Genomic DNA, 57,671 nt, shown 5'->3' on the forward strand with positions numbered 1-57,671 from the left:
GCTCCACCAGGATGCCTACAGGCTGATCCGGCTGTACACCTTCTGCACGCAACCTCCGCGCAAGCCGGTTCGCCTTTTCGTTCAGCTCACCGTATGTCAACTGGCTTCCTTCATATACAACCGCAACTCGATCCGGCGTTCGCTCCGCTTGTTCTTCAAATAACTGATGGATCGTTTTCCCCCGTGGATAATTCGTACAAGTGTCGTTGAACACGGTTAATATCGTATGTATTTCTTCCTCGCTAATCAGCGATATCTCATATAATTTTTCAAACGGATTACGAATGATTTGTTCCGTAATTGTCATGATCTGTTGCAACATTCGCTGCACTTCATGCTCTTCAAATATCTGCGTGCGATAATGAACATCGAGCACGATATGCTGCTCATTGAGCATTTCTTTGATATGAAGGACGAAATCATTCCCTTCATCCCCGCAAAAATTCACTTTATTTTGCATACTCATGTGATGAAAATCCAGGAAATCCATGGCTTGATACTCCACTGCAATGCCAAACAGCCGTTGAAGTTCAATATTTTTATGTATATTCCTTAAATCTTGAATTAATTGATTATAAGGATATTTTTGATGACGCAAGATAGAGCTTTGTTCCTTGGCTACTCTATGCAGAAAAGAGAGCAGGTCCAGTTGTGGATCCACAGAAACCCTCGCTGCGACTGTACTGGCAAACATTCCGATCGTTTCTTTTTCTTTCCTTGTTGTCCGGTTTGCATAGATCGTTCCAATCGCAATGTCAGTCTGATTTGTTACTTTATGCATATAAAGATACATAGCAGATAAAAAAAACGTAAAAACACTGATCTTGTTATGCTGAGAAAATGCTGTCAATTTGTGATAGAGATCACCCTGGATTATGACGCTTTTTCTTTCTGCCGTTGTGCTTGTTGTCAAAGGATTATAGGTTACAAGCCCGGTTATTTCCGGTAGAGTTTGGAATTTTTTTAGCCAATACGCTCTATCTTTTTGATAGCGATCTGCCTTCTCATATTCCTGTTCCGTGTATATATAGTCAATATAAGAGTTTTTTTCATCCCTTGCGGACGAAGTTCCTTCGACTAGCTTTGCATAATTTTCTGCAATCTGGTTCGCTGCAAGATTCATCGATATACCATCCGAAACAATGTGGTGCATTTTTATATTGTACCCGTATTGCTCATTATTAAATTTTAAAATAACAAACTGATATAGTTCGGAAAGAAGCAGTTTGATTGGCTTGCTGTTATGCAGCTTCAACCATTTCTCCGCTTGTGAGTCGTCATTGCATGTAGAGAAATCCATAAACTCGATTTCTTTATGCACATAGGGTTCAATATATTGAACGGGTACGCCATTTTCCTCTGTTATTTTGATTCGAAAAGCGTCATTTTGTTGAATAAGTAACTGAATGGCCTGCTGCAACAGATCCACATCTACATTTCCTCTGATGATAACTGCGCCGGATAGCGTGCATGTTGTTGTGTTCGGATATAGCAAATCCGTATACCATATTCTGTGTTGTGCCTGGGTTAAAGGGAACAATTCCATTTTGTTTTCACACATTTTTTTGCAACCTCCTGAACATTAATAGACGATATAGATTCATTTAAAGAATTGTCACCGTAACGAAGAAGCTCAATGCTATGGACAGCACGCAAGGATAATAAGATGTTTCACCGCTGATCAACACCTCCCAATTCTATAAATTATTTCAAGAAATTACAAAAAAAGTGTATCACACGAATTGAAGATCATTCAATAGAACGATAGCCCTGTACCTTTCCAGCGTTTTTAAACCCGTATTAAATACAAAATCGAGACAATGTCTAAAGATTTATGGCGTAAGAGTACAATGTCCCTACATTTGTGCATTTTATTACGACATAATCAGGACTTAGACAGCAGCTTCGTCGAGCGCCTCTTCCACTTTTGATACCATAGTAGCTTGCATTTCAACTTTGTCGGGAATGTTTAACGTTCTTGTCATTTCATTTTTACTACTGGTCATCCAGTTAAGCGGAGTTTATCGCTCCCGGAACGCGATGCTTGTTCAGTACTGCTATGATGCCTTCTGTGTTTTTAATGCCGATTCTGTGCCCAAAATAGAGATTGTCGCTCAGTTTGATAACGTTTCACCTCGTCACTCCATTTCCTCCGTCAGAATAAAACAACACTGCACATGCCTCTACCGAGGCTGCCAACATCTCTATCGTCTGGAGAATTTCTTCTGTTGAAAATTAAATATAAATATAAAAAAGGAAATCCATGAATCTGGATTTCCTTTTTTACTTATGAGTCAATATTGATCGACCACGTGAAGGTTAACCTGCCGTCTTCGCATACCTATAGAATGTAAGCGGAGCAACGGCCTCCTCCATACGGTCGGAACCTTCGAAGTAATGCTGCAGAATTTCGGCAGCGTCCTTGCCTTGCTTGGCCAGCTCAACCGCCCCCGGACGTGATAGAATGCCCGTAGCCCAGGTCAAATCCCTCTGGTCCGAAGTCAACGGCAGGAATAAACCATGACTTAGGCCGTCCTTGAAGCCGATGCCTGCGACATCCGGTGAGAAAAAGACACTCATCATCGCCTCAGTCTTTTTCCGCTCTTCCTCATCCATGGCGGGAGGTGTTGCGACATATTTCTGGCTTGGGTCTGTATCGATCACATCGGCATTCATTTGCCCGGCGGTTGGATTTACCACGATGGAGAACCAACTGTACATCTTGACCGCCAATGCACCCGCCTTCAATGCTTCAGGAGGGGCGTCCTTCGGCCATGTATTGGCGAAGACATTCTGGATATAAGCAAGAAAGTCGATTTCTTGAACGCAGTCGGACTCGCAGGCGAAGGCCTGCTTATTTTCTGTGGTGGTCATGAGCACTTTAATGAACTGGGGCCGCTTGTAATACGGGTTGATCCGTACCGGCAGCAGGCTGCTCCACTTCTCCTCGGGCAGAGGCAGCAGCGGCTTGCCTTCAACTTCTTTTTTCAGATCCTCCTCTGTTGCGACGTTCAATCGGTCTACAATCTTTCCTTGGCGGTTCCGGAAGATGCCCTTTGCTTGATCTTTATAGATATCGGCCATCTCACGTTCAGCATTATCGCCAAAGCCAAGATTTTGTGCAACCACTTGATCCACAGGGACCAACCCCATTTCAGCCACCTTCCAATTTCCATTCTCCTTGGTGAGGACGAAGATCCGGTAGTTGATTCCGTTAATGCCATATCGATTTTCTTGAGCCATCTTAAAATCTATCGCCGCATAACGAAGAACATACCCAATTCCCTGCCGCTCAAACTTCTCTAGATTGCGGAATCCCTTCACAAAATCAATCGGCAGTTCCTTCGTATCGACTGTTTTTGCGGATTCGACCAACTTGACTCCCCGAATCTTAGCGGCATTCTCATAGAACTCCACCAAATATTTATCCATCAGCGCAATTTCCGCTTTTTTGGAAAGACCTGAATCCGGTTGGGCAGTAGGCTCTTGCGGCGCCTGACCTTGTACCGGAGAATAAGCTGCAATGGACAGGAATACCAGCAAGGTTAAAATCGTTGTCAATTTCTTAAGCATATTCATGCGACCCTCCTTTATTTAGTGTAACGGAATAACTCTACTCGAGTGCCTCGCGGCAGTGTAGGCGCTCCTTCCACATAGTAACGGAGGATTTGGATGTGCGACTTTCCTTCATTCGCCATACGAGTGGCCCCCGTCTGTGATACAATTCCGCTTGCTTTCTTTCCTTCTTTCTTGTGGCCTACATCAATCAACGTGTGCAGAACATTCTCCTTCAATCCGATACCGGCTACGCCTTGTGCGTGAAGCATAGCTGCGGTTTTTTCTGCGATATTGCTTTCCTGTTCGCTAACTCGTTCTAGCTGTTGCTGGCTGATGCCGGGATGGTTCTTTCGGATTTCCTGTTTATAATAAGCCTTAAAATCAGCGGCATATACCTGGTTTTGCGTCGTATCTACAATATCCGCATCCGTATATCGTGCCTTCGGGTCAACCGACACGGCATGCCATGCATACATTTTGACAGCCAAGGCCCCTGCCTTTAGGGATTCCGGCGGCGCCTCCTTGATCCATTCCAAAGGCAGCACATGCTTCAAATAGTCCATGAAATCGATTCGCTGGACGCAAGCTTTCGTGCAGCCGTAGTATTGCAAGTTGCTGGGATGCGTCATTAGGACACGAATCCATTTAGGACGCTTATAATACGGGTTCACCGTACCGGGTATCTCATCATCCGCCATATAAGACGCTTCTTGAGATTTTCCGGTCATTTCATAGATGAGATCCTGCTCACTAGCGACGTTATCGGTGTTGAAATCGCCAAGCTGCTGACCCGCACGGTTCTTATAGATACCTTGATAATGGAGCTTTGAGATCTCCGCCATCTGCTTCTCGTCCTCTGTGTTAAATCCTTGGTTCAGCCCGACCAGAATATGTACCGGGGCGTTCTCGTATTGAAAGAAACTCCAGGTCCCGTTCGGTTCCTTCAGCATGGTGATCAGCCGGTAATTGATTCCGTTCAATCGGTATTTGCTTTCTTCTTTCAGTTGATAATTGACCGCCACATAAAAGACAAGGGAATCCTTTCCGAGACGCGCAAAATTTTGCGAATCAATGACTTGCGCTGAGACCTCTTTGGACAGCTTTTTTACGGCCAGCACCTTGTGATTTAAGATGTTTTCTCTCTTGCGAACGGCAAGCTCACGGGGCCTAACGGTCTGTGCGATGTACTGGTTAAACAGATTAATCAGCTGCGGCTCCGTCATCTTGTCAACATTGGGAAATTGCGCGTGGGCGTTGGGGACAGCCACTAACGAGAATAACAACGCAGTGATAACCAAACATTGAAGTGCCCTCATTTTACCTAGTTGCCTCCTTCATTGGCTGTATTGATATCGGAGGTTATCCTTTCCATAATTCCGAACTTTAACCGTAAGCGTAAAATAGCTCCCACCTTCAACTCAAGTGGGAGCCATGCTATGCTTCTATTTTGTTGTAAACACCTTGCAAGTTAACGGAATTGACGATGGCCATGATCTAATTTCCATGTTCATCAGTCCCATCATGCTCGTTTCTTCCAAAATTACTCAGTAATACACGAACTTCACTTTTTGATTTGGCGTTCATCAAGCTGGTTCTGAGTTCACTTGCCCCTCGAAACCCACGGACATAGATTTTGAAGAAACGGGTAAGCGCACTAAACGAACGTGGTTCCTCTGCTGAGTATTGATCATGCAGATCCAGATGGAGCCGCAGCAAATCAAGCAATTCCGCACTGCTGTGCTCCTTCGGCTCTGTCTCAAATGCATATGGATTTTGAAAAATGCCGCGTCCAATCATAATGCCGTCGACACCGTATTGCTCAGCAAGCTGCAGGCCGGTCTGACGGTCAGGGATATCCCCGTTTATGGTCAAAAGTGTATCTGGTGCCACCTCATCACGAAGCTTCTTAATCTCCGGAATCAGTTCCCAATGAGCTTTTACTTTGCTCATTTCCTCTCTGGTCCGAAGATGAATGGACAGATTAACAATGTCTTGTTTCAAAATATGGGTTAACCAGTCACGCCATTCGTCTAGGCCACTAAAACCGAGCCTTGTTTTTACACTGACAGGCAGTCCTCCGGCTTTGGCGGCTTGGATGATATCCGCTGCGATTTCAGGACGGCAGATCAGGCCGCTGCCCTTTCCATTCTCCGCTACATTTGCCACTGGACAACCCATATTAATATCGATGCCTTTGAATCCTTCTTTCGCCATGCCAATGCTCATTTCACGGAAAAATTCCGGCTTATCTCCCCAGATATGTGCGACAATGGGCTGTTCATCTGGGGTGAAAGTCAAGCGCCCACGTACACTTTTGTTCCCCTCTGGATGACAATAACTCTCCGTATTCGCAAACTCCGTAAAATACACATCCGGTCTGCCTGCTTCACTTACCACATGGCGAAAAACAACATCTGTCACATCTTCCATGGGTGCTAGTACAAAAAAAGGTCGTGGCAAATCGCGCCAAAAATTTTCTTTCATCATAAAAACTCCTCTATACCTACCAGAACAATCGTTGTTCTTAGAATAGTAAAATACTTGCTGTCAATGGAACATTGTTCAATCACCATCACAGGTTAACAACAGACATTCCATAAAGTAAACTTCTTTATTATAAACTGAATAACGTCATGATGGGTATGTCCCCGTCAAGTTCTGTGTTCGCTTGTTTTGCGGTTGGCATACGGAAGCAAGCCGATTTTCTCGTAATAGCGGATCGTATCTTCTGACAGGCCCGTGAATTCAGCCGCTTGTTTAATTGAGTTTGCCGATTCGGAATACCGATCAATGTACAATATTATTTGCAAAATGCAAATAATAATGCTATAACTAAATCAAGGAGGTCTTAGCAATGGAAAACGTGCGCAATCTGTTTCAACTTCTTTCGCGCAACTTCGGCTTATTGAATGAGCAATGCTGCGAAAACTGCTGTGGGCAAGAAGTTTCTAATGTCCAGAGCCATATTTTGTATGAGATCAATCGCCAGCATCAACCTTCCATGCAGGAAGTAGCCGGCGCGTTAGGGATGGACATCACTACCTTTAGCAGACAAGTGAAAACGTTAGTCGACAAAGGCTTTGTGAAAAAGACTCCCCACCCTTCCGACAATAGAATAAACGTCCTATCCTTAACCTCTGAAGGGCTGAGTATGGAGAACAACATCAATCTAACCGTTAATGCTCAGTTGCATGATGTACTCTCTACGATGACCGAATTCGAACGCGATACAGTAATTCGTTCGATCAAACTATTTAACGCTGCAATGCAACACTCCGTCTCTTTTTGTACGCCTCCACAATGATGGAGGTTTCTTCTAAGCCATATACTTGCATTTTGCAAATTATTTCACTATCACTAAGGAGGAACATATAATGACAAACAAATTACCTACTGCAATCATCGGTGGAGGTCCCGTAGCGTTGGCTGCAGCAGCTCAACTAGTAAAACGCAATATGGCATTCGTTCTTTTTGAACAAGGAGATCGTATAGGCTCATCTGTTCAAAGTTGGAAGCATGTTCGCATGTTTTCGCCTTGGGAATTTAACATCGACTCGGCGGCCCGAGATTTGCTTCTGCAGGCAGGTTGGGTTGCACCGGAGCAGAGCCAACTCCCTACTGGTGAAGAGCTGTTACAGCACTATATGGAGCCTTTGGCTAATCTGGATCAAATCCATCCTCATATTCATCTGAACGCAAAAGTCAAAGCCGTCTATCGCAAAGGTTTTGACAAGATGAAAACTGTTGGCCGAGAGCTTGCTCCCTTCATCATTGAATATGAATCGAATAACCATTTTAACCGGATTGAAGCCTCAGCAGTTATTGATGCAACAGGCACTTGGTTAACGCCGAACCCCATTAGCTCAAATGGTAACGATGCAGAGGGCGAGCGTGAACATGAGAGTAAAATTTTTTATGGGATTCCCGATGTACCAGGTCCAAGTCGACTTCGTTATGCCGGCAAGAACATTGCCGTGGTCGGCAGCGGCCATTCCGCAATCCAAGTCATCTCCATGCTTCACGATTTAAAGTTACAAGTGCCCGATACGACTATCCATTGGGTGCTAAGGAAGCAGGATGTTTCAGAGGCTTTCGGCGGTGGCGAAAATGACGGTTTGCCTGCGCGAGGTGAACTTGGCAATCGAGCATTCAAATATGTCCAATTAGGGAATGTGCAGATTCATACCCCCTTTCTTATTGATCGCATCGAAGATGACGTCAATGGATCACTTTTGTTACAAGGTACGAAACGAGAGCAATCATATTCCATCGATCAAGTCGATGAGATAATTGTTGCGACCGGTTCACGGCCATCGTTTTCTTTCTTGCGGGAGCTGCGATACGAGATCGATTCCGCAATTGAGTCTGCTCCTCAATTAGCACAGTTGATCGATCCCAACATTCATAGCTGCGGTACGGTTCAGCCACATGGCGAAGCCGAGCTACGGCAACCTGAGAAAAACTTCTACATCGTTGGTTCCAAAAGCTATGGCCGTGCTCCTACATTCCTGCTTGCGACCGGTTACGAACAGGTTCGCAGTGTTGTAGCCGTATTAGCAGGCGATTATCAAGCTGCGCGAGAAGTTAAACTCCAATTACCGGAGACAGGTGTTTGTTCGACAGCTAAGCCTTCCTCAACAATTCGTGAAACCAGTTGCTGCTCTCCCCACAAGATCACGTTCAAACCACTGCCGGTTAAAACGGCGGAATGCTGCTCCCCTGTAAAGACGGAATCGCCTTGCTGTGAGACTGCATCGACCAACAAATAATAGCTAATTTTAACAAACTAAAAAAGAGGACCCTCTACTAGAGATCTACTAGAGTGCCCTCTTTCCTTACATTCCGGTGATTACAAACTGATTGATGCGATCCTTTATTGCGTCACGCACTTCCCGAAACTTTGCAGTGATCTCTTCTTCCGTACCCGTTGCCTTAGCTGGGTCTTCGAAGCCCCAGTGCCATTTCACTACGTTGTTGTTGGAGATGACGGGACAATGCTCGTCCGCGTGGCCGCATAATGTAATGACGAAATCAGCGCGGTTGAGAAGTTCTGGATCGATCACATCGGATGAATGTGATGTAATATCAATGCCTGCCTCACTCATCGTCGCAACAGCACGCGGATTTAAACCATGAGCCTCGAGTCCGGCGCTTTTCACCTCGTACTTCTCCCCACCCAATGCCTTTAAGAAGCCGTCAGCAATTTGGCTGCGACATGAGTTTCCTGTACACAGAAAGTAAACAAACGGTTTTTTTGCCATGATCAATCTCTCCCCTGATTTCAATTTAGTCGTTTTTCATGAATCGTAATCTCATTACGCTCGCTGTGATTTCTTCTGTTTGCCCGTTTGCACGGTCTTAAAGATCCAAAGTGCGAGTGTAGCAATCATGCCGATGGCAATAATAACTAGCCAAGCATTAACGCTCATTACGTTTAGAGCAGATAACCACAAGTAAAGCCCGAATAGTGTGAATAGCAAAGTAGGAATGGTCAAAATGACACCAACTTTAAAGTAATAACCCCAACTGATTCGAACGCCTTTCTTAGATAAAACATGAAGCCATAGTAAGGTAGCCAGCGAGCCGATCGGCGTGATTTTGGGTCCAAGATCCGATCCGATGACGTTCGCGTAGATCAACGATTCTCGAATGACACCTTCGGTTGCCGTTCCCTTGATTGCCAAAGCATCGATCATAACGGTCGGCATATTATTCATAACCGATGACAGGATGGCAGCAATGAACCCTGCACCAATTGTCGAAATGAACAAGCCTTGATCACTCACCCATTGAAACAGTTTCCCAAGCTCATCTGTAAGCCCAACATTCCTTAAGCCATAAACGACAACATACATGCCGATCGAGAACACAACGACAGCCCATGGGGCACCTTTTACAAGCTTCCAAGTATGAACTGCCTCGCTCTGGCGGGCAAACAACAAAAACACTACAGCAGCCGCCCCAGCAATGATGGACACCGGAATAGAGAACGATTCGCTAAACATATATGCAACAAGCAGAATACTTAACACGACCCAAGATAAACGAAACAAACGCTTGTCTTTAACAGCATCTGTAGGCCGCTTCAATTGTTTCCAATCGTATTGCACGGGCATTTCCTTACGGAAGAAGAAAAACAATACGACTAGACTAGCAACAATAGAGAACACTGTCGGGACGATCATCCGGCTTGCATATTCAACAAATGAGATGGAGAAGAAATCCGATGATACAATGTTCACGAGATTACTTACGACAAGCGGCAGTGAAGCCGTATCCGAAATGAATCCGCTGGCCATAATGAAAGGCAATATCATGCGGTCGTCAAATTTTAATGCGCGAACCATAGCAAGCACGATCGGTGTCAAAATTAGTGCAGCACCATCATTAGCGAAGAAAGCTGCTACAACTGCTCCTAATAAAATTACATACACAAACATCAGGCGGGCATTTCCACCGGCCAGTTGCGCCATATGTAAGGCTGCCCATTCGAAAAAACCGATCTCGTCGAGAATTAATGAGATGAGAATGACAGCAACGAAAGCTAACGTCGCATTCCAGACCATTTGGGTTACATCCCACACATCTGCGAATTTCACAACTCCAAATGATAACGCGATAATAGCCCCCCCTGCTGCTGGCCAACCAATATTCAGTCCCCGAGGCTGCCAAATCACAAAAACAAGGGTTATAACAAAAATGATTAAAGCAATGGCAAGCATAGTTCCTCCTGGATTAATTACATGATTGGTTCGTTCGATTCGCTAATTTTTCTTTCATAGATGGCAGCTGTTCCATGACACCTTGTAGATAAGGTTTGTCTGCTACATTCAAGGAATAATAGATCCACTGGCTTTTTCTCGTTTCATTCACGAGTCCGCCTAGTTTCAACTTTCGTAGATGCTGACTAACATTTGGTTGTGTCGTTTCAAGAATGTCGACGATATCACACACGCACATCTCCCGCTCCTTCAACAAAGCCATGATGGTGAGCCGTGTTTTGTCCGAAAGAAGCTTTAAACTCTCGGTGAGCTCTTCGATTGTATCCATGTCATGCCTCCTTCCCTGCACTTACTTCTCTCTGTAGCGCTTTACGTTGAGGCATAAAAAGCCCCTTTGCAACTTTCTATTCACACTATATTGTATAATTATATACTAATATAATCAATCGATTATATAGTCGATGCTAACCCAAGCGAAAACATCGGAATTTAGTTCTTTAGTCGCAATTGACTTCTTTTGTCAGATGATCCTATAATTAAGGCACAACTTGTTGCAGACTATCTTGGATAATAACTTGAGGGAAATGCTTTGAAACCTTCACGGTTTTGAACAACCCCGGGCTTCCGATATGGAAACCCGGGGTTGTTGGCGTTTAAAGGAGGGATAGCCGGCAAAAGAAGTGCCCTATTGGACTGTGCTGGGAGAGGATGGACTGACGCGTTTTACAGACTATAAAAATTAGGAGTGATGAGAAATGCTAGCTGTAAGAAAAATGGGAACCTTGTTTATTGCTTTTGCTCTGCTACTAAGCTTTGGATTTAGCGCTTCATTCAGTGGTGTTGCCAATGCTTATGACCCTAACGTCCAGCTGTCCTATGCACATACGAAAACCATACAAGGAACTCCAAATAATTTCTCCCGTCTATCTGGCAGTGTAGAAGTGACGAATTTGTCGCCAACCAAGCAAGTGAAGGTTGTGTATACAACAGGCAATGGTATATGGCAAGAGCAATCCGCTTCCTATACGGCCACACTTGCCAGCGGTGATGAGGCTTGGAATTTTAATATAGATGCCCCGCTCTCTACGGCCTTTGAATTTGCTATTAAATATGTAGTCAACGGCCAGACCTACTGGGACAACAATAATGGCAGCAACTACAAAGTAGGAGGAGCGTCCGAGCCTGACAGAATTTTGAGCAAAGCAGCCCTGAAGCTCTATGAATCCTCCTATTTCTCCAACCGCTCTGGTCTCTATGTTGGCGGCAAAATCTATCTGAAGAACCTTGCTCCGACAAAAACCGTTACAATCGTTTATTCCTATGACAATTGGGCTACTACGCAGACAGCGAGCGCATCTTATGACAGCTTTGTAGCCAATTCAGGCAATGCGTTTGAGACGTGGAATTTCACATTTTCCGCCACTGGACAGCCTATTAAATTCGCGATTTCCTACACGGTCAATGGCGTAACCTATTGGGATAACAACAATGGAGCTAATTACTCTTTAGTATTCTAAGCCATTGAATAGACAAGCCCCTCTTAAGCTGCGCTTAAGAGGGGCTTGTTCAATTTCAAGCAGGCTTGCCTTCCGGGCAATTGCTCTTTGCAGAAACCAGCTGAAACCTTAGAAAGTGATGAGCGCGATCTTGTCGAATGAGGCACGCACGCCAAAGTGGTCCGATATGAATCCGCCGTTCCGCTGGAATTTGAGTACCTTGTTAAACACAAAAACAGCCGGTCAGGAATTCCTGGCCGGCTGTACACAAAGCATTAAATTTTAAACATGCCCATTAATGGCATAATCGACTGCACCATATTAAGCCCAAATTGGATAGTCGGCAGCATTTGTTTAAACGATCCATTAAAACCGTTCTGCTGCTCTCCACCTGCGGGTCCTGAAGGGCCTTTCACATCTTCTTGTTTTTGAACTCCCGCTCCTAAAAAGCCTGACGGGCCAGATAACATCGGCTTAAATATGCTAGCCATTGAACCAAAGGAGTTGAATGCGCCGATTCCCCCTAACAAGGAACCCAGCAGTCCTGATACTTGGGCCTCAGGTGACTTGGAACGATTAGAAGGCTTCACTCGTCCACAACTTCTGGTTCCGGAAAGAATCAACTGATGGTTTTGAACGGCTTGAACCGTTCCGACATAACAGTTACCGTCATTTAACAACACGCAAACGAGTTGCCCGAGACAATGGTTAGCTTTTTTGGCCGCTAGAACTTTACCATCAGCTTCTCTTTTTTTAGGAGCTTTCCTTGATGCCAATCGTATACCCTCTCTTCACTATTAGAAGTCGTGTCAAGCGTAATCAGATACAGAAGAAAGGCAAAATGAATAGCGAAGCAATAAACACAAACGGAAAAAAGAAACCACCGCCACAGCCTCCGCCATACCCCCCACCATAACCGTCGTAACAACTGGACAGTCTAGCTTTATGCATGGAGCGCGTTTGTTCTTTCGATTGATTTCCATTTCGAACAGAAGAGATCGATAATGGCTTGCTGTCAAATGTACAATCCTCCAACATTAACTTACCGTCTCCTACTCCCTTTAACGTTCCAATAACATGCCTTCCGTCATGCGTAACGGCACTAACCCTCCGTCCGATGTAAGGATAGAGTGTATTATGAGAAATCGAATAAACTTCCTGCATACCTTCATTCCTCCTAACCTGCAGCTTGTTTATCTTAGACTATGAAAATATGTGCTAGAAGAACTGTGCGATTGTCTTCTATTTGGTAAAAAAATCGAGATTTCGATGAATAGGTGTAGTCATGCCGGCAGTTATGCATAGGATATCGGAAGAGGTGACAAGGCGATGGATTACCATACATTATTAGCCCGGCTTGGCGAAGGAAGCGCACATCCAGGCGGTTTCCAAGCGACGAAAGAATTAATCGGGAAAATCGGCTTTCCGCGCGGCACGAAAGTGCTAGAGGCAGGATGCGGTACTGGCCGGACTGCGTGTTATTTAGCTAGTTTAGGCTGCGACGTGACAGCAATAGACCGAAACAAAGATATGATTCAAAAAGCGGTCCAACGTGCGAAGATAAGCAGGGTTCCCGTCCGCATTGTTCAGGCGGATGCCAGTTCCTTGCCTTTTCCGGATGGGACGTTTGATGCCGTTTTTACAGAGTCGGTTACGGCTTTTACCCAAGGAAACACTGCTGTACGCGAATATTGGCGAGTACTGAAACCTAAAGGAGCCCTATACGATCGTGAGCTTGCATTTGCTACAAAATTAACCACGGTGCAGAAGAAAAAACTGCAATCGTTCTATGGGCTTCATCACATGCGAACCGTTCCAGAGTGGCTGGAGCTGATGAGCAAATCAAAGTTTTATCATTACACCGCCTCTCATTTTGTGCAGATCAAACAACCGGCTAATGATAACGACCCTTTACGGGTAATCGATCCCGAGCTATTCTCGAAGCCAGATGCAGTTGCCATGATGCTGAAAAATGAGCGCCTGATGAGTAACTTCTCTACTGTGATGGGCAGTATTGTCATTACGGCGTGGAAAGCGTGAATGAAGACGAAGATATATATAGTTTAATCTATTATTTACGTTGCATGCTTTCCGGCATATTTATTCGATAATTATCCACTTCCTCACTTTTCGTATAACGAGTCTACAATGAGCCTCTCGCGGCAATACTGGGGATACCTTATGCCAAAATAAAGGAGCGAAGAATGGGAATTCTAAGTGGGAATCCAAAGGACCAACCGTTGCATTACGGTGAAATATTTAATATTTGGTCCTATTCAGCCAAAAAAAAATCAACTATTTCTGTATACCAACTCTATTTGTCACATGCAGGCGATATTGAATTGAAGCGGTTATTAACCAATCTCATTGAGCAAGCGCGTCAAGCTGCTTTAGAATGTGACGAATTGCTCATCCATAATGGGTTTATGCCTCCGCCCTCCTTGCCGGAGCGCCCATTGGTCAGCCTGGAGGAAATTCCAACTGGCGCACGTTTCTCGGATGTAGAAATCGCGGCCGCAGTTGGCGAGAATCTAGCTGCCGCCCTCGTCGCTTGCAGCCAAATTACCGGCAGTTCGATTCGCATCGACGTCGGGTTGTTATTCTCGAAGTACTATGCGTTGCATCTTGCATCGTCTGCAGCCGCACTATCACTAAGCAAAGAAAAAGGTTGGCTCGTTCTTCCTCCGCTTCAAATACGTCGGCCCGATCACTAATCCCGGTACGGTGCAAAAAACGAAAAAGAACAGCCCGTTATTCCACGGACTGTTCCATTTTGTGCAAGTTATACGCCTGCGCCTACGGCTTCCGGTCGCTTGATTTGAAGTGGCGGCGGTATTAGCCACCCTTTATCCTTGATAAGGCGTAGAATTTGTACGCCGAGCGCGGCTTTGGTGACATGATATTTGCCGAATAAAGCACCTACATCCTCGCGAATCGACATCCCCATTGCTGTGCTGGCGGCAACGAGACCAGCTGCTAGATCTGCCGATACTTTAGATGAACATCATGTATTCGTCGTATTCGTCAGGAAGAAGTGTATAATGGAATTTATATCAAAATAAGATGACGGTTTATCCTAGGAGTTTTACTCCCAGGATGGTTGCTGCGTCTGAAGGAAGGCAGTGTCATGGATAACTTAAATCATCAACGGCTTCGCGAACTCGCCCAGTTCCTGCGCACGAGGCGGGATCGGCTCACGCCTGAACAGGTTGGCTTATCCCCACAAGGCAGGAGGCGCACACCGGGGCTTCGCCGGGAAGAAGTCGCAATTCTATCTGGCGTCAGCATTGATTGGTATACTTGGCTGGAACAAGGCCGAGACATTCAGGTCTCTTCACAAGTGCTCGAGAATATCGCCGCGGCTCTCCGGCTTGATTCAACTGAACGCAACCATTTGTTTGCACTAGCTTTGCAGAATCAGCCAACTAAGCAGCAACAAGATTCCCGCTTCATCCAGCCCACTCTGCTGGCCTTCCTCGATCAGCAAGGGAATAGCCCTGCCTACGTCTTGGACCAACGCCTCAATATCGTTGCCTGGAACAAGGCGGCAAACCTGATTTACGGAGATTATGAGCCAATGTCCTATCTAGAACGAAATACGCTCTGGCGAACCTTTGTATCTCCTTTTTCCCGGGAGCTGCTGCAGGAAAATTGGGAAATGCACGCGAGACACCGTCTAGCCCAATTCCGTGCAAACTATGGGAAGCTCGTCGGTGATCCTTCATTTGTGGAATTAATAGAGGTACTGAATCAAGAGAGCGAGGAATTCCGGGAATGGTGGCCTGAGCACGATGTGCTAAATGGCCCTGAAGGCAGGAAAGTGAACTACCATCCGATTGTAGGTGTAATGGAATTCGATCAAATCTCGTTCCTAGTCACAGATTCGCAGCATCTCACCGTAACCGTGAATCTCCCTGCGAATGAAGAAACAAGATTAAAGGTCTTTGGGCTTCTTAAGAATTTCTGAGTTCAATCCCATTCATTAGGGAATTTAACGATGTTTTCGTCAACAAATTTTGGGTCTATAGAAATTTCAACTCCATGATTTAACTCGTTGATTATCGCATCATCTGGCAAATTCGTTAAACCTATTTCTTCTTTAAAAGCTTCAATATCCAGTTTCGTTTCAGCTTGAATTTTCACCATTTCCCCTTCCAAAAAAATAACGGTTGCCTTATCATAGGCCGTTCCATTTTTATAGTGCATATAGTCAACAACCACAATGGAACCGTCCTTGAATTCGATTTTTCCGTTTCTATAAGAGTCCAAGTCCGGATCTGCAATGCCTGTTCTCTCAAACATCCCTTCAGTAATTACTGAGATAAAAGCAGGCATTCTTGATCCTTTTCCAGACCTCATCATTTCTTCCACGTCTTTTTCTTCCTGCGTTTCTTCTGGGAAATCTCCGATTTCGACCTGCCCCAACGCTTTTTCATACTCGCTTTCAGCTAGGTCCCGTTTTCTTTGAATGGTAGCCATCACATTTCGCTTCATCATCCTGCTAATGCCTCTTTCCTGATAATAATTAACTTTTATTATATAAAGCATGATGGAGCCTGACCACTGTTACTTTGCGATCGTCCCTTGTAGCTTGCGCACAATTCGATGCGTATAGGCAAGTTATTCCTCGCCTTATAAGATACATAATAGTATGCCGAAAATAATATAGCTTTGCTTTTTCACAGCCTAATCAATAAAATAGACTTAGAAAATAGAAGGAGTGGTTCAAATGCTGTTAGATGAAATGATCGTTCACAACAAAAAGTTTGTAGAAAACAAGGATTATGAGCAGTATCAAACGTCAAAGCTTCCAAACAAAAAGCTTGTCGTTGTTTCCTGTATGGACACTCGTTTAACGGAGCTATTGCCACAAGCAATGAACTTAAAAAATGGGGACGCCAAAATTCTTAAAACAGCAGGAGCAATTGTTTCGCACCCGTTCGGCAGTATTTTACGCAGCATCATTGTTGCGATCTATGAGCTTAATGCCCATGAAGTTTGCATCGTGGGTCACCATGACTGTGGCATGGCTCATGTAAACCCTGCTGCCACAACTCAGAAAATGATTGAACGGGGAATCTCCGAAGAAACGATTGAATCGTTGGATTATGTGGGAATTAAGATTGAAGACTGGCTGCGCGGATTTGATTCGGTTTCGGAGAGCGTACGCCAAAGCGTTGAGGTCATTCGGAAACATCCATTGATCCCTAAAGATATTCCTGTTCATGGCTTAGTTATTAATCCCGATACCGGCGCGCTGGATGTCATTGAGAATGGTTATTTAGAACAAGCAGCTAAATAGTTAAGATAATCAGAACAAACCCAGCAGCCCTCAGCCTGTTGGGTTTATTCTCGTTGTCATTCGCTGCCTTCATTCGGGCTATGCTCCCTAAAGGATAGTAGTCGAATAACTGCCTACAATTTGCACCTCATGTTCAAACGTTTCTAAAATTTTAATAGCTTTCTCCATTCGCGGGTCATTTTGTCCTGCCTCAGATTCAATAAGAAAACGATAAGTCCCCAACTTCTTTCCAGTCGGCCGTGATTCGATCCACGTGAGGTTAATCCCGAGTGCAGAGAATACGTTCAAAATGGAGGAAAGCACTCCAGGGTATTCATTGTTTGGGTTAATCAATATCATCGTTTTCTCTTGCTCTTTCACTTCTGCTGCATCTTTACCCACGCTTATGAAGCGAGTATGATTCATTGCATTGTCTTGTATCTCACTTTTGAGTATTTTAAGGCCATGTTCATCTGCAACGGATTTGGATGCAATCGCGGCAATGTGATTCATATTGGAAGCTTTGACGAATTGAGCTGCCTTTGCAGTGCTATCTGTATATTCACATTTATATTGATGTTTCTTAATAAAATCCCTACATTGATTTATTGCTGGGCTTATCGAATAAACTTTATTGATTGTGTGAATTTCACTATCTTGGTTTCCGATCAGGTGAAGGGATACTTTAAAAATAAGATCGGCCTCAATACGAAGGTTGTACATCAATAAACCATCAACCGTCATATGAATGTTACCGGCAATTGAATTTTCAATCGGGACAATACATTTATCGACTTCACCATTATAGACGGCTTCTAAAACATCCAATATGGATTCGTACATAAACCAAGTTGTATCACTAGAAAAATATTGATGCGCAGCTTCTTCTGAAAATGTTCCTTTTGGACCTAGATAAGCAACTCTAATCATCTTCATTTGCCCCTTTTTACTTTACTTAGTCTTTAATAAGACCGTCGCAGAAGGCTGCTACGTCACTGCCTGTCACTTCTAATACGCCTTTCCCCGATGCCGCACCTTCTTCAAACAGATCGATAATCCCGGAGAGCAAACCCGTCCCCTCGGTTAACTCAACAGGGCCAACCTTAAAGAAATATTTTTGAATCTCTTTATACACAATCTGATAATCTTGGGGGAGTGCTTTGACACGCGCCACATGCGCCCGCCACTCCTTTTTGCCGTTGATCATATCCTGAATGCTCATTTCAACCCTCCTTTTTTGCTTAATTTATTAGCGATATTATTGTTGAGTTGCTCACGCCACTTATCGCGATAATTTTTCGCTCCTTCTACGCCAGCCAGTGCTAAACAGAAGCCTTTGATATCGTTTCCCAAAACCTCATGAACGTGCTGTCCGTCCGCCGCCGTTTCTTCGAGCAGGCCAAGCACACGGTCAAGAATCGGGATGAGGTTGCGGCCGGTAAAATCGGAATGCGACCAAAGATTGGCATTAATTTCTCCCCATGCCGCTTGATATTCTGCAGGCAGCTTGTTGGCGCGCAATTCATAAGATTTCATTGCTTTCGTCAGGTCGCTGCCACTAATCTTTTCCCAAAAGTTCATGAATTTCTCTCCTTTAACTCATTAATTTTGGATGAAATGAATTCCCATTTCATCCAGAACATCCGTAGCTCTTCACGCCCAGCATCGTTGATTGCGAAAAACTTTCGAGGCGGTCCCATATCGGAGGGCTTCTTGGCAGTTTCCACTAGCTTGTTTTTTTCAAGCCGGACCAGGATCGTGTACACCGTTCCTTCCACAACATCTGTGAAGCCGAGTTCCTTCAGCTGCCGCGTAATTTCGTATCCGTAGGTTTCTTTGCGGCTTATAATTTCAAGGACACAGCCCTCAAGTGAACCTTTGAGCATTTCCGTTAAATTTTCCAGCACATTCACTCCTTGCTATTCTGTATGACTGGTATGCAGTATTACTGACTACCGCTATAAAGTATCACAGAGTAGCTGTATTGTCAATCTCGAGTTCACTAGTGCTTGGTTCTTGTGTCCCATTCGCATAAACGAAACAAAAAAGCCGCAAGTATGCGGCTTCTTCCTATTCTTTATTCTAATGCCCTGCCCTATCTAGCAAGCGGCTGCACTTTTTCCATCCAATCTGCATAGATGCTCTCCCCTTGTGCTGCATCGCTCAGGTAACGTTCGTAGTCCGCCAAATAAGCATTCTCTGCACTTTTCTCGGCGTCCTTCTCATATGAGGCTAACCATTGTTTAGCCTCGTCCTGACGGCCCAACGCCAGATAAGCCGATAACAGTGTATCCAGTTTCATTTCGTCAGGTGCGCTAAGAAAAGCTTGTTCGCTCCGCGCCAGTTCTTCTTCCCAGTAACGGCGCGTCAAATCTAGATTCGGCTCATAGTGATCCGACTCCCATGTATAAATCGTTACCAATGAAGGCCCCAGCGGCATCTGTCCGTAGAATGGAAAAACGGTCAGATTCAGATTTGCTTCGCCCTTATTCGATTCTTCGTCGGCCATAACCATTACATTATCATGTACGGTCACTTCCATATGGCCATCCATTTCTTCAATAACCAGGCATGAGGATTCCGGCCGATTGTCAGCCAGGTCGAAAAAGAATGCGGGACGGCCATGTTGCTTGATCACTTGAGCCCCCTTCAAACCCTCTTCATTAAAGTAACCGCCCTCGAATGCAATCTGCTCCTCACGGCTATCGAAAGCAACGATGCCATTCTTCAGAATGACAAATCGGGTAAAGTCAAACTCACCGTCATTCCAGTAACCAATTTCGTAGTTGTCCCCGTTCAACTCAAACGAGTCTTTATGGATCGCATTTAGTAATGGATCCGGTTGTACGTCTTTCTGTTCTTGCTTTTCCTGCTCACCAACAGCTTCCGCCGAAATTCCGGCACTAGTTGCCTTATTTTCTGGTGAGATCGATTGTTCTGCGGCAGTCGATTTATTAAGGCCGCTATTATTCTCCTTCGCGTTTTGACACCCAATAGCCATAACAATTAAGACTGCCACAGCCCCTAATTTTACTAAATGTTTCATGATCCGACAGTTCCCCTCTAGCATATGCTTCTATATAGTAGCCAACAAGGTATATTGTACCAGCTTGCAGGCCTGATAAATAGAGTTGCTATTTGCCCCTAGCTTCTTCTGCCCATAGTATCTTAGTACATCATTACTTTGGTCGCTGAGTCCCTGTCATTCCGGCAAAGAAGAGATAAAACCAATCCCGCGACGAATTCACGCATATTGCATCCGGTAGAGCTGCGCATATCTCTCGGAACGCTCTAGCAACTGCTCATGGGTTCCTTCTTCCACCGCTTGCCCGTTCTCCATGACAATAATGCGGTCAGCGTTACGAATCGTGGATAGACGATGCGCAATCACGATCGCGGTACGTCCCTCCATTAGCCGTTCTAACGCTTGTTGAACGAATTCCTCCGATTCGCCATCCAGCGCTGATGTTGCTTCATCGAGAAGCAATACCGGCGCATCCTTTACCATAGCGCGCGCAATAGCGATACGTTGGCGCTGCCCGCCAGATAACTGTGTGCCTTGCTCGCCGATTCGCGTATCCAAACCATCGGGTAACTGGTGGACCCATTTATCCAAATCTGCTTCGCGAACGGCATGCCAGATCCTTTCATCCGTTGCATGGGTATGGCCCCAGGCGATATTTTCTCGAATCGTACCGTCAAATAGATAACAGTTTTGAGGCACATACGCAATAAGCGCTCGTACCGCTTCCTGTGAGAACCGCTCACGAGGCTTCCCGAATAATAACATTTCACCTTGGCCCGCTTCCGTTAGCTCCATTAAATAGCGAATTAACGTCGTCTTTCCTCCCCCGCTCCCTCCGACAATCGCCAGCTTCTCGCCGTTTCTGACTTGCAAGGACATATTGTTAATGATGGGCAAATCGGTATCGTATGAAACTGAAACACATCGCATATCGATCGCGAGCTCCGCGAGAACGTCCGGGGCAGCCATTGCTTCTCGCATGCGCTCATCGGGTTGGTCAAGAAGTTCCTTGACACGTTCCGCTGCAATCGTTGCGTATTGCAACTGATGGTACGAGTTGGTCACTAACAATACGTCATTATTGATTTGCGACTGCATAAGTACGATAAAAATCACGGTTCCTAAATCAGCCTTGCCCATATGAACATACACACTGCCCACGATGAGCGTGATTACGATCGCACTCCATTGCATGGCAGAACTCAATGATGAGCGCATTGCATTATAGTTAGCCCCTCGCATCGCGTAGGAATAAGCGGTCCTAGAATCCGTCTCGTATTGTTCGCGCAAATACGAAGCAAGCCCGAACATACGCACGACAGTGCTGCCTGCGATCACGTCGATCATTCGCTGCGTCAGGGCCGACATGATACCCATCTTTTTCGAATGCCATGTGAATTCTCTGCGAATGCATGCCAAATTCGCATAAATGCTAATGAATAGAAATAGGAGGTTCATCATGCCAATAGCTGGTTGTTTTACGATACAAATGACCGTTGCGATCAATATGCTAAGAGGGATTGCGAACAGGCTTCCATTTCCAGTCATCATGGAGCTGAAAAAAGCAGACGTGCGTTCCGCATCCATGCTCATGCGAGTGGATAAATCGCCAGATAGCTGCCGATCCGCTTCAGCTGCAGGCATCGCGGTTAACTTTGCGAACATCGTCTTGCGTAACTGTGCAAGCCCTAGAACATGAATACGTGAAACTTGGTAATTAACGGCCGTAATGACGATAATGCCGACGAATATAACGACGGCAACCATACTGATTGTATCTAGCATTGAAGCAAAGTCGCCCGTTGCTGCATGTGCTGTCGTCTGTCCAATTAAATACGCGGTGGTGATTGACATCCATGCGTGCTGCAGGATGCCGAGTGCAGAGCATAAAACATAACGCGTTCGCCACTGTTGAATAAATCGCCAGGTCCACACCATCATGCGGAACGTGTGCGTGATGCCGTCAATCGCTAATTTCATGCTTCGGCCTCCTGCGTTTTATAGAGTTGATAATAGGCCCCCTGCAAAGCCATCAATTGCTCATGTGTACCGCTTTCCGTAATTTGGCCGTCTTGCATGCAATAAACGCGATCGAGATTTCGAAGAGCAGATAATCGGTGCGCAATAACGATCGTGGTACGCCCCTGCATGAGTCGCCTAATCGCTTCGGCTACCATCGCTTCGCTCTGCGTATCAAGTGCAGAGGTAGGTTCATCAAGCAAGAGAAGCGGAGCGTCCTTCACCATCGCGCGGGCAATCGCAACCCGTTGCCGTTGTCCCCCAGATAAACGAAGGCCGCGTTCTCCTATTTCACGCTTCGTGTCGATGCCGCCAAGATGTGCGGCATCAATCGCAGCTTCAATTTGCTCGTTCGTTGCACATCGATTTCCCATAGCCACATTGTCCCATATGCTTCCGGCAAACAAGAACGTTTCTTGCCCTACATAAGAGATGTGTTCGCGAAGCGCCTCTGTCGACCATTCCTCTATGGCATGGCCAAATAAGGCGATTTCGCCTCCACTCTTGCGGTATAACGCCATGAGCAGCTTGATTGCAGTAGACTTGCCAGACCCGCTTGCGCCCACGATTGCAATATGCTCGCCACGCTTGATAGAGAATGATAACCCGTTTATAACAGGCGGTTTGCTCATGTAGGAGAACATAACGTTATTGAATAGGATGGCGTCTCCTTCCGGCTCGCTTGCAGTCCCGCCCGCCGTTTCAGGCAACAGATCCCATAGCTCAAAAACGCGGGCGGCGCAGCCGCGGGCTGTTTTGAGAGCGGATAGGACGGATGGGAAATCCCCGATCGGGTTTCCAATGAAGACGCTCAATATAATGACCGACATGACGCCGCCGGGCGTAATTTGATGGACGCTTGCTAAATAAACGCCAAATCCGCATATGATGATTTGTGGAAGGAAAAGCATGATTTGCCCTAACGGGGTAAGCAATACGGTTGCACGGTTGGCATTAATGCCGCTATCGGCCGCCCGATCCACAGCCGCCTCATAGCGGTGGCGCAAGCGTTGGTCCCAATTATAGGCCTTTGCAGTCTCGTAGCCGCCCGTCAAGTTACTGGCAATGGACAGCGATTCGCCGGCTGCTTGCTGCCACTGCTGTACGAATCGGGTTAACGGAGCTGAGATTCTCACTTGCAGCAACGCAATCGCTGGTACGAGGGCTAGCGAGAATAGCGTTAATTGCCAACTTATAAGGAGGGATACGATTAGCGCCACAAAGCCGATGATTTGTTGCGGCAGCCGCACCGAGAAATAATTTTGCAATGCTCCGTTAATCTGGCCTAAATCACTGTTGGCGCAAGATAGGATGTCCCCTGCCTGCTTCGTATCTAAAATTTGTTTGTCAATGCGCGACACGATTGCAAACGTCATGTCGCGTATTGTCCGGTCGCATAACTCGCTATATTTAAGCCCGATTAATTGCTGCAAATATTGCGAAGGAATTAATACCGCAAGCGCTATCAAGAGCAGAATCGCCTGTTTGTTGAAGATCATGCCCGTAGCGCCATAATCATCAATAATGGCATGAAAGCACTGCGTCATGATGCTTAATATGGCTGACGATAATAACGAGAACAATATTGTGAAAGACAACGCCGAAGCATGCTTTGCATTAACTGACAAATAACGCAGCACGACTTTTATGGTGCTTGGTGCCGAATCATGTGCAGCTGGCACAGTGCCTAGCTTCATGTAACCATCTCCCCTATTTCATAAAAATTCACTTTCTCGTTCAATAGGCATTATGAATGAACAATTCATTCATTATTATTCATTTTATAAAGCACGCCATAAGCGTGCCGGGATTATTATCGTTATTCACTTGCTATCCATTAAGTAAGACCTCACCACGAGATCAACGGCGATTTGACGTGCTGCATCGCGAGGTACCGAAATATCAGGCATTGCGATGTTGGCATTCATTGCCCACCATGTCAAAATATCGATGATGCTTTGCACATGGACGCGTGGATAATCCAATTCCCGAATCTCTCCGGCTTCCAAATAAATCTTTAAGTTTTGCTCTAGCACTTGGAAGAACTGATCTTTCGTTGGCAAAAAGGCGTCTGCTAATTCACGGAGAATACTCGAATTCGTTTCTATGTTCCCAGTTGCAAGAAGGATGTCGGCACTCATATCGAAAATATCCGATATCATCTGTTTGAAGTGCTTAATAATCACTCCATTCGTATCCACGATGTGTAAAACATCGTTAAAGATCCTTTCATGGAGCTTCAAGAGAAGATCATTCAGATGGTTCAAGTCTGCCTCTCCAACAGGCAGCGCAATATCGGAGTCGAGATAGTCTTTCTCCAGTGACGCGCGTATGACAAAGGTCAAGATTGCCTTTTTACTTGCAAAAAGATTGTAGACCGTGCCAGTGGCCACTCCGGCCGCTGCCGCAATTTCTGAAACCTTCGTATTCGCATACCGTTTCGTATTGAAAAGCCTGCCCGCATGAAAAAAAATGCTCTGAAGTCTATCGTCCGCCATGTTTCACCTCAAATATGAATGATTCATTCATTCATATTGTATGCACGTATCTATCAATTGTCAATCCTCTCCAATTGTACTGATTGCGGATGGCCCTTTCGAGCCAAATAAGCAAGAAATATGTATCTAAATCGCAACAAGCTGGTCCCGGTATAATAACGGGACCAGCTTGTTGCGAAGGTTTTATTATTCAATGTCTACAATTGGACCTTGATCGGACCATACCATTAAGGCTTTTGATATGCTAGCCAGCGAGCTTATCAGTCTCCGGGGCAGCGCTTTTGCCTAAATGGATGTTGTCGTCATCTGTCCTGCTTAAGTAAAATTCGCCACGCGGCATCAATATTGTTCGCTGTTTCTTTAGGCGTTAGCTGATCAAGCAGCATCTGCCCGAGATTAGCCGAAAAATCGCTGAACATTTGTGCGCCTTCGGGAATGCGCGGACGCGGTTTTGCCGAAGCAAGAACTTCCTTGAAGCTCTGAACAATTGCATCAGAAGCGAGACTGGAATCCTTATAGACACTTAGCCGGCTGGGCAATGTCTTGAGTTCCTTCGTTTGGGTCGTTTGCATCTCTGCACTGGTCAAATAATGAATAAGCTTGTAGGTTTCTTCAGGGTGCTTGCTATACTTGGATACGACAAGACTGTGGCCACCGGCAGGGGAGCCTTGTCCGCCTGGTCCGGCAGGGACTGCTGCTATGCCGAGATTGCCGGCATCCTGAAACTCGCTTCCGGTCAGCAGATCGCTTACCGCCCAAGTGCCATTCACGATCATGGCTGATTTCCCAGCCTTGAAATCGTTCATCATCCGGTTATAGCCGTCCGAGAAATCCGGATATGGCTGCGTTACGCCGCTATCACGAAGCTGCTGCATGAAAGCTAGCCCCTTGATTGACTCCGCAGAGGCAATATGAATCTTGCGGTCATCGGTCAGCGTGTCGCCTCCAAAAGCCCATACATATGGGAGGGCGAAGTAAGAATCGTCGGACACATACAGGCCGTATCTACCGCTCCCCGTCAATTTCTTAGCAACGGCCATCAACTCGTCCATCGTCTTTGGAGGCGCGGAATACCCTTTTTCCTGAAGCAGACGCTTGTTGAACAGGAGAGCGGGCGCTTCCATTACCGTCGGTAAGCCGTATAGCTTACCGTGGATTGTGACGGACTCCAACGTAGTGGGATTAAAGTCCGCCGAATCTTCTGGGCCAATCAGGCTGTCGATCGGATACAGCAGTCCCAGTTCGACGAATTCAGGAACCCAGGAATTATCAGAACGAAATCCATCGAGCGTTTGATCGCCCAACATGGCGGTCTTCACATAGTTAGAAGCCGATCCGAAACCAACTTCCACGAAGTTGACCTTGATACCTGGATTTTCTTGCTCGAAAGCTTTTACACGCGATTTGATGAGCTCTGCTTCCTTGCCGTCATAGGTGCTCACGAAGTTTAAAGTCACGGGTTGGTCACTATCTGCATTCGTACAGGCGGTCGTGACGGCTAGAGAAATGACCATAAACATGGATAATATCTGTTTGAACAAGTTATTCACCCTTAGCATTAAGAATTATAATCGAAATTTACCGATAAGCGTCTTGAGCTCGTCCGCCAGATCAGCGAGCGCATTGGATGAAGCAGCGATCTCCTCCATCGAAGCAAGCTGCTGCTCGGTAGAAGCCGCTACGCTTTGCGTACCGGATGTATTCTCGTTTGCGATCTGCGCGATGACGGTGATGCCGTCTACGACCGTTTCGGTATCGGCTAGAATATTAGATGTCGATGCGGTAACTTCTTGTACGTCCTGTTCTACCCGCTGAATAAGATCGAGTATACCTTCGAACGATTCGCCAGCAACCTCGATTAACTGAATGCCTTTGCACACCTCAAGTGAGCCTTTGGCCATCTCAGTGGCGGCGATGCCTGTTTCCCGTTGAATGCCCGCGATTAAATGATGAATTTGGTCCGCAGATAACCGCGATTGCTCCGCCAATTTGCGAACCTCCTGCGCGACGACCGAGAACCCTCGGCCTTGTTCCCCAGCTCTTGCCGCTTCGATCGCCGCATTCAGTGCCAGCAAATCGGTCTGATTCGCGATGTTCATAATTAACTGGCTAGCTTGGCCAATTTGCAACGCATGTTGTTTGAGCTCTTCGATTACGCCGGATAACTTGTCGGTGCTGCTTTCAATGATACGTACTTGGCGAATGGCGCTTATCAAATCATGCTTGCCCTGCATCGCCGTGTTCGAGGTATGGGTAACAGTTTGCAGAACGGCTTTCCCATTAATCGCGATCTCCTTGACCTTCTCGGACAAGTTCGTGATTGTGTTCAAGTTCTCTCCGACTTGCTCCGCCTGAAGTTGCGTACCGTCGGTAATGGCCTGCGTGATGGATACGATATAATCGGTAGCCTCGCTAGTTTGTTCAGCGCTCGCCTGCAGTTGCGCCGAAGAAGCGGCGACTTGAAGCGACACAGAATCGGCACTGCCGATGACCGAACGGAGCGACTGCGTCATTGAATTAAACGCTAAGGCCAGCTCGGCCAGCTCGTCCTTGCCATTAAACATGAGAGGCTCTGCTTGGAGATTCCCTTGCGCGACAGCCCCTGCGGACTGAATCAGTCTACGGGTGCGACTTGCCATATAATTGGAGAGCAGAAATGCGATAGCGAGAGACAACAAAATTGCGATGCCTACTAGTGAGTAGTTTACCAGCTCTACTTGCCTGTTCTTATTGCTAATTTCAGCTTTGTAGGCTTCAATTTTGGCTTGTTCATCCTTCATAAAGGAGAGCAGTGCGAATGCAATAGGATCGAACGAATCCTTGGTATACTGCTCTTGAGAGGGAATAATTTCTCCCGCGGCCTTGCGCTCCATAATTTTCGTCTTATAGGCGACATTATCGGACCATAAGGCACTGAATGCCTCCACCTGTTTCAGGCTATCCGGATCGGCCGTCATGCTCTTCAGCTTAGCCAGCTCTTGATCAAGGAACTTGACGGTTTCCTCGTAGCGACTTTTGTAATTGCCCATCAAATGGTTTGGGGCCAGTAAATAGTGAGCGCCATCATCGTTGGTCATCCGTGCAAACAAGTTCAGCCGCTGCACGACTTCCATCCGTTGCTGCGATTCGAAGATGTCGTCCGTGAGCGCAGTGATACGCTTGTTCATCGTCGTCGTAATGGTGACGGTAATGAGAAATAACACGATAATAGAGAAAAAACTTACCAACAATCTTGTGCGAAGTCTGAGTGCCAAAGCGATACCTCCGGTTGTAATGGACATTTTTTGTGCAATCGTTTGCACAAAAGTGTGGATGAATATACATAATAAACGAGTGAGCTAAATGATGTACACTGAAATAACTGGAAATGAAGAAAATCAATGCCTCTCCTATCATGTTTCCAATACTAGGTGAGTGAAAATTGTAATAAATATAATAAAAAAGAAATGAAGCATCCAATGCATACTGAAGGCTTCATTTTTGTATTCACTATTCATTTACTTTCTGATAAATATAAATGTTTAAACCGATCGAATGGCCGGCTGCGTTGGTCTCGTTTTTAAATCAAAGCGTATTATATACATTTTCACATTCTTTCGCGGTCGGTTCATAGAAGCAATGCTTCTTCCATCGTCCTACGAACGGCTGATTATACCAAGTTGGCGGACATGGTCCGGGATTGTCGAACGTTCCTGGACGGAAATACCATAGGGAGAACTTGCCTGGCCACATCCGTTCCCCATTGACAGCACGTTGTGCCAGCCGGCGCTCCCTATCCCTTGCGCTTTGATAGTACATGCCATGCTGCAACGCTTCGAACGCATGCGGCTGGTTGATCATTTGGGGAATTGTTCGGATATTTTTAAAATCGGAGCAATTCGCTCTTATTCGATTGATGCCAACATTTCCAACGAGTAGCATGCCCTGTTCGCCTTCCGTCTCCGCCTCAGCCCGAAGCAACCTTGCCAACATATCAATATCCTGTTTTCTGGCTTTTACAACTGCCATTGGCTCACCTCTTTAGATGTCTAGATTCATCATATTGTAGGCGAAGCGCAGGTGTGACTCTGCGGCCACCACAATGCCAATATTCACTCTTGTTGTTCTTCTCTCCCACTAAGGAGCGGTCACTGCCGAGCTTGTATAGGCGCACTTAGGCCATGCTGTAGGCGAAGGTACAAACATGACAGTTTAGTGCTCATATGATAGATGATCAACCTTAATGAGGTGACCATATGGGGTGTAAAGCTCAAGGAAGGAGAAATAAAAAACGAAAGCAAAGCTCGGAATGTAAGTCTCCAACCACAAAAACCTGCTGTCCAAAGACTGTTAAAAAGTGCAGAAGAAGCAGGCTGGCTATTACTGGACGGCAACTCGCTCGATTGCAGCATGAACTTATTATAATTAACCAGTTGATTCCTCAAGCTCTTCTTGCTTCCGATGAAAACATTCAGAATGATCTGCAAAGGCATCTCGTCAATTTAAATAACTTGCTTCAAAACATACAATGCGGCATAATACGTCAAGCCGTGAGAATTGCCCTACTGGAGCTATTCTTTGCTCAATTGCGTGCAGCCCAGTTTCGAACAGCGGCTGCGGCAGTAAATCTGCAGATATACTTTACCAACGTTAGGACCGTCGTTCGGCTTTTAATTGTAGACAACAGCATACGAAATGAGCTGCTGCAGAGCGTACAGAACATTCAACTAACCCTTAGCGCTATTATTAATGAAGCCGAAGGTGCTCAAGGCCCTCCTGGACCTCCGGGACCTCCTGGGCCGCAAGGCCCGCCACTTACTGTCGGCTGCAATGCCGTAGCCCTTGGTGCTTGTTCGTTTGCCGAAGGACGAAATACGCTAACCGAAACCACTGCAGAAGCTTCCCATGTGGAAGGGGAAGAAACAGTGGCCAGGGGGCACGGCGGTCACGCCGAAGGTGGATTCACAAAAGCAAACGGACAATTTTCCCATGCCGAGGGCACAATGACCGTTAGCAACGGTGCTAACGCACATGCCGAAGGCAGCGAGACAACGGCTTCAGGCAATAACTCACACACAGAAGGCTTGAGAACCTCTGCTGAAGCCAGCGAGTCCCATGCGGAAGGCTCGGGAACTGTTGCAAGTGGCCTATCCGCCCATGCAGAAGGAAACGCTGCAATTGCTTCTGGAGATACCTCTCACGCCGAAGGGAACCAGACCCAAGCCACAGGCACCGCCTCCCATGCGGAAGGTTTGCAAAGCATTGCTTCAGGAATTGCATCACATGCCGAGGGAAATGTTACGCTAGCTGCAGGCCTCACCTCTCATTCGGAAGGAAACCAAACCCAAGCACTTGGAGACTCCTCCCATGCGGAAGGGCTCCTGACGATCGCTTCGCAAATCTCTGCTCATGCGGAAGGCAATGGGACGCGGGCTATTGCCGCTAATTCGCATGCTGAAGGCAATGATACAGAAGCATCTGGAATCAACTCCCATGCCGAAGGTTCTGCAACCGTAGCTCAAGCCGATCAGGCGCATGCCGAAGGAACAGCAACCCGCGCCCTCTCCGTCTCCGCGCATGCCGAGGGGAATTTCACCTTGGCTTCGGGCATCAATGCGCATGCTGAAGGCAATTCTACCGAAGCTTCTGGAAGCCATTCCCATGCAGAGGGAGAACTGACCCGAGCCACAGGTTATGCCTCGCATGCACAAGGCCAGTTCACGACGGCAAGCGGAAGTTTTTCCCATGCAGGCGGAGCGGGCACGATCGCATCTGGAGACAACTCGTTTGCCATCGGCACCTCCACCACCGCAGATGGTTTCGGCTCATTTGCTGGCGGACTGAATACGAACACCGGTGGGCTTTTCGGCGCTTATATCATTGGGCAAAATGGCACTGCAATCAAACCAATCTCATTCCATATCGCCAACGGCGCCAACATTGGCCCATCCTTCAACTCCATCATCCTGGACGGGACAGTCGGGAATGTTTTAATAGATGGAACAGTCATAGGTCCCGCTGCAGCAGACTATGCAGAAATGTTTGAAACGGTAGATGGCTCTTCTATCGAGCCCGGTTATTTTGTAACACTTGAAGGAAGCTATATCCGCAAAGCAACTGGACCGGATGATGAAGTTATCGGCATCGTGAGCGCTAACCCGTTAATTCTTGGCGATGCAAACGAGCTGCGCTGGCATGGTGCCTTCTTGCAAGATGAGTGGGGAAGATTGTTGCTGGATGACAAAGGCGATCGGATGTTGAGTCCGGACTTTGATTCAAGCAAAACCTACGTTCCAAGACGTGATAGGCCTGAGTGGGTTAGCGTTGGCTTGTTGGGCAAATTGAAGACACGTGATGATGGCACTTGCCAGCCAAACGGATACTGTCGGCCAAACGAGGAAGGCATTGCAACCGTGGCGACAAAAGGAGAGGGTTATAGAGTGATGAGCAGGCTCGGACCCAACCAAATTTTAGTATTACTTTGACTGCCTCTGTTGGCGAAGGGACACATCGAATATGACGATGTGTCCCTTCTTCCATTACATAATTTCAATAAACCCTTCTGTTCCATTCACGCGGATACGTTGGCCATCTTTGATCAGCCTAGTCGCATTGTCCACGCCAACAACGGCCGGCAACCCATATTCCCGCGCGATAACAGCACCATGGGTCATCAAACCGCCAACTTCGGTGACCAGGCCTTTAATGGATACGAATAATGGCGTCCAGCCTGGGTCAGTAAAGGAGGTGACTAGTATGTCCCCCTCTTCAAGATCAGCATTTTCCATGTTCAAAATAACGCGCGCTCTTCCTTCGATCACGCCGGTTGAAACAGGCAGCCCTGCAAGCGCATTAGCCGGCATATGCTCCCGATTGTACTCACCTGCAATGATTTCACCATCAGACGTGATGACACGCGGAGGAGCTAGCTTTTCGTAAAATTTATACTCCTCTCTTCGTTTGCTGATGAGCTGACCATTCAGTTGGTTAGTGCGTACTGCCTCGTGGAGTTCTTCGAACGTGAGATAGAAGATATCTTCTATCTCATCGATCTCGCTAGCTTGAACGAGTAGTTCGACCTCTTTCAGCATAGCTTGCTTATAGACAAAGTAACGGCTAACCATGCCATATTTTGGATACTCTCGGTAGCCGATGAAGTTTCGGATCAGTCCGATCATTCGCTTTGTTTCTTTAGCTTTTTGTTCACCGTCCGGCAATTGCTTCAACCGATTGATTACATCCTGTTCTTTATCCAAAGCTTCCTGGCGCCCTTGCTCAAACTTACGTTGGCCAGCATTAGGCTCAGCGTTCTTGATGTTGCCCAGAAGCATAGGAACAAGTGTCAATGGCTTTTCACTCCAACGTGTTCTCGTAATATCGATCTCGCCAGCACATCGCATTCCGTATTTAGTGAGATAATCATTGATCGCGCGTTGGGCTTCCTTTCCTCCCGCAAAGTGAACCAGCCCCTCCAAAAAGCCATCCTCATTTGCATGCTGCAAATATTCTATTATTTCTGGATAAGGGCGAATCACATCCGCGACGTCCAGCAGCGCCAGACCCATTTGCGAAGTAATATTGTTAGGCACAGATTGGGAAAGCGTATCGGCAACGTTTTTCTCGCCTAGCCACTCATACAACTTCTCGTTGACCCATGAAGCAGCATTCATAGCAGCCATAAACACAGCCGTACTTTGCGGGTCGAATAAAATCTTTTTTAATTGCTCGATATCTTCCAGAATAAAATCAAACAAGTCCACGCCCGACTTCGCTTGGATGTTCCGCTGCAGCTCCTCGATTGAGGCTTGGCTGCGCTTTATCAATTCCGAAACGATTGTCGGATCGTTCTCGAATGATGCCTGTTTAACTGGAACACTTCTATTGGGAACTTGGGCGATGGCATCATGTGGAGTCATTTTTATAAAATCACGCTCGATAATAGTCTTCAGTGCGCCGCTGATAAGAGGGTCGGATTCCATTGTTTTTAATAAAGCTTCCCGTCCCGATGGCGTAGCCAGCCTGGCTGCAACATCAACAAACAGCCTCCCGCCGGCTTTACGCATAGGCGCTGGAGTAATCATCAGGTAAAAAGATAAACCCAATGGTTTGATAGGATCAGTCATCATCTGTTGATGGCCAACGGAAAGATAGACATGATTTTCTTGATCATTAGCTTCTGGAATCGGGAACAAAGTCGTAATCGGCCGGCTCTGGACAACATAGAAAATATCGTCAGCCAAACACCATTCGATATCTTGCGGGCAGCCAAAATGTGCTTCTATCTGTCTTCCGATGCGTGCCAGCTGTAAGATTTGCTGCTCCGTGAGTGTTTGGCACTTCTGCTGATCTGAATCGATCGGAATAGTCTCAGTACCGCCTCCATTACGTCCATAAATGGCTAATTGTTTGGCAGCAATCCTTTTCTCGACGATTTCCGCTTCCCGCACTTTATAACAATCGGCAGATACCAGGCCAGATACTAGAGCTTCCCCAAGCCCAAAGCCAGCATCGATGGATAACAATTTTCGACTAGAAGTAATGGGATCGGCGGTGAACATAATGCCTGACGCTAGCGGAAAAACCATCTTTTGCACGATAACGGATAAATAAACTTGCCTGTGATCGAATTCATGCTGCATACGGTAGATGACAGCTCGCTCGGTGAACAGCGAAGCCCAGCATTTGCTGATATGCTGCAGGAGCGCATCGATGCCGATGATGTTCAAATAAGTATCTTGTTGGCCCGCAAAAGATGCAAACGGCAAATCTTCAGCAGTCGCGCTCGAACGGACGGCATATGCATGTTCTTTGCCTAAATGGGAATGAAAACGAGCAACCTCTTCTCCTACATCAGAAGGGATTTCTGCATCCATGATGGCCTGTCGAAGCTTCCTGCTGATTTCACCAATCTGGTCTCGATTCTCTACTTTTAGTTTGGTTAATTGCTCTAACAAAGCATGATACGTTTCGTTGTGCCCGATGGCTTGTCGGTATGCTGATGTTGTCACACAAAATCCTTCTGGTACCTGGATGCCGTGCATTTTTGCTAATACCCCTAAGTTTAACCCCTTGCCGCCGACGAGCCCAAGCTGTGTTTGATCCATTCTCTGAAAATCGAGAACCAAAGTGTCCATTCAGCATCTCTCCCCACTACAAAATTGAGAAAACAATTGACAGGAGCTCACTGGCATGGTACGATATAAATATAATATGAACTTACTATGATTTTTAACATCTTTTCAGACGCATCTGATTATAACATCGTGTCATATTAAACGCAATCTATTAAGAACTTGGACAAGTGTACCAGGTTCTTTTCTATTTTTCCGCCATCTTTCTTACACTCTTCCTCAATAAAGCAAAAAGCAGCGCCAACCCATGTTGGACGCTGCTTTTTGCTTTATTGTGTGTAATACCATACCGAATTGTCAGAGTGTGAGCTTAGGCTGCCGCCGAGCAAGTAAATTCGATCGTTAAATACGGTAACCCCCTGCTGTATTCTTGCACCCCATGGCGCCTGTTGCGTGACAGCTTCCCAACCAATTCCGTCTTGGGTCACCCACATGTCGCCAAGGCCTCTCACTTGCGTGTTCGTTCCGCCGATCAAATACAGGTTGTTCCCGAGGACGGCAGCTTTCGAATCGAATCGTGAGTTCCACGGCACGTTGCCGTTGGCGAGCTGTTTCCAATCCCTCCCGTTATCTGATGCCCACACGTCCTGCAAGCTGTTGCCGGATTTGGAACCGCCGATCAAATAGATCTGGTTTTGATAGACAACAGCCGTCGCCGCATCGCGAGGGCTCCAGCCGGCTTGCGGCGTAATTAGCTCCCAAGTTGATCCGTTATCCGATGCCCACACATCGTTATAAACGTTGCCTTGATGATCCCTGCCCCCGAGAATCCACATTCGATTCTGAAAGACAACGGCACATAGCCCGTTGCGAGGCCGCCATGGCGCACTAGGAGTCGCACATTTCCAATTGACGCCATCGGGAGATACCCATACGTCGTTGGCATCCCCATTTACCGAATCTCCGCCAAACAACCAGATCGCATCCCAGAAAGACACGCCCGCCGAACTGCGCCGGCCTGCCCAAGGCGCTCCTCGGTTGACGCATGTCCAGCTTACTCCGTCGCTAGAGCTATACACGCTGTTCTGGTATTGGCCTGCAAACGCCCACATCTTACCTTTATTGCTCAGCACGACCGGAATATTCATATATTGAAGCTGGGATTGCGCTGTCGCTTGATACCACCCAGCCGATTGCCGTGAATGGAATGGGATCTGCGCGATTTCTCCTTTGGCCTTGTAGGAGTTTGCCGTAACTTGCACCTGCGTTGCGGTCGTAGGAACAGCATTCATCGGGATCGATAATGATTGGTTATTCGCCTGCTGCTCCCATATGATCGCGTTATTGGCATCCAGCAATCGGACAGTATAGTTGGTAATCCCTCGATTATCCATCTGCCATGTGATATCAAACTGGTCGTTATTAAGCGTACAAGCAAGATTTTGAGGTTTCGCTGGCCTCCTTATAAACGTAACAGCATTGCTCCATGGGCCAGGAAGAAGTACATCGGTTGTGGAAATTTTATATAGCCCTCTGATTTGAAATTTCGTAATTGCGTCAGGCGGGATATTTCTAAGGTCCACTTTCACTTCGTTGCCGCCGCCGCCAAAATAGTACAGCGGTTGCGAAGTTAAAGGCATGTCGTTTACAGCGTCGAGCGCGATGAAGTTCATATCTGTTGCCCCGTCAAACGGGGTCCAGTATAGAATAACCGTGTCCGAATCGCCGGCCAGCATATCAAACTGCTGTGGTACGGCAATTATCACATACGTTACAGGGGCCGAAGCCGTGCTCCAGTCGCTTTGATCGGTGTCGACGGCCACCTGAACCTTCGCCACATACTGTTGATTCATCGTAAAAGGCTGCCCGTCACTTAATGGGAACAACGTGCTTGTCTCCGTCACATTCGTTACGTTACATATAGCCGTCTGTTGATCTTGGATGGTAAACAGAGCAACGTTATAGGAAGGCATCTTTCCTTGCAACAATTCGGGCAACGTGACTGCCTGCCATGAGGCGCTTAGTTTGCCGGATGAATAATCGCAGGATACCGTCACGCCCGCAGGCACATCGATAACGATCTTCGGCGGAACGTATAATTGGTCGATCGCTTGCTGAACTTCGTTCGCATCAAATCCGGCGGATTCGAGTGCGGCTCGCATTTGGTCCGCGGTCGTGCCAGGATACAAACTGGGCTGTAGCAGCAATGTTCCGGCATCAAGCGCGCTCATGTTTGGGAATACCGGCGTCGTCTCTCCATATTTAATTACTTGAGCGAATTGATTTGCCGTTAAAGATGGATGGATATCTTTAATCTCTTGCGCAATCTCAATCGCGGCTCCTGCCGGAAATGCCAGACGAAGCATCCATGCTTGATAAGCGGCATTGAGCACGACATTGTCTACTGTTTTTTGAGTATCCGTCATCGCCGAGCCTTCCCTCCTTACGAATCGTATTCCGCATTCACCGCATTAACTAACGCTTCATTAGGCACGGCCGAAAATAGAAAGACGAGTGCGGATTGTGCCTCGTCCTTGGAGTAGCCCGCAGCGTGAAGCGCATGCGCCATTAATGGAGGCGTGTTCGATGTGCTGTCGAAATAAACGCGCAGGACGGCACCTAATTGGCCGGGCAGCGCATCGAACTGTGGGTTGCTCTGCTTGATTGGCAGAGCAGCATCTGCCGCTGCAGTTCCCGCCAATTGTAGCGCAGTAATCCGAGCCATCACTGCAGGCGTTGGATAGGCACCCGCCATGAACTGCAAAAAATCGCTCATGCAAATTTTGTCTTGATAGAAAGCGCCAATTGCCGAGCTCGCTTGAGCGGGCGGCACGCTTGCTGCGCTTAAGGACCACGCGATTTGTGAAGGCTCACCCGCCGTCTCGGGGAAAACTTGCGTTAATGCCGTTAGGAAGGCGATCGTGTTGTGCACCGATTGCTGTGGCTCGTGGCCTGCGAGTACCGGAGCAGCTTGCTGTGCTGTTTGGCCAGCGGCTTTCAGCCGTTGTGCGAGGTTAGCATGCAGTGCGCCGACGTTGCTAGGGATGGCTTGCGCGACGTACGAAAACGGTGAAATCGCGTCCCGAATGTTCCGAATAATGTCCGAGATGCCGATTGGCGGCACACAATCTGCGGATGCTTTTTGCGTACCGAACGTGATGAGGCTCCATATTTTCCCTTGGCTTTCCGCAGGAAGCTCGTCCTCGGGGACGAGAAGCGAGAAACATAGCGAAGCATCTAGCCCGACGAATTGCACGGATAATGCCCTCTCTCCTTCCGCCCCTCCCTCCTGTGACAATTGATACCGCGTACGATCCGAATAGACTTGGAAAGGCATTGTGCTATTGGCCATTTGATCGGAGCCGAAGCGAATAACAGTGCTTGGAAAGCCCATTCCCATACTGAAATAGGTATTGCCTTGATCGGATACGATCTTTAGCAGCCCGATGACGCAAGCCTGCTCTCCAGCAGCAAGAGGTGACGCAGCTAATGTTCCTCCGTTACTGTATATCGCCGTGTTAGAAGCCCAATACGTGATCAACTCCGAGACCGGCAAGCCCGTAATCCGGGAAGCGGGAATGCTCGGCAATCGGTCAACATCCAATGTACCCGCAGCGATTTTGCTCGCATCCAGCGTTGGAATTTGTGCGGCGTCCAGCACGCCGGTTGCGATCTTGCCCGCGTCCAACGCGGGGATTTGTGCGGCGTCCAGCACGCCGGTTGCGATCTTGCCCGCATCTAGCGCGGGAATTTGTGCGGCGTCCAGCACGCCGGTTGCGATCTTGCCCGCATCTAGCGCGGGGATCTGCGTGGCGTCCAGCACGCCGGTAACGATCTTGCCCGCGTCCAACGCGGGAATTTGTGATGCCGACAGCTCGGGCATCCGATTCGCTTGCAGGCACGAAGTTTGCCGCACACTTTCATCGAGCGCAATCGTGATCGTGACATCGTCCGGTGCTGTGCCTGTTGAAGCAACAGATATCTTGGACAATGGAATTTGGGTACTGTCCGGCGTCATGCTTGACGTATCAAGCAGCGCCAAGATCGGGCATGACTGGAGCTGATTATCGGCGATCTGTGTGTCATGGGATTGTAAGACGAGCAGCCACGTCTTGTTGGCAAAGGCAGCATCGCTCAGATCGATCGCCACGCTACCGGCTTGCGCAAGAACCGTGTTACCCGCCAGACTCGCGCGGTCCGTTAATAGGATCAAGCTGCCCCGTCCATCGATTGCAGCGCCCGGCGAAATGAGAACGTTGTTCTGGTCGCCTTGGGATACGTCGAGCCCTTGCAGAATGCCGCTTTGTACGAAAAAGCTCGAGAACAGCTCGCGGCTGGCAATATGAAAATCTCTCTCTCTATTAAAATCTTCGACGTTGAGCAGCTGATTCGTGTAATATCTCTGTTTGAGAATCGTTGGAATCACGTTGTTCGCCATGTCCTCATATCCTTTCGTGACCCTTTCTCGAGTGGTTTTACAGTACTGCTAACCTTTCAATCTCGTATTGACGCCGACAATGCTTTGCCCAATTTCCAAGTACGCCGGCATGCTGAGATGAGCATACACCGGCTTCGATACGATACCCGACGTGTTGTAAGCTGCAAGCTGGTTCATCTTGTAGCGCAGCTCTGAAGCGTACTGCTTGGCTTTGCTGTTGTCGATGCCCCCGAGCTGATTAATCGCATCCTCTAGCTGCTGCCTGGTGTTATCGTACAGATAGGTCAGCCCCTTTACCGTTGACACAACGGATGCGTTAAGCTGATACTGCTCTGCATTAGGAATTTGCTGAAGCGGAATCTGGCAAGATGTCTGCTCGGTTGCCAATACTTTAACATTGGTGCCTGGCCATACGTCACCTTGCGTTCCCGGTGCCCCTTGCAGCAGGTTAAACGTATATAAGAGCACAGCTCCCGTTCCGAGCCGGTCCACAACGCTTCCATTTAGCTTCCATGCGGCGTTGTAATTAGATTGGGCATCGAGGGAGACGTCGAGCGACTGAATTTGGATCATCGCTTGAATATCATTTATTTTGTTAAAAATGATGTTCAGCGCACTCATAATTTTGTCCCGTGCAACTTGTAACTGTTCCTCCGCTTCTCTCTGTTTCTTTTTGTCTTCGCCGGTTAACCAGTCCCAGAGTGAGGCAAACAAGGCGGCCAAACCGGCAATGAGAACCGGAATGCCAAGCGTGGCAACTGCCGCCAACGCAGCGGCGAGTTCTGCAGCTTCCGCTAGTGTAGCAGTGACGACGAGCGCCGCGAATTCCTCCGCTAGCGCTTCGGCTACGCTCTGAATTCCCTTCTCCAGCGCGCGGCAAATAAACCGGGCTGCCGCTCTCGCCCCGCCTTGCAGCGCCGCGTATTCCGCGATCGCTTTGTACGTATCGGGCTGGCTCAAAATTTGCGGGATGAGCGTACCCGCGCTATCTATGATCGATTCCCAAATCGCGATGGGCAAATGCTTTAGCCCTTTAGGAATTACAAATACTGGTGTGAACAAAATTTCATTAGACGCAATCGTATGTCCAGCAGCTGTAATTGAATAAACAAGCTTCAGCGGAACTTGCATTTTCCCGTCTGGCGTTTTGGTTGGGCTGCCGTTCAGCTTCGGAGACAGCGAGGTTTTCGTTAATCCTTTAATCCAGTCGGATACAATTTTGGCGCACCCGCCGCCCATATTTAAAACATCTGTATATTTCTGGACCCAATCGAGTGAATTGACGGGCAACCCGCTTATTTTCGTGATTTTAAATCCGCTTCCAGACCCTGAACCCTTCGTCCATGTAAATTCAACGCCGAGTGTAACTTCTTTCGAGCTCGTCCCACTATCGGAGGGCAAATCCACGCTTCCAAGATCTAAGCTAGCATTGCCAACAAATGCGCTTTGCGTCAAATCGTAACCCGCATTTACAGTGCCTTTCACGGAGGTGTTCAAAATTATGACGTCTGTGCCGATCGTGATGTATTTATGATTAGGCTGTGTGCTTATTTTCAAATTCGTGTTGGACAGCGTGATGAAATCAAAGTCAAAACTCGAAAGGCTAGTCGTTTCCAAGAGGACCGTTTTGCCCGTTACGGCCAGGCTAATTCGAAAATCATACTTGCCGAATATGCGTAAAATAGCATCCGCGTGGTAACCGGGATAGCAAGTTACGTTATTAGCGGGTTGATTGGCATCGACATATTTGTAGCTATAATCTGCCGGAGCATCAGGTGGAGCCGAAAGCGAGTAAAATAGGCCTTTACGAAAAGCGAATTGATCGGTGACGCTATCCGCCCAGTCCCACTGTCCCCCGATCACTCGAGTGATGAATTGGGTAAGCGTTAAGGCAGGATTAGCAGTTAACTGGATGATAGCTAGCCTTGGGGACGCCTTCTCGAAGACGATGCCTCCAGACAAGTTGAAGCCTGGCAGGCTCGGAAATCGCGCGGAAGCTTGCAATGAGGTGTCCGCAGCCATGTTCTGATTTGCATCTTTGTAAATATGGGAAGTCACATCGAGTTGTTCCAGCAGGACGCCGTTCAACCCGAGCGGATTTGCAATGGAAGTAGTGCTTTCGCCCTTAGGCGCGAGTTTCGGATCATATGGCAAATGTTTGGATAACACGAAATATAAATCTGCGGAAGTCGTGACTCGAATCGCCCCATATAGGCGGACAGGCGTCCCGACGTCGAACTGCATAGTACTGAATAGATAGAAAGCGCCTTCCGTATTCGCTTGATACTTCATGTCTTATTTCCCCTAACCCATTCACGATGGCAAAAAAGGGCGGCCTGCCAACAGTGGTGCATAGCGAGGGCCGCCCGCGTTTCGAGCTGAAACGAAGCGATTATGGTTGGTCCGGAGGATTGTCGTCCGATTTCTCTGTTGCCGTGTATTTGCGATCCAGCGAAATGCCGCCGCCAATGACGCTGAACAAGCCGCTAATTAGCGGAATTGGTTTTGGCTTAGAAGGGTCACTAGGATCGACAGCTTGTCCCGATACCGCTAGGCCCAACCGAATTGGCGGGTAATTGCCGTCCGCATCTTGTGGATCTTGGTCAATGGACAGGCGCGTGACGGTCACTTTTGTATTCAGAATGCCGTCGAAAATATCCTTTATCGCTTCTGGCCAGTCCGACGATGCAGCGGCAGGAAGCGTAATGTCCACGCCGATCTTTTTCAATTGCCCGTTCAGCCAAGTGATCAGCTCAGTTAGGCTGCCGAGTGCGACCTCTGTACCTGGGGGCAGTTCAAAATGCAAACCTTTTGTCTTAATATCGCTAATGTCTTCTGCCGTAATGTTGACGGCTTTGTTGTCTTGGCCCAAACCGAGCGTAATGTTGAACCCAAATCCGAAATTTGACTCGTACGTAATGGACATGCCCTTCAACTCCTTTGGATAGATAATGATTGCGTCTGGAGCTGCTTGATCTACGGTTGTGAATGTCGCTGTATAGGTTGTCCGAAGCATTGCCCCATTGGCCATAATAGTACTTTCATCGTACAAGCACCCGGCCAACAGACCAATTCTATCCTTCTGAACCTACTACTGTCTAGTAGAAAAATGCTTATTTATGTCAAAATAGCTCGATTTTCTAGTTGAAGCGGCGAAAGCAGGATGAAGTCACATAGGGAACAAAGGGACCTATTCCTCATCGAATAGGCCCCTTCTTCATCGTTTACGGTTTTGCGGTTCCCTCTATCTTCTCGAAGTATGGAGCAAGCTTGGCGGCGAGCTGCTCAAATTGCTGCTTCTCTTCTATAGTCAGCTTCTCCTCATGCCTAACCCCATTTTGATCAGTAATCTTCAGCTTTAATTGCATCAGTTGCTTGGACAGCTCTACATACTCCTTGTATTCGTTCTCGGTGAGCTTGCCTTTGGCCCCCTGAAGAAATTCCTCAATTTCTTGATAATCTTCCTGTGTACCGCCATACTGCTCTATTACAGCAGAAGAACCGAAAATATCATCAGCCAGATGAGTAGCAGCGTATGCAGCTGATGGGATGAGAATTGCCACTGCAGCAATGCCTGCTAGTATGCGTTTTTTCATAGGATTTTCCCTTCTCTTTTCATTCAAATAGTGTTGATAGGACTGGTGGACACGTCCATACAAATCAGGTGGGCAGTTCATCGAATCTGCCGCCTGGCGAAGCTTTTCACGCAATTCTTTATCAATGGACATACGCGTCTCCTCCCGTCATATCGAATCGGTTCCGGAGCTCTTTCAGCGCCAGATGCTGCCTTGATTTCACTGTTCCAACGGGGATCTGCAGCAAATCTGCTATTTCGTCCAGCGCATAATCGTGAAAATAGCGCAGGATGACGACCACGCGCAGTTTGTAAGATAACTGGTGGATAAGGCTAAACAGTTCATCCTGCGTTTCGGACTGTAGGACAGCTCTATCCGCCCACTCTAGCTGTTCGCAAGCCATCTGGCGGTTACGTTCAAAGAGGCGAATTCGCCGCCAAGCCTTTCTTTTCCAATCCTGAACCTGACGCACCGTGATGCCATGCAGCCAATAACGAAACGGACGGCTCGAGTCGTATGTATGGATCGAACGCCACATGCGCATGTAAACTTCATTGACAATATCCTCTATGTCCTGTTTGTTATAGACAAGAAAAGCAACTGTTTGATAAACGTCTTGGTGAGTCGACTGATAGACAAGCTGAAAAGCAGTCTCGTCGCCTAACGTTGCTTTTTCAAGCCACAGAAGTAATTCTTTATCGTTCATCGGGGGCCCCTCCCTAACGTGTTACAACCCTTAATTCGCTCTCACTTGGAAAAAGGTTCAGTAAGCAAACGAAACAGGCCGCCGATCTTGCCGGCAGCCGGTGGGCGATACATCTTATCATCGATGCCCCTTTTCTCTAACCTACGATCAGTGCCGATACCGTATATCCGAATCGGGACAGGTTTGCCCCGCGAACGCGAACGACTCCGGTTACGAACAGATGCTTCGCAGTTTCGTCAGCCGTCAGTTGGAGCCGTACATCGCCATTAATAAGTGCCACTTCGCTCGGATTTCGATTGAACGTGCCGTAGGAATTCGGAGCTAATATAATAGTGGAATTGCTTAGCGTCGCATCTACGCCGAACAATAGTTCTTCCCCGTCCTGCCGAATGGCGAATTCCACGGGGATAATAACAAGCTCGTCTCCACGGGAAACCGCATTCCGGCCAAGGTCAACGACGCCGCTTGCCGTCACCTGTTGCCTATTATCCGGCAATGTAACGGAAAAAGCACGCGTGCGCACGATATTTGCCGGAGGAATTACAATCGGCACATGCTCAGTTACAGTCCGGCTGCTTAATCTGGCGCAAGCCGCTGATCGTGATCGTTTGGCAGCAGACAGCTTCGTGCTGTATCGCTTCCGCAGCTTACTTAATCTCGGCATTCCAGCATTCCCCTTCCAAGGCAGGATGGATTACTGTATGCGGACGCGACTGCGTGCGTGAACAAGGTACCAGCGAAATGTCGAGCAGCACTCCAGCTTCATACATGATTGCCCGGTGAAAAACGAAAATAACGGATAAACAACATGAATTTAGAAAACACTAAATGTGAGGTGATACTATCATGGAAGCGTACAGGGCAAAAGAAATTGCTGACTCTCCCGATTTAATAACGGTGTCGTACTTTGGCGTTCCTGTGTTTATCGAACGAGTCAACATCGAAGCAGGCACAGCAAGAATTCATCCGATTGATAGGCCAGAGGAAGAGCAGACCGTGCCAGTCAACGTGCTGGAAGAAGAGTTCAATGGCGATCCGGATATCCTATTCACATGAGCTACTGCCAAAGTTTATAACGAGCATAACGCATCACTATAAAAACTATACAAAGAGGATATTATTCAACACGCTAAAATAAAGCGGCAGCCTGCTATAGCGGCTGCCGCTTTATTTTAGCGATTTGCCTGCGCGTTTCACACTTTTCCTCAAGCTCCAACTTTCGTTGCTGAAAACCATACAAACCAGCTAAGGCTGCGGCAATTGCCATAAAGATTGCACTGGATGCTACGCCGAATTGCAAGCCGAACCGCTGAACTACAACGCCTCCAACGATAGGCCCGATTATTTGCCCAGATGCAAAAAACGAAGTAGCTACACTAAGGCATGATGCATACGCCTGGTGAGGGACATGGCGACGAAGAAGTGCAGTTGTCATAAGGGGCGGAGCAATAAAGGAAACCAATCCAATTATAACAGCCCCTAGCACTGTATATATCATATGATTTGCCGTTACGCCCATTACACCGATTGTCCCCAAGGTTAGCCCCAATGCAAGCGTATACCCGCTCGGCCATCGGTCAATGGCTTTGCCACCGATCCATCCGTTAAATAACCCTGCCAAGCCGATTCCCGACCATATCAACCCGGCATTGAGAGATGGAAGGCCTCTGCTCACCAGATACGGAATAATAAACGTGAAATAAATGATGTATCCCCATCCGAAGAAGAAATAGGCAGCGATTAGGAACAACAACCGCTTCGGATTGAATAAGAGGAGATACACAGTTTCGCTTTTTTCGTTCGATGGGCTCGATTCGATTTGGAAAACACTATTGTCGGCTCCCCGTTTTCTGGTGGCATATTCGAATCCGAATGCGGCAATTACCCCAAGTACGCCCATAGCTATCCAAGCATACCGCCACCCCTGCACATGAGAAGGATCTATGGTAACGGGGGCGAATAAACCAGTCACTAATATGCCGGCTGATCCGCCCAGCCAGATTAAGCCCGAGGCCAAACCTCGTTCTGCCGCCCGAACGGTGTCCAACGCGATGGACAGGACTAACACTGTAGCAAAGGCCGATAACAGTCCAATTGCAAACCGCCATAAACCGAGTTGTGCGAAATTATAGCTAAATGCCGAACCGATCAAAGCTAAACCGAGCAATAAACATGCCATTCGATTAATGGTCGGTTTGAAGTCTGGAAACCGCCCGATCAAAGGAGAAAGGCATAATGTGCCTATTAAATAACCGATAAAGTTAACTGTCCCTAATATGCCCAACTGGCCATAACTTCCGCCGATCACACGCTGTATCCCAGGCAAGAACATGCCATAGGAGAGCCGGGAAAACCCGAGAATGATGGCAAACATAAACGATGCCCATAACGTTATCCAATTCATTGCGGATTTAGTAGCCATATCCCCGAGCCGCTACCCTTCTAGCAAAACAATTTCTGATTCAAAGCCCAGCTGCTCACACAACTTGTGAATGCGGCGCATGTCCTGTGTGCTGGCAATCCACTTGCAACCCAAAGCTGATGCCTCATGGGCCGCCCATTGCAAAATATAAATCAAAGCATCCGAATGTGCTTCTTTCGTAGCAAATTCCTCTAACACTAGCGCATCGCCTTGGACGGAAGCGCGCACGTATGCCCAGTGCTGACCGGCAAAGCTGCGGGCGACAAAACGGGCTTCTCCTCCCGACTGGATAGGCATTGCGAGCGTATGCAGCCATTTGGGATAAGCATCGGGACCCTTAGGGGCTTTCAGGCTCCCCCATTCAAGCGAATCTGCAGCAAGCCTACGCAATTCATCGTCGCTTCCGACGAAGTTCCACTGCTCCAAATGGAAAACATTTTGCAAAGCTGGTTTAAATCTAACTTGCCAGCGCCGTTCACCTGATGCAACGCCATTAGCTTGAAGCAGTTCGGATATGGAAACCGCGGCAAGGCCTTTAGCGTGAGTAAGATGTAATAGCGACTTAACGGCGTTCGGCGTTTCTTTGGCGATTTCATTGGCATGAAACATTAGGATCGATCCGTTGTACAACTTAGGCAATACCCGTTCTACTAGCTGCGCACTAGGCGGTCCCGACCAATCGACGGTATCCTCCCCCTCAATGGCTAGATAGTTCCACTCTCGGAGCCACGCTAGATTCTCTTCCCGATAGGAAGCGTAAGGAAAACGCATGATGGCTGGAGCCGCCCTTCCTGTTGCTTCTTGATAGGCGAGCTCAGCTAGCCTCAGTTCTTCGAAGAATACGGATTTGGCCACATCTCCCATTCTCCGATGATGGTAGGTATGCGTTGTCAATTCATGGCCTCTAGCTATCATTTCCCTTGCTTTCGCTGGATAACGGTCAAACCACTCTCCTGTTAAAAAAAACGTCCCGCACGCACCACCCTGCTCCAACGCTTCCAGCCAAGCGTCAATCGGAAGACGCATCGGGCCGTCATCGAACGTAAAGGCGATGTGAGAAGCAGCAAGATTGCCGCGAGTAATGACCAAATTCGAATTTCCCATCGAAAATCCTCCCTCTGTACTATCTTTCCGGCATCATACCGATGACCCTATTGTAAATTCACGGGTTAGTTTTGTAAAATTGAATAATATGAACAAATCATTCGAAAAAATTAAACTAAGGTGATGACAATGGATCTTCGGGCTTTAAAAACCTTTGAAGCTTGTGTGCGGCATGGGCATTTCCTAAAAGCTGCAGAGGAACTGCAATACGCTCCATCTACGGTAACGCTTCAAATTCAGCGTCTCGAAGCTGATCTTGGTGTTTCTTTATTCGTACGTGAAGGAAAACGTGTGATTGTAACGGAAGCTGGCAGGTGGCTCCAACATGAAGCAACGGCATTACTGAAGTCGATTGGAACGATGAGGCAGACGGTATCGGAAATTGCTGAGGGAGATAAAGGCACGGTACGTTTTGCCGCTATTGAGCCCATTGCAAGCCAACAGATAGCAGCCATTATGGCTGGCTTTTGCAAGACTCGGCCGAACATCGAGTTAACGATGGACGTTGGCGGCAGCAGATCGATCGCGGAGCGGGTTAGGGCAGGCGAACTGGAATTCGGCGTTTGCTCGGCACCGCCTTCGAAGCTCATGCTAGCGTTTGAACCGCTAATTGAAGAACGGCTAGGCGTCATGATCCATAAGAGCCACCCATTAGCTGATCGAGACATGATCACAGCGAGTGACCTCGTGGGGCTAACCGTTCTTGTCAAAGAACCGGCTTGTATTTATCGGGAGCTATGGGAAACGGCGATTACCCCTACTGGGCAAAACCGGTTCTCTTGTATGGAGGTCGGAAGTTTCTACGTCATTCAACAAATGGTTAAGGCCAAGTTCGGCGTCGGGATTGTTCCGATTTACGATGGATTGGAACAAGAAGGCGCCTTGGTTATCAAGCCGATAGGCGATCTGAATCCGACCATCACGATAGGCATCGCTTATAAAGAGCAACTTTTTCTAGGCAAGGCAGCATTATTATTGATGGAAGCAATTCGGGGCATCCGTAAAACGCAAGAAAAAGCTTGATTGCTCAAGCTTTTTCTTTCCTCACCCATTCTATTTTATATCAATCTTGCTTTATATACGTATCCCCCAGATCCATTAGCCCTTTTACTATAATACGCTTATGAAGCGTATCCCCCTCGTACCCATACACCCATTCTGGCCAAATATAATCGGTTATTCCCCTTTTCTCGCCTTCATAATAAGCAATTCCGATTTTCTTGCCGAGATTATCGGTGTCGGAATTTTCATATACATATCGATTGTTCCCAAATACGATAGTGTCGCCACGAATCTCGTACTTATCCACCCAAACTCTAGTATTTGCAAAATAAAATACAGCAACGAGAACAAAGAGAAGAAATGCCGCTCCCCCTACTTTCCACCATTTCATGCGCTAACCTCCCATGGAGCCTCTTAATCCCAATGCTTTTCCATAGCTTCTTCACATCGGGAGAAACCATTTCGGGCATAGAACTTAACACTGTCCTTGCTTGGCCATAGGATAATAAACTCAACCGCATGTTCTTTTGACCATTGTTCCAGAGCAGCATGAATGGTTGACCCGATCCCTTGGTTTCTATAAGCAGGGCGCGTATAAACATTGGTCACGTAACCGAAGTAGGGATCTGGGGATTGCCCTGGCCGTGGAACTTTATGGATAAGTTGCAGATACATATGCGAAACAAGAGCTCCATCAATTTCTGCAACCCAAATAAACCAATCTCCACTTCGGATTGCTTTTACCAAAAACTCCTTACAAACCTTTTCAAATTGCTCAAATGTAACGGCACTTTCCTTACGTTCCTCTGCTGTAAAGTCCCAACGCATTTGAACCAACTGCGCTACATCCTCCAATGTGGCTAAGCGAACGAATGCCATGCTTCCACCTCTTGAAATTATTTTGGAATTATTAGTAGTTTATGTATGCCTCTAATGAAGATACAGCCCCTGAACGATAGAGTCAATGTTTAGCCTAACAGTCAATAGATAAAGAAGAGCCTCCACTTAGGGCTGCTCTTCTTTATCATCGTGAAGATAGGTGGCTCCTTTATTGTTGCTTAAACTTCATTATCCCCTCTTCTTATAAGCTCTCATTGCAAATAAATAACCAATAAGCGTAATTCCAAGACACCAAGCAAGCGCGATCCAAATGTCGTGGTTTAAAGGTTGGCCGGACAGCAAAGCACGGATGGATTCTACAATGGAGGTCACTGGTTGATTTTCGGCGAAGGCGCGAACGACGGTTGGCATCGACTCGGTTGGCACAAATGCGGAGCTAATGAATGGCAGGAAGATCAGCGGGTAGGAGAAGGCGCTTGCGCCATCGACCGTTTTGGCAGATAGCCCGGCAATAGCAGCAACCCAAGTTAAAGCGAGAGTAAACAAAGCGAGGATACCTGCTACGGCAAGCCATGGGAGCACGCCTGCAGATGAACGAAAACCCATAATTAATGCTACGAGTATGATGACAACTACGGAGATGGCGTTGGATACAAGCGAGGTGAGGACATGGCCCCAAAGCAAGGCGGAACGTGAAATCGGCATCGTATGAAAACGTTCGAATATGCCCCTCTGTACATCGGTAAACAATCGGAAAGCGGTATAGGATATTCCGCTGGCAATAGCCATTAGGAGAATGCCTGGCAACAGGTAGTTTACATAGTTGTCGGTTCCGGATTGAATCGCGCCGCCTAAAACATATACGAACAGCAGCATCATCGCGATCGGCATAATCGTAACCGTAATAATCGTATCCATGCTGCGGAAAATGTGGCGCATAGAGCGCCCGAGCATGACGCTAACATCGATGAAGAAATGCTTTTTTGCCGTTTCCATCTAGTTCATCTCCTTCTTGCCAATAATTGCGAGGAAGATTTCCTCTAATGATGGTTGTTTCTCGACATATTCCACCTTAGCAGCGGGGAATTTCTGTTTGAGCTCCGACAGGGTGCCGTTTGCAATAATTGTGCCTTCGTGAAGAATAGCGATCCGGTCAGCGAGCTGTTCAGCCTCCTCCAAATACTGGGTCGTTAAAAATACCGTCGTCCCGCCTTCGGCAAGCTCCTTAACAACCTTCCATACCTCGATTCGCGCCTCGGGATCTAGCCCTGTGGTCGGTTCATCCAAAAAAATAATTTTCGGCTTTCCCACAATGCTTAGCGCGATGTCAAGCCTACGGCGCATCCCGCCTGAATAAGTCGATACTCTGCGATCCGCAGCGTCAACCAGGCCGAAGCGCGTTAATAGATCGTCAGCGACTTGGCGCGGATTTGGGAGATATCGCAGCTTGGCAATCATGACCAAATTTTCCCGGCCAGTCAAAATTTCATCGACGGCGGCGAACTGCCCCGTCAGGCTAATCGCCTGCCGCACGTTATCTGGTTTTGAAGCAACATCGATGCCGTTAATGACCGCTGTTCCCCCGTCTTGTTTGAGCAGCGTGGTTAAAATTTTGACGACCGTCGTTTTCCCCGCTCCATTCGACCCAAGGAGAGCGAAGATACTCCCCTTTTCCACCTCGAAATCGACGCCTTTCAGCACTTGGTGCTGCTTATAGCTTTTTTGTAGCCCTTTTACTTGAATAGCGTTGATTTGCACAGCTTGCATCTCAGTTACCTCCCTTCATTCCCTACTTAAATGACGGTTACTTTCGACAAATCAGCTTCCATCCCTTTAAGGGCGGCATAAGTCAGTTTATCCATTGTTGCACCTTCGAAGCTGACCGTTTTGATCATGCGATAGTACTTCTTGGTAAACGTAAATCCAGGCTGGAAGGACACATTCTTAAACGTAGCGCCTTTGAATGTAACGCCAGTTAATGCAGCTTTCTCAAACTTAACGCCGATAAACGTTTGCCCGTCAAAGCATTGCCCGCTTAGATCAGAGTATTTGAAGTCGACCCCATCGAATAAACAGCCTTCGAATATCGTTTTTCTGAGATCAGTCAGCGTTAACGTCACGTCGGTCAGCCTTGCTCCTCTGAATGTGGCTCCTTCAAGCCCCGATTTGCTGAAATTCGTGCGTACAAGAATCGACCGATTGAAGCTTGCTTTTGTTAAGTCGAGCGCCGTGAAGTTGCAATCTGTTAAATTCGCGCTGTCAAAAATAGCTTCGCGTACGTCGCTGCTCTTAAACGAGCTGCCGGTCAAATCTGCGCCTGAGAAGTCGGACCCGTGCAATGCGCTGCCATTGAACTGGCCTTTATGGGCAGTAACGCCTGCAAAGTCGCTTTTCGCCAAATTGCTTGCGCTAAAGTTCGTCACCACCTGGCGCTCCAGTGAGCGGGAAAGATTGGCGACCTCCAGAATCGTTTCCTCGATGTCGCCGATGCTCTCGATCGTCAGCTTAAACGCTGTTTCATCGTCTTTGCCCTCATTTCTGAGCTCACTGTAACGTTCTTGCAAATCGGAAAGCAGATCCGCCTTTAATTCAGTGACGCTTTTCACCCCATCGTATGGCGTAAACACACTGTTCAAATAATTCGTCAATTTCGGGTTCATCCCATTCATCCCCTTATAATAAGTTTTCGAGCACGCGCTTGGCATACTCCCAATTGCTTACGTTGCGGGCGTATGTTTCCTTGCCCTTCTCAGTAATCCTAAAATATTTGCGCCGTCCGCCCTGCGACTCATCGCCCCAATACCACTCGATGTCTCCGTCTGCTTCGAGCCGCCGGAAGCTCGAGTACATCGTTGCTTCCTTCAGCTCATATTCGCCGCCCGAACGCTCGGCAATCAGCTTGACAATCTCGTAACCGTAACGGTCAGCTTCAGACAATAGCCGTAAAACCATCGTATCTGTATGTCCTCGCAGCAGGTCGGATGTGATTTTATTCTCGCTCACACAATCACCTCCATATCTGCATGATAAGGCATACTACTGTGACTGTCAAGGTACTTTTATCGTTATAATACTCCGACTGAAATAAAAGGTGCATCCTTCATAAAAAAACAGCAGCGGTTGATCCGAAGATCCACTGCTGCTGTTATGAACACCGTCTGATCTAAACTGCTCCATCAAGCCTTGTTAGGATCGCACGCACTTAAATATATTTTCCAGGATTATTGCCCCAAGCTTTTTGGAATTGGGATGTGGCTTCATTTTTTTGGGTTTGCGAGTAGTTGCTAGGGAAATCCAGAGACGCCGTTTGAAAATCGCCGATCATCGTAGCCCTCTCCCCTGGTTGCAATAGCTTCGTGCCGAATGTTTTTTTCAGCTTCGATTGCTTGTGCTTCATGATAGAGCCCCCAGAAGAATTCGCGCTGCTATTGCCAACGAACAAATTGTCTGGATTGTTGTATTGATCGAGGATAAGCGTATGGAAGCCGCGCTCGATATCGGAATGTGACAGCTTTTTCTTCTGCTGTAGCTTTGCGAACCGATTCTTATAAATTTTGTTGCTGAACGTATTAATACTGACATCTTTCTTTAAGTAATGCTCCATTTCTGAAAGTGATTTTCCTCTCGTCACCGTCCGTGGCAATTTGGCTAGCGTAAGATAGGGTTGAATATGGTTACGGGAAAGGCCGGATTTCTTGAATTTTTTGCCCGAAGAATCTGTAAAATAACCTTTATTTTCAGGCCGTGCTGCGATTGCGCGCAACGCACTGCTCGAAAACTTCTTCGGCCGTCCAATGACCTGAAGCTTCATGCCCCCTGATGGACGAGGGACGACGGAAACCTTGAATTTCGTCTTCTTCTGTTTGGGCATCAAGCCATGCGGATCCGTGTAAGTGGCTGGATTGCCGCCAACATACGCATATAAATTCAGCCCGTCAATCGTGCCAGCTGGATCTGGGCTTAACCATCGATATGACGATGGCGCATAATAACGCTGGCCGTAATCGTAGAAGCCGGTATATGCATCCTTTTCCTTCCCTGCATAACGCAGCTTCTTAAGCTGCAAGGCATCTCCAGCAGAAGCTGACCAAGCCGTACTGCCATAAGGATAATAGGATTCCCTAGTGAGGATGCTCCCCTCGTTATCCACCTCAATTACGCAAGAGCCGACCTGATCGTGCAAAGAATACCTGACCTGCGCAAGCTTCTCCCCCGCTGGGTTGCCAACGGTCCATTTCATACTCGTAGCAATGTTCTGGTCATGAATTCCCAGCCGTGCTGATTCAACTTGCAGCACAAGCCTGGATGGATCGATAGCGGCGCCGCTATAAAGGCTGCAAATCTCCAGATGGCCGATGTATCGCGTGTCTTCAATCGACTCAACGTTTCCGCCTGTGCCAAGGAACTCCGTCACTTTGCGCACGCGGTGACCGTCCTGGCCATAGATATAGTATTCACGTAAAGCGCCATGGCCCGGAACATAGGATTGCAACTGCTTGTCATAGTTCCATTGAAGGATCGCAGAATGCTCGTCCCTCTCTTGGCATCCGGTGGCATCGAAATAGGCATCCACTTGCGCCGGGTCCGATGTCAATTGGGACGAGACCGCACGATTAGATCGCGGCGACACGGTTAGCGACAACAAGTTTGTCCCGCAACCGTCGGCATGCGATCGGCTAACAGCCTCATATAAGTTGCCGGAATCATCGTACCGGTAATCTAATTGATAGGGCAGCAGCTTGGCATCTCCAGCAAGCGGGAGCGGAAGAATGGCATCCGGCTGTTCGCCTGCCCAGCCCGTCGACTGAATCAACCGATAAGATGTATCGTAGGTGTAGTCAGACACCACCGTACAATCAGAGAGAAAGGCAGCGCCCGTTCTATCGTCTGGCTAATATGCCCTAGAGGATCGTGAAACAGCTGCAAATCTTGCAGCTCCATTTTGCCTGCCTGCTGTGTTCGCACTCGGGTCGGTTCGAACGTCCTAGCATCGTATTCGTACGTAGTGGCCCATCCATCTCCCGTGCCATAGGCCAACTGAAGCCATTGCCCCTTCGCGTTGCAGTCCGTGATCTGAAATGCAGCCTGTGGCGAAGGCTCGTCGGAGCCTAGCAACTCCGCCCGCAATAGCCAGCCTGCAAGGCCGTATTGCCAGTCCGCCCGATTGCCCAAGGCATCGGCATGCGTAACGAGCTGGCCCACCGCATCATAGCCGAACGTTTCCTCGAAGGTTTGCTTTTCGAGCAGCTTTTCGGGATTTGCGATGCCTGCCGGAGACCAATCCAGCAGATTCACGTATTCTTGGGCAAAACGATGCGTCACGCGCTTCGGATGAGCGTCTATACTGTATGCTTCTATGGCCATTAGTCCGCTTTGGCCGAAGCGCTGATACAGCTCCCCACGCAAATTGGCCGCCGTCGCTTGTTGGAGCTCCAAGCTTTCTCCGTAAACCAACGCCTCGACTATTCGCGCTTGTCCGTCTGGACCTATAACTTGAACAGATGTAAGGCGATGCAGTTCGTCATAGAAGAACCGCTTTGTGTACAACCCATGACGGCTAAAGATGGGATCGCCGTTTGCATTCCAAATAATCCATCGGGAGCTTCCTCCGTCAACGCTAGCTGTTCGATAACGTTGATTCGCAAAATTGTAAGCATACCGGAAATTTTCCAAGCCCATCGCTCCGAGCCTAGGGTCTGCACTGGTTAGCAAATTACCAGATGAATCCCATTCATGCTTTGTTATGAGCGTATGTTGGCTATCTTTGTACGTTACCATCTGAACGGTCTTCCCTTGCGCGTTAAACCGTTTATGTTCGGGCGTGCCAGCCAGCAATGCGGATTTGGCCATCGTTTGCCGATCTTCGTCGGCCAGGTCGGGATCGTAATATGGCGAAGCGGGGTCGGATCCGCTTATGTTCGCCATATAGTAAGGAGATTCCAGCAAGGTGTCGATGCCGTCCCAATCTGTTTCTTCCCAAGGCGCTCGGTCAATCCGTCTTACGAACCCTTTAGCACTTATGATTCGGCATTCTCGCCCAAGCGGATCGTACTCGAACGTTGGGCTGGAGCCGAATCGGTGCAGATTTTTACAATCGGCGAATTCAGCTGCATTGATAAAATAAGGCTCGTATTGTTTTACAGGCTGCCCTTTATTGTTGTAAACCGTTCTACCCGTCGCAAGCCACCGAGGATTAGCTTGGCCTACCGGTATATCTTCCTCCGCTGATGGAGGTTTGAGCGGATCTGCAACGATAAACGCCTCACCGGGTTCTACGAGCTGTTTAAGCTGGACTAACCGTCCCAATCCGTCACGAAATGTAATTTCGATCCGAACTGCGGCTGGTCCATCCGATTCGGCATCTTGCGCATTGTGTACATATTGCACCGCATCCAAGCTAACTGCGCGAGTTGGCTTGCCCTGTGGAGCATGTGCGAGCGTATCATATATGAGGTTCCGATGCAGCCCGAAAGCTTCGCTCAATAGAAGTTGTTCCGCCGACCGCATTTCGCGGAAGCGCTGCGTGATTCCTCCGCTATAGCTGATGTTGCCATTTGCCATGAGCTCTTGCCAAAGTGCGGCCGTATCGATGCCTATGCCGACCAAATCGACTTGGCTAACTTGTCCCATCCAAGAGAGCAAATCATATTGATAGAAATGTGCAGCTCCTTGCAAATATGCGGCTGGATCTTGAACGATTGCATCCAGCATCGCCTTTTCCCGAACCTGATAGTGGCCAAGCGGCATAAAACCGGCTTCCTTCCCGCTTTCTGCGCCGTAACGGGAAGCCACTCGTACCCGGCCAAGCCCATCATACAGCACCTCGGACACGTTTTGGTTCCGGTCCGTTATTCGCTGCGGAAGCAAGCACAGATAATCCCCTTCCATAGCGGCCGTATTGTTCAATGCGTCCGTCACGCCGGCAATCAGCAAGCCGTATGTGTCATGCTTGTAGCTCGTCCGAGCGCCGAAGCAGTCGGCCGAAGCTTGTACCAAATAAAAAGATTCCAAGCTGCCATACTCGCTCGCATGGCCAGAGCCCCACCAATAACCGGCTTCTTGCCGATATCCCCCTTCGGTTTCGAGCAGCTGCACAAGCTGGTCAACAGCCATAGCGGCACCGAATCCGTCGGAGAGCATGTCCATTGCGTAATATAGCGTTTCCGTCGAATAATGCAAAGCTTGAGGGCTGACTTTCCCAAGCGGCATGGCAGCTCCTTGCTCAGATGACCAGTAATAATGCCGCAATCCACCGATTAAAGGTGTGCCGGGGACATCCGTGACGTTCGTTAAGCGGAGCGCTGCCTCTTCGAATGAAAGCCGTTTGCGGCCTTCGGGCAGCTGCAGGTTGCGAATTTCAAACGTCAGGCTCTCGATGAGGACACCGGCCAAGTAAACCTCATCATCTGCCTGATTGGCATAACGATGCCGCTCCAACTGAATGACAGGCATGCATTGCTCCGGAATGCAACCGGCAGTGGCGGGATCACGGCCGTAAGCGACCGTACAGGAATGAAGCACATTCCCAAAGCCATCGACTTCTAGGGCGAGCTCATGCGTGACATGCGGGTCTGCTGGCATCCGTTCGTAATCAGCGTTCAACGTCTCCCGTTGATGCACGGTATAGATGCCAAATCGATCATTAAGAGGCGGTTGAATGAGCCTGGCTTCGTAGTTCCATTCCGTCACGCGATAAGGCGCGTCCTGCATTTGCCCCGGACTGGCAGCTGCAGCTGGCGCGAAAATTTCCTGCCGCAGCACCAAGCCTTTGAATGCCCGATTCGCTTCTCTTTCAGCTTCCGAATCTAACATCCAATTCGGATAGCGGGTACGATACGCCTCTATATCGAATACGCTATCCGGAAGCCTGTCCATACCGCAGCATTCGCTGTAGTACTCGGCCGCATATTGCTTAGACAAAGGTCCCGCTAGCTCCCAACTGCCGGTGTGATACCAGGTTTTCGTCCAGACAGGAGGCACATCAGTAGGTTGCACGTCCGCCATGACCGTCTCTGCATCCCATCTTTCGACCATGCCAAAACCTCTAAACTCCCTTTCCAGGCCGTCATAGAAACCGTGATGATAGGCGTATTGGCTAAACTCCCTCGTGCCGGAAACGTAATCGCGGACCTCTACCTTTTCAACGACCTGTATGGGAAAAGGCAACGTCTCGATCCATGGCACACCCTTATTGGCATCGGCCAAATAAAATTTCGTCGAGCTGCAATAGGAAATGCGGGTTTCAGAACCGACATTGTTCAAAACACGATTTAGCAGATAAGGCTTGTGCCCACGGTTAAAATCACAGCACCAATGTTTAGGAGCCCCAACTTCTTCGCTGAACAGCATGCAAGCCGTCCCGCTGCCATTGACATCAGCAAAGCTTAACTGGCTCAGCCGATCCCAGCTTGCCGGCAACGGGATGCTAATCGCCTCCGCGAAACAATTGCCGCTTTGGTTCAAATAGAGATCTACCCTATCCGGATGGACATAGATCAAATCCGCCAAACCCGTACCGTTCAAGTCCGCAAGGAATAAACGCGTAGCATCTAGATCTTCGTCAAAATACGGGGCGCCCGCGAGTGCCACCGGCTCGCCGAAACTTCCGTAACCGAGGTTTGGCCAGCATTCTACCCGTCCGTTCGTAATGCGCACGAGCTGTTTGAGGCCTGTGCCCGCCATCTCCGCAAAATCAAGCCATTCGTTGGACGATCCACGTCTTGGAGCTGGGAGCCCAGTCTGTTCGCTAATGATCGGAGGGCCAAACCCTTCGTTCCCGAGTGAAGGATATACGATTACTCTGCCGTCTTCGATCAGAAGCCAATCGTTCCGTCCGCTCCCTGTCGCATCAACGGAATAATACGCTTCCTGGTCGCCCAATACAGCAGGAACGGACGCCATTGGCCGATAGGGGCTCCATGTCCGGTCAGGGTTTGACTCGTAATACCCGTATTGTCCCGGCTCTTGAACAATCCAATCCAGGCGGCCATTGCCGTTCAAATCGGACAGCTCTAACCTGCTTCTTTCTTGATGAATAGCGTTAGGGACAAGTACAAGCGGATCCGCTTGCGCGAACCTTAGCTTACCGCCATCGTAATCCGGTTCGCCTTCACCAGACGGACGCAATTGGCGGTACAGCATCGTCGCTCCGTCATGATAAAGCAACCCCGGAACACCCGCACCGTACAAATCGGCGAGCTGCCAGCCATTCGAGAAGCTAAGCCCCGGCACCGGATTATCATGCTCGTCCACGAGAAGCGAATACTGCCCATTGCCAGGTTCGAACGTGGAATAGAAAAACTCGAGCGGTGGCAGGCTGTCGCTTTTATATGCGCCACTCTCGAATCGGTACCCTATCGACTCTACGGAGGCGAGCAACGATATGGCCGGCGTCTCCCGATAGAGCAGGCGTGTAGCATGTACAAGTATGGGATTCACGCCGAGCTCAGCTTCGAAACGATGGAACATTAGAATATTGCGGCAAAGCCGGCGATGGCGAATTTCAAACCCAGCATAATATGAGGAGAACGCGTCTATCCGATAGGCTGCCGCGGGAATTGCTGATAACCGCTCATAGGGATTGCAATTTTCAGTTCCGTGATCCGGCAGTGCGAAGTCTCCATAATCGAACAACACTTCAAAATGCCAGCTGTCCGAATTTGCCGCAGCTTGTCCTTCTTGATAGGGCACTGCATTGCCGTAACGAATGCGTTGCATATATTTGTTGGCACTAGTAGTGCGATTGATGTCACTAAGGGAATCCGGCAAGCCGTATGCCTGATCCGCTTCATATTCGTAGATGGCGCGGTTTCCTTTGGCGTCGAAACTCTCCGCAAGCAGCCATCGAAATATCCGGCTCTCGTCAGCAGGATCGCAAATTCGTGACAGCGGGGACGTTCCGTACAATGAAGTGATGTTGTCTCTGCTCGTTACGC

50 protein-coding genes and 2 pseudogenes (1 of these 52 running past the window's edge) are annotated in these 57,671 nt (G+C 47.9%); 10 read left to right on the plus strand and 42 right to left on the minus strand.

Annotated elements, in window-relative coordinates; translation table 11 throughout:
- The 6 genes and pseudogenes from GON22_RS20505 to GON22_RS20525 all read right to left on the minus strand — a co-directional run.
- The coding region (locus GON22_RS20505) for a condensation domain-containing protein (RefSeq protein WP_160397983.1) at window positions 1–1,561 on the minus strand (1,561 nt) is incomplete at its 3' end.
- Window positions 1,562–2,010: 449 nt separating this feature from the next.
- Entirely contained in the window at window positions 2,011–2,124 is a 114-nt protein-coding gene (locus GON22_RS26220) for a hypothetical protein (protein WP_336604342.1), read from the minus strand.
- A 195-nt stretch (window positions 2,125–2,319) separates the two neighbouring features.
- A complete protein-coding gene (locus tag GON22_RS20510) occupies window positions 2,320–3,573 on the minus strand; it encodes a SpoIID/LytB domain-containing protein (RefSeq protein WP_160397984.1) in 1,254 nt (417 codons plus the stop codon).
- 17 nt (window positions 3,574–3,590) lie between these two features.
- On the minus strand, window positions 3,591–4,874 hold the full coding sequence (locus GON22_RS20515; RefSeq protein WP_160397985.1) for a SpoIID/LytB domain-containing protein: 1,284 nt from the start codon (window positions 4,872–4,874) through the stop codon (window positions 3,591–3,593).
- A 178-nt stretch (window positions 4,875–5,052) separates the two neighbouring features.
- Entirely contained in the window at window positions 5,053–6,042 is a 990-nt protein-coding gene (locus GON22_RS20520; protein ID WP_160397986.1) for a tRNA dihydrouridine synthase, read from the minus strand.
- Between the two features lie 173 nt (window positions 6,043–6,215).
- A pseudogene (locus tag GON22_RS20525) lies at window positions 6,216–6,350 on the minus strand (MerR family DNA-binding transcriptional regulator); the annotation flags it as partial.
- Between the two features lie 62 nt (window positions 6,351–6,412).
- Between GON22_RS20525 and GON22_RS20530 the strand changes: the two are divergent.
- Window positions 6,413–6,862 (plus strand): MarR family winged helix-turn-helix transcriptional regulator, encoded by a 450-nt coding sequence (locus GON22_RS20530; RefSeq protein ID WP_160397987.1) that lies wholly within the window; start codon window positions 6,413–6,415, stop codon window positions 6,860–6,862.
- Window positions 6,863–6,932: 70 nt separating this feature from the next.
- Window positions 6,933–8,327 (plus strand): NAD(P)-binding domain-containing protein, encoded by a 1,395-nt coding sequence (locus tag GON22_RS20535; protein ID WP_160397988.1) that lies wholly within the window; start codon window positions 6,933–6,935, stop codon window positions 8,325–8,327.
- 66 nt (window positions 8,328–8,393) lie between these two features.
- Here GON22_RS20535 and arsC read toward each other — a convergent pair whose 3' ends face one another.
- Genes arsC through GON22_RS20550 form a run of 3 tightly spaced genes read right to left on the minus strand, consistent with a single transcriptional unit; the run spans window position 8,394 to window position 10,608 of the window.
- Window positions 8,394–8,819, minus strand: coding sequence for an arsenate reductase (thioredoxin) (gene arsC, locus GON22_RS20540; RefSeq protein ID WP_160397989.1), 426 nt, complete (start codon window positions 8,817–8,819; stop codon window positions 8,394–8,396).
- 54 nt (window positions 8,820–8,873) lie between these two features.
- Window positions 8,874–10,280: an arsenic transporter gene (locus GON22_RS20545; protein WP_160397990.1), complete on the minus strand. Its 1,407-nt coding sequence runs from the start codon at window positions 10,278–10,280 to the stop codon at window positions 8,874–8,876.
- 13 nt (window positions 10,281–10,293) lie between these two features.
- A complete protein-coding gene (locus GON22_RS20550) occupies window positions 10,294–10,608 on the minus strand; it encodes an ArsR/SmtB family transcription factor (protein WP_160397991.1) in 315 nt (104 codons plus the stop codon).
- Between the two features lie 427 nt (window positions 10,609–11,035).
- Between GON22_RS20550 and GON22_RS20555 the strand changes: the two genes are divergently transcribed.
- Window positions 11,036–11,797, plus strand: a complete 762-nt coding sequence (locus tag GON22_RS20555; RefSeq protein ID WP_160397992.1) for a carbohydrate-binding protein — start codon at window positions 11,036–11,038, stop codon at window positions 11,795–11,797.
- A gap of 254 nt (window positions 11,798–12,051) precedes the next feature.
- Here the strand turns inward: GON22_RS20555 and GON22_RS20560 are convergent, their stop codons facing one another.
- A complete protein-coding gene (locus GON22_RS20560; protein ID WP_160397993.1) occupies window positions 12,052–12,552 on the minus strand; it encodes a hypothetical protein in 501 nt (166 codons plus the stop codon).
- A 43-nt stretch (window positions 12,553–12,595) separates the two neighbouring features.
- Entirely contained in the window at window positions 12,596–12,940 is a 345-nt protein-coding gene (locus tag GON22_RS25800) for a hypothetical protein (RefSeq protein ID WP_202113383.1), read from the minus strand.
- Window positions 12,941–13,105: 165 nt separating this feature from the next.
- Between GON22_RS25800 and GON22_RS20565 the strand changes: the two genes are divergently transcribed.
- Window positions 13,106–13,816 (plus strand): class I SAM-dependent methyltransferase, encoded by a 711-nt coding sequence (locus tag GON22_RS20565; protein ID WP_160397994.1) that lies wholly within the window; start codon window positions 13,106–13,108, stop codon window positions 13,814–13,816.
- 164 nt (window positions 13,817–13,980) lie between these two features.
- Window positions 13,981–14,490, plus strand: coding sequence for a DUF3231 family protein (locus GON22_RS20570; RefSeq protein ID WP_160397995.1), 510 nt, complete (start codon window positions 13,981–13,983; stop codon window positions 14,488–14,490).
- A 68-nt stretch (window positions 14,491–14,558) separates the two neighbouring features.
- Here GON22_RS20570 and GON22_RS20575 read toward each other — a convergent pair.
- Window positions 14,559–14,759, minus strand: a pseudogene (locus GON22_RS20575) (DUF3231 family protein); the annotation flags it as partial.
- A gap of 144 nt (window positions 14,760–14,903) precedes the next feature.
- Between GON22_RS20575 and GON22_RS20580 the strand changes: the two are divergent.
- On the plus strand, window positions 14,904–15,743 hold the full coding sequence (locus GON22_RS20580) for a helix-turn-helix transcriptional regulator (protein ID WP_160397996.1): 840 nt from the start codon (window positions 14,904–14,906) through the stop codon (window positions 15,741–15,743).
- A gap of 2 nt (window positions 15,744–15,745) precedes the next feature.
- Here the strand turns inward: GON22_RS20580 and GON22_RS20585 are convergent, their stop codons facing one another.
- A complete protein-coding gene (locus tag GON22_RS20585) occupies window positions 15,746–16,273 on the minus strand; it encodes a hypothetical protein (protein ID WP_160397997.1) in 528 nt (175 codons plus the stop codon).
- A gap of 232 nt (window positions 16,274–16,505) precedes the next feature.
- Between GON22_RS20585 and GON22_RS20590 the strand changes: the two genes are divergently transcribed.
- Window positions 16,506–17,078, plus strand: a complete 573-nt coding sequence (locus tag GON22_RS20590) for a beta-class carbonic anhydrase (protein WP_160397998.1) — start codon at window positions 16,506–16,508, stop codon at window positions 17,076–17,078.
- A gap of 87 nt (window positions 17,079–17,165) precedes the next feature.
- Here GON22_RS20590 and pheA read toward each other — a convergent pair whose 3' ends face one another.
- The 11 genes from pheA to GON22_RS20645 all read right to left on the minus strand — a co-directional run bounded on the left by pheA (window position 17,166) and on the right by GON22_RS20645 (window position 28,607).
- On the minus strand, window positions 17,166–17,987 hold the full coding sequence (gene pheA, locus GON22_RS20595; protein ID WP_160397999.1) for a prephenate dehydratase: 822 nt from the start codon (window positions 17,985–17,987) through the stop codon (window positions 17,166–17,168).
- A gap of 25 nt (window positions 17,988–18,012) precedes the next feature.
- Window positions 18,013–18,279, minus strand: a complete 267-nt coding sequence (locus tag GON22_RS20600; RefSeq protein ID WP_160398000.1) for a DUF1048 domain-containing protein — start codon at window positions 18,277–18,279, stop codon at window positions 18,013–18,015.
- A complete protein-coding gene (locus GON22_RS20605; RefSeq protein WP_160398001.1) occupies window positions 18,276–18,638 on the minus strand; it encodes a DUF1048 domain-containing protein in 363 nt (120 codons plus the stop codon). The genes GON22_RS20600 and GON22_RS20605 overlap by 4 nt, the downstream gene beginning before the upstream one ends.
- Window positions 18,635–18,961, minus strand: a complete 327-nt coding sequence (locus GON22_RS20610; RefSeq protein ID WP_202113380.1) for a PadR family transcriptional regulator — start codon at window positions 18,959–18,961, stop codon at window positions 18,635–18,637. The genes GON22_RS20605 and GON22_RS20610 overlap by 4 nt, the downstream gene beginning before the upstream one ends.
- Window positions 18,962–19,152: 191 nt before the next feature.
- The gene (locus tag GON22_RS20615) at window positions 19,153–20,103 is read right to left on the minus strand and encodes a hypothetical protein (protein WP_160398003.1); all 951 of its coding nucleotides are present in this window, start codon (window positions 20,101–20,103) and stop codon (window positions 19,153–19,155) included.
- A 198-nt stretch (window positions 20,104–20,301) separates the two neighbouring features.
- Window positions 20,302–22,062: an ABC transporter ATP-binding protein gene (locus GON22_RS20620; protein ID WP_160398004.1), complete on the minus strand. Its 1,761-nt coding sequence runs from the start codon at window positions 22,060–22,062 to the stop codon at window positions 20,302–20,304.
- Window positions 22,059–23,798, minus strand: coding sequence for an ABC transporter ATP-binding protein (locus GON22_RS20625; protein WP_160398005.1), 1,740 nt, complete (start codon window positions 23,796–23,798; stop codon window positions 22,059–22,061). Before GON22_RS20625 ends, GON22_RS20620 begins: the two co-directional genes overlap by 4 nt.
- A 126-nt stretch (window positions 23,799–23,924) precedes the next feature.
- Complete coding sequence (locus tag GON22_RS20630; RefSeq protein WP_160398006.1) at window positions 23,925–24,599, minus strand: TetR family transcriptional regulator; 675 nt, start codon at window positions 24,597–24,599, stop codon at window positions 23,925–23,927.
- 302 nt (window positions 24,600–24,901) lie between these two features.
- Window positions 24,902–26,140 carry an extracellular solute-binding protein gene (locus GON22_RS20635; protein ID WP_160398007.1) on the minus strand — a complete coding sequence of 413 codons (1,239 nt, stop codon included), beginning with the start codon at window positions 26,138–26,140 and terminating at the stop codon, window positions 24,902–24,904.
- 24 nt (window positions 26,141–26,164) lie between these two features.
- Window positions 26,165–27,853: a methyl-accepting chemotaxis protein gene (locus tag GON22_RS20640; RefSeq protein ID WP_160398008.1), complete on the minus strand. Its 1,689-nt coding sequence runs from the start codon at window positions 27,851–27,853 to the stop codon at window positions 26,165–26,167.
- A 310-nt stretch (window positions 27,854–28,163) separates the two neighbouring features.
- Complete coding sequence (locus GON22_RS20645; protein WP_160398009.1) at window positions 28,164–28,607, minus strand: cell wall hydrolase; 444 nt, start codon at window positions 28,605–28,607, stop codon at window positions 28,164–28,166.
- Window positions 28,608–29,164: 557 nt separating this feature from the next.
- Between GON22_RS20645 and GON22_RS20650 the strand changes: the two genes are divergently transcribed.
- Window positions 29,165–31,063: a peptidase G2 autoproteolytic cleavage domain-containing protein gene (locus GON22_RS20650; protein ID WP_237179275.1), complete on the plus strand. Its 1,899-nt coding sequence runs from the start codon at window positions 29,165–29,167 to the stop codon at window positions 31,061–31,063.
- A gap of 54 nt (window positions 31,064–31,117) precedes the next feature.
- On the opposite strand, the gene ppsA is transcribed toward GON22_RS20650, so the two are convergent.
- From ppsA to GON22_RS20690, 8 genes are all read right to left on the minus strand, one after another.
- On the minus strand, window positions 31,118–33,712 hold the full coding sequence (ppsA, locus tag GON22_RS20655; RefSeq protein ID WP_160398010.1) for a phosphoenolpyruvate synthase: 2,595 nt from the start codon (window positions 33,710–33,712) through the stop codon (window positions 31,118–31,120).
- Between the two features lie 266 nt (window positions 33,713–33,978).
- Window positions 33,979–36,075 (minus strand): Kelch repeat-containing protein, encoded by a 2,097-nt coding sequence (locus GON22_RS20660; protein ID WP_160398011.1) that lies wholly within the window; start codon window positions 36,073–36,075, stop codon window positions 33,979–33,981.
- A 17-nt stretch (window positions 36,076–36,092) separates the two neighbouring features.
- Window positions 36,093–38,087 carry a hypothetical protein gene (locus GON22_RS25805; RefSeq protein WP_202113378.1) on the minus strand — a complete coding sequence of 665 codons (1,995 nt, stop codon included), beginning with the start codon at window positions 38,085–38,087 and terminating at the stop codon, window positions 36,093–36,095.
- Between the two features lie 48 nt (window positions 38,088–38,135).
- Window positions 38,136–40,379, minus strand: coding sequence for a hypothetical protein (locus tag GON22_RS20670; RefSeq protein ID WP_160398012.1), 2,244 nt, complete (start codon window positions 40,377–40,379; stop codon window positions 38,136–38,138).
- A gap of 100 nt (window positions 40,380–40,479) precedes the next feature.
- Entirely contained in the window at window positions 40,480–41,118 is a 639-nt protein-coding gene (locus GON22_RS20675) for a hypothetical protein (RefSeq protein WP_160398013.1), read from the minus strand.
- Between the two features lie 193 nt (window positions 41,119–41,311).
- The gene (locus GON22_RS20680) at window positions 41,312–41,815 is read right to left on the minus strand and encodes a DUF3600 domain-containing protein (RefSeq protein WP_160398014.1); all 504 of its coding nucleotides are present in this window, start codon (window positions 41,813–41,815) and stop codon (window positions 41,312–41,314) included.
- Complete coding sequence (locus GON22_RS20685) at window positions 41,805–42,368, minus strand: sigma-70 family RNA polymerase sigma factor (RefSeq protein ID WP_160398015.1); 564 nt, start codon at window positions 42,366–42,368, stop codon at window positions 41,805–41,807. Before GON22_RS20685 ends, GON22_RS20680 begins: the two co-directional genes overlap by 11 nt.
- A gap of 136 nt (window positions 42,369–42,504) precedes the next feature.
- Window positions 42,505–43,032 carry a hypothetical protein gene (locus tag GON22_RS20690; protein ID WP_160398016.1) on the minus strand — a complete coding sequence of 176 codons (528 nt, stop codon included), beginning with the start codon at window positions 43,030–43,032 and terminating at the stop codon, window positions 42,505–42,507.
- A 182-nt stretch (window positions 43,033–43,214) separates the two neighbouring features.
- On the opposite strand from GON22_RS20690, the gene GON22_RS20695 reads away from it, so the two are divergent.
- Window positions 43,215–43,424, plus strand: a complete 210-nt coding sequence (locus tag GON22_RS20695) for an H-type small acid-soluble spore protein (RefSeq protein ID WP_160398017.1) — start codon at window positions 43,215–43,217, stop codon at window positions 43,422–43,424.
- A gap of 94 nt (window positions 43,425–43,518) precedes the next feature.
- Here GON22_RS20695 and GON22_RS20700 read toward each other — a convergent pair whose 3' ends face one another.
- Complete coding sequence (locus GON22_RS20700; RefSeq protein ID WP_160398018.1) at window positions 43,519–44,790, minus strand: YbfB/YjiJ family MFS transporter; 1,272 nt, start codon at window positions 44,788–44,790, stop codon at window positions 43,519–43,521.
- A 12-nt stretch (window positions 44,791–44,802) separates the two neighbouring features.
- Window positions 44,803–45,894, minus strand: coding sequence for a polysaccharide deacetylase family protein (locus GON22_RS20705; RefSeq protein ID WP_160398019.1), 1,092 nt, complete (start codon window positions 45,892–45,894; stop codon window positions 44,803–44,805).
- A 129-nt stretch (window positions 45,895–46,023) separates the two neighbouring features.
- Here GON22_RS20705 and GON22_RS20710 point away from each other — a divergent pair, with 129 nt between their 5' ends.
- Window positions 46,024–46,917 carry a LysR family transcriptional regulator gene (locus GON22_RS20710; RefSeq protein WP_160398020.1) on the plus strand — a complete coding sequence of 298 codons (894 nt, stop codon included), beginning with the start codon at window positions 46,024–46,026 and terminating at the stop codon, window positions 46,915–46,917.
- 40 nt (window positions 46,918–46,957) lie between these two features.
- On the opposite strand, the gene GON22_RS20715 is transcribed toward GON22_RS20710, so the two are convergent.
- From GON22_RS20715 to GON22_RS20750, 8 genes are all read right to left on the minus strand, one after another.
- Window positions 46,958–47,287: a hypothetical protein gene (locus GON22_RS20715; protein WP_160398021.1), complete on the minus strand. Its 330-nt coding sequence runs from the start codon at window positions 47,285–47,287 to the stop codon at window positions 46,958–46,960.
- Between the two features lie 23 nt (window positions 47,288–47,310).
- Complete coding sequence (locus GON22_RS20720; RefSeq protein ID WP_160398022.1) at window positions 47,311–47,775, minus strand: GNAT family N-acetyltransferase; 465 nt, start codon at window positions 47,773–47,775, stop codon at window positions 47,311–47,313.
- Between the two features lie 189 nt (window positions 47,776–47,964).
- Window positions 47,965–48,732, minus strand: coding sequence for an ABC transporter permease (locus tag GON22_RS20725; protein WP_160398023.1), 768 nt, complete (start codon window positions 48,730–48,732; stop codon window positions 47,965–47,967).
- On the minus strand, window positions 48,733–49,503 hold the full coding sequence (locus GON22_RS20730; protein ID WP_160398024.1) for an ABC transporter ATP-binding protein: 771 nt from the start codon (window positions 49,501–49,503) through the stop codon (window positions 48,733–48,735). It lies immediately after the preceding gene.
- A 26-nt stretch (window positions 49,504–49,529) separates the two neighbouring features.
- Complete coding sequence (locus tag GON22_RS20735) at window positions 49,530–50,396, minus strand: pentapeptide repeat-containing protein (protein WP_160398025.1); 867 nt, start codon at window positions 50,394–50,396, stop codon at window positions 49,530–49,532.
- Between the two features lie 13 nt (window positions 50,397–50,409).
- Window positions 50,410–50,739, minus strand: a complete 330-nt coding sequence (locus tag GON22_RS20740; RefSeq protein WP_160398026.1) for a helix-turn-helix transcriptional regulator — start codon at window positions 50,737–50,739, stop codon at window positions 50,410–50,412.
- 199 nt (window positions 50,740–50,938) lie between these two features.
- Entirely contained in the window at window positions 50,939–52,582 is a 1,644-nt protein-coding gene (locus GON22_RS20745; protein ID WP_160398027.1) for an RHS repeat-associated core domain-containing protein, read from the minus strand.
- Window positions 52,546–57,671 carry the 3' portion of a SpvB/TcaC N-terminal domain-containing protein gene (locus tag GON22_RS20750; protein ID WP_160398028.1) on the minus strand. 445 nt of this gene lie beyond the right edge of the window, so 5,126 of the gene's 5,571 nt are visible here — the last part of the coding sequence; the start codon falls outside the window, past its right edge; the stop codon is at window positions 52,546–52,548. The genes GON22_RS20745 and GON22_RS20750 overlap by 37 nt, the downstream gene beginning before the upstream one ends.

The sequence above is a fragment of the Paenibacillus sp. MMS18-CY102 genome, assembly GCF_009789195.1.
GTDB lineage: Bacteria > Bacillota > Bacilli > Paenibacillales > Paenibacillaceae > Paenibacillus_T.

What these genes read in the sequence shown, in the direction of transcription:
- GON22_RS20510 (WP_160397984.1), bottom strand. Translation starts at nt 3,573, where the DNA reads ATGCTTAAGAAATTGACAACGATTTTAACCTTGCTGGTATTCCTGTCC.
- GON22_RS20515 (WP_160397985.1), bottom strand. Translation starts at nt 4,874, where the DNA reads ATGAGGGCACTTCAATGTTTGGTTATCACTGCGTTGTTATTCTCGTTA.
- GON22_RS20520 (WP_160397986.1), bottom strand. Translation starts at nt 6,042, where the DNA reads ATGAAAGAAAATTTTTGGCGCGATTTGCCACGACCTTTTTTTGTACTA.
- GON22_RS20530 (WP_160397987.1), top strand. Translation starts at nt 6,413, where the DNA reads ATGGAAAACGTGCGCAATCTGTTTCAACTTCTTTCGCGCAACTTCGGC.
- GON22_RS20535 (WP_160397988.1), top strand. Translation starts at nt 6,933, where the DNA reads ATGACAAACAAATTACCTACTGCAATCATCGGTGGAGGTCCCGTAGCG.
- arsC (WP_160397989.1), bottom strand. Translation starts at nt 8,819, where the DNA reads ATGGCAAAAAAACCGTTTGTTTACTTTCTGTGTACAGGAAACTCATGT.
- GON22_RS20545 (WP_160397990.1), bottom strand. Translation starts at nt 10,280, where the DNA reads ATGCTTGCCATTGCTTTAATCATTTTTGTTATAACCCTTGTTTTTGTG.
- GON22_RS20550 (WP_160397991.1), bottom strand. Translation starts at nt 10,608, where the DNA reads ATGGATACAATCGAAGAGCTCACCGAGAGTTTAAAGCTTCTTTCGGAC.
- GON22_RS20555 (WP_160397992.1), top strand. Translation starts at nt 11,036, where the DNA reads ATGCTAGCTGTAAGAAAAATGGGAACCTTGTTTATTGCTTTTGCTCTG.
- GON22_RS25800 (WP_202113383.1), bottom strand. Translation starts at nt 12,940, where the DNA reads ATGCAGGAAGTTTATTCGATTTCTCATAATACACTCTATCCTTACATC.
- GON22_RS20565 (WP_160397994.1), top strand. Translation starts at nt 13,106, where the DNA reads ATGGATTACCATACATTATTAGCCCGGCTTGGCGAAGGAAGCGCACAT.
- GON22_RS20570 (WP_160397995.1), top strand. Translation starts at nt 13,981, where the DNA reads ATGGGAATTCTAAGTGGGAATCCAAAGGACCAACCGTTGCATTACGGT.
- GON22_RS20580 (WP_160397996.1), top strand. Translation starts at nt 14,904, where the DNA reads ATGGATAACTTAAATCATCAACGGCTTCGCGAACTCGCCCAGTTCCTG.
- GON22_RS20585 (WP_160397997.1), bottom strand. Translation starts at nt 16,273, where the DNA reads ATGATGAAGCGAAATGTGATGGCTACCATTCAAAGAAAACGGGACCTA.
- GON22_RS20590 (WP_160397998.1), top strand. Translation starts at nt 16,506, where the DNA reads ATGCTGTTAGATGAAATGATCGTTCACAACAAAAAGTTTGTAGAAAAC.
- pheA (WP_160397999.1), bottom strand. Translation starts at nt 17,987, where the DNA reads ATGATTAGAGTTGCTTATCTAGGTCCAAAAGGAACATTTTCAGAAGAA.
- GON22_RS20600 (WP_160398000.1), bottom strand. Translation starts at nt 18,279, where the DNA reads ATGAGCATTCAGGATATGATCAACGGCAAAAAGGAGTGGCGGGCGCAT.
- GON22_RS20605 (WP_160398001.1), bottom strand. Translation starts at nt 18,638, where the DNA reads ATGAACTTTTGGGAAAAGATTAGTGGCAGCGACCTGACGAAAGCAATG.
- GON22_RS20615 (WP_160398003.1), bottom strand. Translation starts at nt 20,103, where the DNA reads ATGAAACATTTAGTAAAATTAGGGGCTGTGGCAGTCTTAATTGTTATG.
- GON22_RS20620 (WP_160398004.1), bottom strand. Translation starts at nt 22,062, where the DNA reads ATGAAATTAGCGATTGACGGCATCACGCACACGTTCCGCATGATGGTG.
- GON22_RS20625 (WP_160398005.1), bottom strand. Translation starts at nt 23,798, where the DNA reads ATGAAGCTAGGCACTGTGCCAGCTGCACATGATTCGGCACCAAGCACC.
- GON22_RS20630 (WP_160398006.1), bottom strand. Translation starts at nt 24,599, where the DNA reads ATGGCGGACGATAGACTTCAGAGCATTTTTTTTCATGCGGGCAGGCTT.
- GON22_RS20645 (WP_160398009.1), bottom strand. Translation starts at nt 28,607, where the DNA reads ATGGCAGTTGTAAAAGCCAGAAAACAGGATATTGATATGTTGGCAAGG.
- ppsA (WP_160398010.1), bottom strand. Translation starts at nt 33,712, where the DNA reads ATGGACACTTTGGTTCTCGATTTTCAGAGAATGGATCAAACACAGCTT.
- GON22_RS20660 (WP_160398011.1), bottom strand. Translation starts at nt 36,075, where the DNA reads ATGACGGATACTCAAAAAACAGTAGACAATGTCGTGCTCAATGCCGCT.
- GON22_RS25805 (WP_202113378.1), bottom strand. Translation starts at nt 38,087, where the DNA reads ATGGCGAACAACGTGATTCCAACGATTCTCAAACAGAGATATTACACG.
- GON22_RS20670 (WP_160398012.1), bottom strand. Translation starts at nt 40,379, where the DNA reads ATGAAGTATCAAGCGAATACGGAAGGCGCTTTCTATCTATTCAGTACT.
- GON22_RS20675 (WP_160398013.1), bottom strand. Translation starts at nt 41,118, where the DNA reads ATGGCCAATGGGGCAATGCTTCGGACAACCTATACAGCGACATTCACA.
- GON22_RS20680 (WP_160398014.1), bottom strand. Translation starts at nt 41,815, where the DNA reads ATGTCCATTGATAAAGAATTGCGTGAAAAGCTTCGCCAGGCGGCAGAT.
- GON22_RS20685 (WP_160398015.1), bottom strand. Translation starts at nt 42,368, where the DNA reads ATGAACGATAAAGAATTACTTCTGTGGCTTGAAAAAGCAACGTTAGGC.
- GON22_RS20690 (WP_160398016.1), bottom strand. Translation starts at nt 43,032, where the DNA reads ATGCCGAGATTAAGTAAGCTGCGGAAGCGATACAGCACGAAGCTGTCT.
- GON22_RS20695 (WP_160398017.1), top strand. Translation starts at nt 43,215, where the DNA reads ATGGAAGCGTACAGGGCAAAAGAAATTGCTGACTCTCCCGATTTAATA.
- GON22_RS20700 (WP_160398018.1), bottom strand. Translation starts at nt 44,790, where the DNA reads ATGGCTACTAAATCCGCAATGAATTGGATAACGTTATGGGCATCGTTT.
- GON22_RS20705 (WP_160398019.1), bottom strand. Translation starts at nt 45,894, where the DNA reads ATGGGAAATTCGAATTTGGTCATTACTCGCGGCAATCTTGCTGCTTCT.
- GON22_RS20710 (WP_160398020.1), top strand. Translation starts at nt 46,024, where the DNA reads ATGGATCTTCGGGCTTTAAAAACCTTTGAAGCTTGTGTGCGGCATGGG.
- GON22_RS20715 (WP_160398021.1), bottom strand. Translation starts at nt 47,287, where the DNA reads ATGAAATGGTGGAAAGTAGGGGGAGCGGCATTTCTTCTCTTTGTTCTC.
- GON22_RS20720 (WP_160398022.1), bottom strand. Translation starts at nt 47,775, where the DNA reads ATGGCATTCGTTCGCTTAGCCACATTGGAGGATGTAGCGCAGTTGGTT.
- GON22_RS20725 (WP_160398023.1), bottom strand. Translation starts at nt 48,732, where the DNA reads ATGGAAACGGCAAAAAAGCATTTCTTCATCGATGTTAGCGTCATGCTC.
- GON22_RS20730 (WP_160398024.1), bottom strand. Translation starts at nt 49,503, where the DNA reads ATGCAAGCTGTGCAAATCAACGCTATTCAAGTAAAAGGGCTACAAAAA.
- GON22_RS20735 (WP_160398025.1), bottom strand. Translation starts at nt 50,396, where the DNA reads ATGAACCCGAAATTGACGAATTATTTGAACAGTGTGTTTACGCCATAC.